Origin of the sequence: Azohydromonas lata (assembly GCF_034427735.1) — a bacterium.
Lineage (GTDB): Bacteria > Pseudomonadota > Gammaproteobacteria > Burkholderiales > Burkholderiaceae_C > Azohydromonas > Azohydromonas lata.
Window position 1 is genome coordinate 57,257 of the sequence record NZ_JAXOJX010000015.1, and the last position, 51,942, is coordinate 109,198.

Below are 51,942 nucleotides of genomic sequence, written 5' to 3' on the forward strand. Positions count from 1 at the left end.
TTCCATCACTCGTTTCCCTTCACGCCTGCTGGCCCTGCTGGCCGGCGTGCTGGTGGCCGGTGCCGCCATGGCCCATGGCGACGTTACGCCGCAGGCGGTGGACACCCATGAGCTGCCGCAACTGGGCGAGGGTTGGCGTGACGAGAACCCGTTCCGCGGCAACGACAAGGCCATCAAGATCGGCACCTCCGCCTACAACCAGAACTGCGCGCGCTGCCACGGCCTGGAGGCCATCTCCGGCGGCATCGCCCCGGACCTGCGCAAGCTCGACAACGAGTGCGCCACGCAGAAGGTCGACGCCAAGAAGGCTTCCTGCACCAAGGAAGTCGATGACTACTTCATCAACACCGTGCGCCACGGCCGCACCCGCAACGGCGCCGTGTACATGCCTCCCTTCGAAGGCACGCTGAACCAGGAAGCCATTTGGTCCATCAAGGCCTACCTGGAAACCCGCCGCGAGCGGCCGCTGTGAGCATGAAGGCCATGCAGTCCCCGCGGCGCCGCGCGGTGCTGCGCGCGCTGGCCGGCGCCGGCGCCCTGGGCCTGGGCCTGCCGCTGTCGGCCACGCCGCTGGACAAGATCAAGTCCCGCGGCTCGCTGGTGGTGGGCATCTACGAGGACATGCCGCCGTTCCACGACGCGGGCAAGGGCATCGACGTGGAGCTGGCCCAAGCGCTGGCGCAGGCCCTGGGCGTCACGCTCTCGCTGCTGCCGTTCCCGGCCGGCGAGGCCATGAACGACGACCTGCGCAACATGGTCTGGAAGGGCCACTACCTGGGCTACGGCCCCGCCGACGTGCTGCTGCACGTGCCGGTGGACCGGCCGCTGATGCAGGAGAACCCGCAGGTCAGCATCTTCGGCCCCTACTGGCGCGAGCGCGTGGCCGTGGCACGCCGCCTGGACGCGCTGCCCAAGCTGGAGAGCCTGTCCGACCTGGGCAAGGCCCAGGTGGCGGTGCCGGGCCTGTCGCTGGCGGGCTGGCTGCTCATAGGCGCCGACGGCGGCGCCTACAAGGAGCAGCTGCACACCAAGCTCAAGGACGGCGTGGAAGCGGCCAAGTCGCTGCAGCGCGGCGAGGTGCAGGCCGCCGCCGGGCTGCTGTCGGAGCTGCAGGCCGTGCTGCGTGGCGACGAGCGCTTTGCCATCGAGCCGCTGCCCAGCCCCCGCGCGCCGCGCGAAGGCTGGGCCGTGGGCATGGCCGTCAAGAAGGACGCCACCGAGCTCGCGCAGGCGCTGCAGGGCGCCCTCAACGACCTCTCCAAGGGCGGACAGCTTGGCGCCATGTTCGAGCACTACAACGTCAGCTGGCGCCCCGTGTAGCAATCTGGAGCAATAGGCCTCGCCTCTCTGGGGTTTAACCCATGTAGGCGGGGTCCTTTTGCGCAAGCAACATAGGTATGCAAGTGCATAGGGGCTGCCAAGCCCGGCCGTCCGGCAAAAACACGCTTTCCTTGGTGTGTATCGGCCGGACGATTTTTTGGCGCTCAACATAGGCAGTGCAGTGCATAGGGTTCCGGTCCCGGGGCCGACGGCCGCGGGACGGAGATCCAAACGGAAGGGAAAAGCTCATGCAGAAGTCGCTTCACATCAACCCGGACAAGTGCACCGGCTGTCTCCAGTGCGAGATGGCGTGCAGCTTCGAGAACTACGCCACCTTCGCGCCGGCCAAGTCGCGCATTAAGGTTTTCGACTTCCACCACACGGGGCGCAAGGTGCCCTACACCTGCACGCAGTGCGACGAGGCCTGGTGCCTGCATGCCTGCCCGGTGGAGGCCATCACCATCAATGCGCTCACGGGCGCCAAGGTCGTGAGCGAGACGACCTGCGTGGGCTGCAAGGTCTGCACCATCAGCTGCCCCTTCGGCACCATCAACTACGTGCAGGAAACCGGCAAGGTCCAGAAGTGCGACCTCTGCGGCGGCGACCCCGCCTGCGCCACCGCCTGCCCCACCGGTGCCATCACCTACGTGGACGCCAACTGGACCGGCCTCGGGAAGATGGCCGCTTGGGCCGAGAAGCTCGGCAACCCGTCCACCGCGGCCTGAAACGAATCTGAGGAGCAGCACATGTCCTGGGCAGGAAAAATCCTTCGCGTCAACCTCACTGAAGGCACCGTCAAGTCCGAGCCGCTGAAGATGGAGTGGACGCGCGACTATCTGGGCTCGCGCGGCCTGGCCACCAAGTACTTCGTCGAGGAAGTCGACGCCAAGGTGGACCCGCTGTCGGCCGACAACAAGATCATCTGGGCCACCGGCCCGCTCACCGGCACCATGGCCTCCACGGGTGGGCGCTACACCGTCGTCACCAAGGGGCCGCTCACCGGCGCCATCGCCTGCTCCAACTCCGGCGGCTACTGGGGCTCCGAGCTCAAGTTCGCGGGCTGGGACATGGTGATCTTCGAGGGTGCGTCGGCCAAGCCCGTGTACCTCTACATCGAGAACGACAAGGCCGAGCTGCGCGACGCCTCGCACCTGTGGGGCCACAGCGTCTGGGAGACGGAAGAGACGCTCAAGAAGCTGCACCAGGACCCGCTGCTGCGCATCAGCACCATCGGCCTGGCCGGTGAGAACCAGGTGCTGTTCTCGTGCATCGTCAACGACCTGCACCGCGCCGCCGGCCGCTCCGGCGTGGGCGCCGTGATGGGCAGCAAGAACCTCAAGGCCGTGGCCGTGCGCGGCACCAAGGGTGTGGGCAACGTGGCCAACCCCAAGGAGTTCATGAAGGTCACCTTCGAGAAGAAGAAGATCCTGGCCGAGAACGCCGTCACGGGCCAGGGCCTGCCGACCTACGGCACCCAGGTGCTGATGAACGTCATCAACGAGATCGGCGCGCTGCCCACCAACAACCACCGCGACATCCAGTTCGACGGCGCCAAGGACATCTCGGCCGAAGCCATGGCCACGCCGCGGGCCACCGACGGCAAGAAGCACCTGGTGACCAACCAGGCCTGCTTCGGCTGCACCATCGCGTGCGGGCGCATCTCCAAGATGGACGAGACCCACTTCTCGGTGAAGAACAAGCCCGAGTACTGGGGCGCATCCGGTGGCCTGGAATACGAGGCGGCCTGGGCCCTGGGCGCCAACAACGGCGTCAACGACCTGGAGGCGCTGCAGTACGCCAACTTGCTGTGCAACGAGCAGGGCATGGACCCCATCAGCTTCGGCGCCACCGTCAGCGCCGTGATGGAGCTCTACGAGATGGGCATCCTCACCGCCGAGCACATCGGCACCGAGGCCCCGTTCGGCTCGGCCAAGGCGCTGTGCGAGCTGGCCGAGATGACGGCCAAGGGCGTGGGCTTCGGCAAGGAGCTCGGCCTGGGCTCCGCGCGGCTGACCGCCAAGTACGGCCACCCCGAGCTGAGCATGAGCGTCAAGGGCCAGGAGTTCCCGGCCTACGACAGCCGCGGCATCCAGGGCATGGGCCTGACCTACGCCACCAGCAACCGCGGCGCGTGCCACCTGCGCTCGTACACGGTCGCCTCCGAGGTGCTGGGCATCCCCGTCAAGACCGATCCGCTGACCGCCGAGGGCAAGCCGGAGCTGGTCAAGGCCTTCCAGGACGCCACCGCCGCCTTCGACGCCGCGGGCATCTGCATCTTCACCAGCTTCGCCTGGACGCTGGCCGACGTGCAGCCGCAAGTCGCGGCCGCCTGCGGCGAGGAGTTCACGCTGGAGAAGATGAACGAGATCGGCGAGCGCATCTGGAACATGGAGCGCGACTTCAACAACCGCGCCGGCTTCACCGCCAAGGACGACACGCTGCCTCCGCGCCTGCTGACCGAGCCGGCCAAGACGGGCCCGGCCAAGGGCATGGTCAACAAGCTGCCCGAGATGCTGCCCAAGTACTACGAAATCCGTGGCTGGGACACCGAAGGTCGCTTGAAGTCGGACACCCGGGAGCGCCTGGGCCTGTAAGGCCCGCCTTCGGGTATCGCTGACACAAGAACGGCAATGAAGGCGGTCCTGGGCCGCCTTCACTTTTTTTGGAGCTGTCCATGCTGACTCATCTGATCCTCGGCGCCGGCCCGGCCGGCGTCATTGCCGCGGAAACCATTCGCAAGCATGCGCCGCACGACCGCATCCTCATGGTGGGCGACGAGGTGGAGCCGCCGTATTCGCGCATGGCGATTCCCTACCTGCTGGTGGGCCGCATCGAGGAGCCCGGCACCCACCTGCGCCACGGCGCCGACCACTACGAGCGCCTGCGCATCGACCTCAAGCGCGGCGTGCGCGCCAAGGCCGTGGACACCAAGGCGCGCAAGGTCCACTTCGACGACGGCACCGACATCCAGTACGACCGGCTGCTGATCGCCACCGGCTCCAGCCCCGTGCAGCCGCCCGTGCCCGGCATCAACAGCCCCGGTGTGCACACCTGCTGGACGCTGGCGGACGCCCGCGCCATCGCCGCGCGCGCCCAGCCCGGCGCGCGCGTGGTGCAGGTGGGCGCCGGCTTCATCGGCTGCATCATCATGGAGGCGCTGGCCCTGCGCGGCGTGAGGCTCAGCGTGGTGGAAACCGGCGACCGCATGGTGCCGCGCATGATGGGCCCAACCGCCGGCGGCATGATCCGCCAGTGGGTGCAGTCCAAGGGCGTGGACGTGCACACTGGCGCGCGCGTGCAGGCCATAGAACCCATGGGCTCCGCACTGCGCGTGAAGCTCTCCAACGGCGAGATGCTGGAGGCGGACCTCGTCATCAGCGCCACCGGCGTGCGGCCCAACATCGGCTTCCTGTGGGGCAGTGGCGTGAAGTGCCTGCAGGGCGTGCTCACCGACGAGCACCTGCAGACCAGCGTGCCCGGCGTCTATGCCGCGGGCGACTGCGCCGAGGCGTTCGACCGCGTCAGCGGCCGCACCATCGTCAGCGCCATACAGCCCAACGCCGCCGAGCAGGCCCGCGTGGCCGCGCTCAACATGGTGGGCCAGAAGGCCTACCTCAACGGTGTCACGCAGATCAACGTGCTCGACACGCTGGGCCTGATCTCCACGAGCTTCGGCAACTGGCAGGGCGTGCCCGGCGGCCAGAGCGCCGAGCTGGTGGACCAGGAAAGCGGCAAGGCGCTGAGCCTGCAGTTCGACGGCGAGCTGCTGGTGGGTTGCAACAGCGTGGGCTGGACGCAGCACGTGGGCGCCATGCGCGGCCTGGTCGAAGGCCAGGTGAAGCTCACGCCGCAGTGGAAGGAGCGCCTGATGCAGGACCCCACGCAGCTCGTCCCCGCCTACCTGGCCTGCGCGCAGGCGCAGGAGGCGCGCGGCCTGGGCAAGCAGCAGGCGCATTGACGGCCGGGTCGGCCGCCGCGGTCCCGGGCAACATCTCGACCCATGCACATCACCTTCAAGCTGTACGCCAGCCTCACCGAGTACCTGCCTCCCGAGGCGCGCCGCGGCAACGCCGTGCAACTGGAGCTGCCTGAGGGCAGCACCGTGGCGCAGGCCGTGGAGCCCTACGGCCTGCCCATGAACCTGGTGCACCTGGTGCTGGTCAATGGCACCTTCGTCCCGGCCGAGCAGCGCGCCACGCGCGAGCTGGTCGAGGGCGACGTGCTGGCCATCTGGCCGCCCATCGCGGGCGGCTGAAGCCGGTGCGCATGTCGAGCTGCCCCGCCGAGTTCGAGCGGGAGATGGGCTGCACCCCGGCGGAGCTGTCCCAGTGGCTGCCCGGCGCGGCGGCGCCTTGCCCGGTGTCGCCGCGCGCCGATGGCGCCGACGTCGCCGTGGAGGGCGGCCAATTGCGGCTGCACTGGCAGGCGCTGCCGCCGCGGCGCATCGCGCTGCTGAGCGTGCCGCGGCTGCGGCTGCGCTTTGCCTTCGAGGGCGTGGACGAGCCGGCGCGGCTGCGCTTCATGCAGCGCTTTGATCTCTACACGCAGCGCGGCGGCGGCTGAAAGGCCGGTGCAGGCTCGAACGCCGCAGTGGCCGGCCGGCCCCGTGGTGCCGGCGTGCCCGCGTGCGCTTGCGTGCGTCAGGCCGCGATGCGCTGCTGGGCCTGGCCGCGGCCCTGCAGCCGCGTGGGCGCCGCGGGGGGCTCCTGCGCGGGCGGCTGGCCGAACGTGGCCGCGTTGGTGAGCCCGGTGCGGAAGATGCGCACCGAGTCCGCCACCATCTCTGCCTGGCGGTGCAGCGACGTCGCGGCCGAGGACAGCTCCTCCACCATCTCCGCGTTGCGCTGCGTCACGTCGTCGAGCTCGTTGACGGCGGCGTTGACCAGCTCCACGCCCTGGGCCTGTTCCTGCGCGGAGCGGCTCATGTCGGTGATGAGGCTGAACACCCGCTCCACGGCCTGCGCGCTTTGGTAGACGGTGCGGCCCGTGGCCTCGGCCAGCGCGTTGCCGGCCTCCACGCGCTCCGTGGCGTTGGCGATCAGGTCCTTGATCTCGCGTGCCGCTTCCGAAGTCTTTTGCGCCAGGGCGCGCACCTCGCTGGCCACCACGGCGAAGCCGCGGCCCGCCTCGCCGGCGCGCGCGGCTTCCACCGCGGCGTTGAGCGCCAGGATGTTGGTCTGGAAGGAGATGCCGTCTATCACCTGGATGATTTCGCCTATGCGGTGTGACGCGTCGCGGATCTCGCCCATGCGCTGCACCATGTGCTGCATGGAGTCGCCACCCTGGCGCGCCGCGTCGCTGGCCTGCTGCGCCAGGCCGCGCGCGGTGGCGGCGTGGTCGGCGCTGCAGCGCAGGGTCACGGCGATCTGCTCTATGGAGGCGGCCGTCTGCTGCAGGTGCGTGGCCTGCGACTCGGTGCGCGAGCCCAGGTGGTTGTTGCCAGCGGAAATCTCGCGCGAGGCGGTGCGTATGCCGTCCACCTCGCGGCGCACGTCGCCCACGATGGCCTGCAGGTTGATGTCCAGTTGCGTGAGGCCGCGCATGAGCTGGCCGACCTCGTCGTCGCCGGCCGCGGCCAGCGTGCCGCCGAGCTGGCCCGCGGCCAGACGGTTGGTGGCCGTGACGGCATGGCGCAGCGGCTTGACCGCCATGCGCCGCAGCAGCCACGCCGCCGCGCCCGCAATGCCCAGCGCTCCGGCCAGGCCGACGGCCCAATGGCTGGCCGCGCCCAGCGCGCCGCTGGTGAGCGTGCAGCCCGCGCTCACCAGTGCGATGCGCGAGCCCAGGTCCAGCCGCAGCAGCTGCCGCACCCAGCCGGCCGGCGTGCGTTCGATCAAGGTGCCGTGGCGCAGCGCGTAGCGCCGGGGGTGGGCGCGCATGCTGGCGTACAGCGCCTCGGCCTGCGCCACCGCCTCGCGCGACGGTTTTCCGCGCACCGACAGGTAGCCCACGGTCACGCCGTTTTCCAGCACCGGGGTGACGTTGGCCTGCACCCAGTAGTGGTCGCCGTTCTTGCGCCGGTTCTTCACCAGCGCCGACCAGGGCCGGCCTTTCTGGAGGGTGGCCCACAGGTCGCGGAAAGCCTCCTGCGGCACGTCCGGGTGCCGGATCATGTTGTGCGGCTGGCCGAGCAGCTCATCGCGCGAGTAGCCGCTGGCCTGGATGAAGGCCGGGTTGCAGTAGGTGATGCGGCTCTTGAGGTCGGTGGTGGAGACCAGCGTCACGCCGTCCTCCAACACGTACTCGCGGCCGGTCACGGGTCCGGTGTTTCGCATGCGTGTTTGTTCGGCCGTTGTTACGGCGTGTGTAGAGCACTGCGCCGGAATTTGTTGCTTTTTGTCGCTTTCTCGGACGGCGCATCGCTTCCGGAAGCGGGCTCTCCTGGTAGTGCCTGTGACACTGCTTCCTGGAATCGTTGAATCTTATCCGGTTGTAACCGCAGTACATGTGCAGCTCGGATGTTGCCGTGCACAAATGGACAGGGCAGCGCCATCCGTGCTTGCCTCCAACGTGGCCGGCCCACGCAAGCGTGACTTCAATCCAAAAGTGCTGAAATTGCGCTGCCAAATGACGAAATGGCATGGATTGCCGGCCGGCAGGCCGGCGCACGCCGTGGCGCTTCAGCGGGGCAGGGGTAGCAGCGAGGAGGCGCGGCTCAGGCGTTCCGTCAGCAGCGGCGGCAACTCGTCCACGAGGCTGGCCTTGTGGACCACGGGCACCCCGGCCAGGGCGAAGGCGTAGGGCGCGCGCTGTATCTCGTCCAGCGCGGTCAGGACGATGAGCTGGCTGCGCGCGAACTGTGGATGCGTGCGCAGGCTGGTCAGCAGCGTCACGCTGTCTATGCCGGGCAGCAGGATGTCCACCAGCAGCACCGCCGGCTGCAGCTCGCCGGCCATGGCCAGCCCGGCGATGCCGTCGTCGGCCACGTGCAGCTCCACCTCGGGGAACTGCTCGCGCACCAGCAGCGACACCAGGTGCTGCGTGTGCGCCGAATCCTCTATCAGCAGCACGGTGCGCAGCGTGGGATGCGCGGGCGGCGCGGGCTGCGCCGAGCCGCTGTGGTGGGTGGCCAGCCAGCGCTCGACGGAGCTGCGCGAGATGCGGCGGTGGCCGCCCGGCGTCTTCCAGGCCTGCAGCTCGCCGCGGTCCACCATGAGCTGCACGGAGCGCACCGCCATGCCCAGCCAGCGGGCCACTTCCAGCGTGGTGCAGTGGTCGGCCGCGCCTTCGGCAGCGGGGTTTTCGGTAGCGGAGCGGACGGCGGTCATGTGCGCATTTTTGCCGACTTGCCGATTTTTTGATGGCCCGTGTTTACAGGAATAGCAAATTCACCGATTGCAGGTGGGTGTGCTTTCCCTGGGGGTGCCTCCTTCCCGGACGGGAAGGGCACGCGCGGGCCGGGTGAGGGCCGGGCCCGCGCGGGGTTCGTCAATCGCGTGGCCGGAAGCCGATGACGATGGCCGAGGGCACGCGCCCGTCGGTGTCGCGCGGCAGCACGCCGGTGCGGTCCACGGCGCGCAGCACGGCCTGGTCCCAGTCGGCGTTGCCGCTGCTGCGCACCAGGCGGCGGCCGACGATGGAGCCGTCCGGCGCAGTGCGCACCTCGACTTCGGCCATCGGGTTGCCGTTGATGTCGTCGCCAAAGACGATGTTGGGCTTGACCCGGGCGACGATGCGTCCCGCGTAGCCGGCCGAGGGGCCGCTGTCGCGCGCGGCCTTGCCGCTGGAGCCCGGTGCGCCGTTGCCGCTGGGACCGTCGGCCGAGCCGCCGACCTGGCCCATCATGCGGGCCATCTGCTGCTGGCGCAGCTTGGCCGCCAGCTCCTGCTGGCGCTTGTCGTCGGCGTCTGCCTTGGCCTTGGCGTCCGCCTTGGCCTTGGCTTCGGCTTTGGCGCGCTTGTCGTCCGCCTCGGCCTTGGCCCGCTTTTCGGCTTCGGCCGCTTTGGCGCGTTTCTCGGCTTCTTCGGCCTTGGCGCGCTTGTCCGCCTCAGCGGCAGCCTTGGCGCGCTTGTCGTCCGCCTCGGCCTTGGCCCGCTTCTCGGCTTCGGCCGCCTTGGCACGTTTTTCAGCCTCTTCGGCCTTGGCGCGCTTCTCGGCCTCGGCGGCCTTGGCGGCGCGTTTCTCGGCTTCCTCGGCCTTGGCGCGCTTGTCCTTCTCGGCCTGCTCGCGCTGCTCCTTGAGCTTGGCCTGGCGCTCCTGCTCGGCCTTCTCGGCCTTGTCCTTGGCGAGCTTTTCCGCGCGGGCCTTGTCGGCGGCGAGCTGTTCCTGGCGTTCCTTTTCCTTCTCGCGGCGCTCGCGCTCCAGTGCGATCTGCGCGTCGCGCGGCGAAGGCGCCGCGGCGGCCTTGGGCGGCGGCGGAGGCGGTGCCACCTTGGCCGGTGGCGGGGGAGGTGGGGGCGGCGTGACCCTGGCCGGCGGCGGTGGAGGAGGAGGGGCTGGCGCGGGCGCCGGTGCCGGTGCAGGCGGCGTGGCCTCGGCCTCGCCCGCGGCCGGTGGCGCGGCCACTTGCGGCACGGCCGTCCACAGCTCCGCGCTCACTGGCGTGGGCGCCTCGGCATGCCAGCTCACGCCCAGGGCCAGCGCACCGATGAGGCCCAGGTGCACGGCCGCGGAGATGGCCGCGCCGCGGCCCAAGCGGTCCGACGTGGGCGGACGCAAGGGGTCGTGCGTGGCCTGGCGCGGTGCCGGTGCCGCGGAAGGGGGAGAACCAGCCGGAAGCGCCATCAGCCGCCCTGCTTGACCGACAGGCCCACGCGCTGCACGCCCGCGCGCTGCAGCCTGTCCATGACCTGCACCACGCTCTCGTACTTCACCTGCCGGTCGGCGGAGATCACCACCGGCACGTTGGCGTCGCCGCCCTGGGCCGAGAGCACGCGCTCGCGCAGGTCGCCCAGCGCCAGCGGCTGCTCCTCGGCCTCGCCGTTGATCTTGAGCTTGAGCTTCTCGTCCTTGCCGACGATGACCTCGATCACCTTGTCCGGCCGCTGGCTGGACTTGCCCACGCTGGGCAGGTCCACGGTGCCGGTGGTGATCAAGGGCGCGCTGACCATGAAGATGATCAGCAAGACCAGCATCACGTCGATGAACGGGACCATGTTGATCTCGCTCACCGTGCGGCGGCGCCGTCCGCCGCCCCGGGCTGCAACGCCTGGCATGTCAGCGCCCCTGGGCCGCCGTCACCGGCGTCACGGTCGCGGGCGCACCGACGTTGCGCTGCAGGATGTTGGAGAACTCCTCGATGAAGGTTTCCAGCTGGATGGCCAGGCGGTCGATGTCGCGGGCGAAGCGGTTGTAGGCCATCACGGCGGGGATGGCGGCAAAGAGGCCGATGGCCGTGGCCACCAGCGCCTCGGCGATGCCGGGTGCCACGGTCGCCAGCGTCACCTGCGTCAGGTTGGACAGGCCCACGAAGGCATGCATGATCCCCCACACCGTGCCGAACAGGCCCACGTAGGGGCTGATGGAGCCCACCGTGGCCAGGAAGCTCAGGTGGCTTTCGATCACGTCCAGCTCGCGCTGAAAACTCGCGCGCATGGCGCGGCGTGCGCCGTCGAGCTGCGCGCCGGCGTCCAGCCGGCGCTCGCGCAGCTTCAGGAATTCGCGCATGCCGCTGGCGAAGATGCGCTCCATGGGCGCGCCGTCGGTCTTGGTGCCGGCGGCCTCGTGCAGCTCCTGCAGGCTGCGGCCGGACCAGAACTCGCGCTCGAAGCCGTCGTTGCGCCCGCGCACGCGCTTCAAGCCGAACAGCTTGGCGAAGATCACCGTCCAGCTCGCGATGGACATGCCCATCAGCCCCGCGATGACGAGCTGGACGATGGGGCTGGCGTGCAGCACCAGGGTGACGATGGAGAGATCCTGCTGGTTCATCCGGCTTGGCTCGTTAAGGTGTTGATCAGTTCGTCAGGCATGCGCCGCGGGCGGAAGGTGTCGGCGTCCACGCAGCCGATGCGTATGCGCCCCTCGGCCAGCAGCGTGTCGCCGCGCCAGGCCTGCTGGTTCACCACCAGGCTGGCGCGCCCGGCGGGCTGCGGCAGCGCGGTGATGTGCAGCAGCTCGTCCAGGCGGGCCGGCGCGCGGTACTGCAGCGAGGTCTCCGCCACCACGAACATCAGCCGCTGCTGCGTGCGCAGCGCCTCCTGGCTGAAGCCCAGGTGGCGCAGCCACTCGGTGCGCGCACGCTCGAAGAATTTCAAATAGTTGGCGTAGAACACGACGCCGCCCGCGTCCGTGTCCTCCCAATACACGCGCACCGGAAAACGGAACGCGCGCACGTCCAGGTTCGTTGACCCGCTCATGCGCTTTTCCCTTGGTCAGCGCACCAGCAACTGGCGCAGGCGGCTCACCGCCTCGTGCAGTTGCGGCATCGCGTTGGCAAAGCTGAAGCGGACGAAGCGCTGCGTACCCGCGTGTCCGAAATCCTTGCCCGGCGTCACGCAGACATGCGCCTTCTCCATCAGCTCGAAGGCGAAGTCCCAGGTGTTGTCGCAAAAGGCGCTGGCGTCGGCCCACACGTAGAAGGCCCCGTCCGGCACCACCGGCACCTTGAAGCCGAGGTCCTCCAGCGCGGGCACCAGCCAGTCGCGCCGGCGCTTGAACTCGGCGCGGCGCGCCTCGTACTCGGCCAGCGACGCGTCCTCAAAGCAGGCCAGCGCCGCGCGCTGCGCCACCGTGGAGGCGCAGATGAAGAGGTGCTGCGCCAGCATCTCCACCGGCGCCACCAGCTCGTCCGGCAGCACCAGCCAGCCCAGGCGCCAGCCCGTCATGCTGAAGTACTTGGAGAAGCTGTTGACGCTGATGACGTCCTCGCCCAGCCGCAGCGCGCTGTCGCCGTAGCGCTCGTCGAAGCTCAGGCCCAGGTAGATCTCGTCCACCACCGTGACGCCGCCGCGCGCGCGCACCGCGTCCACGATGCGGCGCATCTCCGCCGGGTCGATGGACGTGCCCGTCGGGTTGGAGGGCGAGGCCAGCAGCACGCCGCGCGTGGCCGGCGTCCAGGCGGCTTCCACCGCCGCGGCGTCCAGTTGGAAGCGGTGCGCCGGTGCCGTCTCCAGCAGCCGCGCCGTGGCGCCCGCGGCGGTGACGAAGTGGCGGTTGCAGGGATAGCCGGGGTCGGAGAGCAGCACCTCGTCGCCGGGCTCGAACAGCACCTGCGTGAGCAATTGCAGCGCGGCCGAGGCGCCGGCCGTCACCAGGATGCGCCGCGCCGGCACGTCCAGGCCGAAGCGCCGCGCGTACCAGGCCGAGATGGCCTCGCGCAGCGCGGGCAGCCCGGCCGCGGGCGTGTACTGCGTGCGGCCCGCGTCCAGGCAGGCTTGGGCGGCGGCGAGCACGCTCGGCGGCGCCGTGAAGTCCGGCTCGCCGATGTTGAGGTAGAGCATGGGGCGCCCGCCCTGCGCGGGGTCGCACAGGGGGCCGCGCGCGATCTCGGCAGCGGCCTTGGCGCACTCCATGACGTAAAAGGGCTCGATGCGGTCGAGCCTTTGCGCCAGTTTCATCGTCGAAGAGGAAAAGGGGAGGCGGGCGCGGCGCGCCCAACCGTTCAGCGGCCTGCGCGGGCGCGCGCGGCGGCGACTTCCTGCGGGCGCAACTCCAAGGCGGCCTTGTCCAGCACGCCGTTGACGTAGCGGTGGCCGTCCGTGCCGCCAAAGCTCTTGGCCAGCTCCACCGCCTCGTTGATGGCGACCTTGTAGGGCACGTCCAGGCAGTGCTTGAGCTCGTAGGCGCCGATCATGAGCACGGCGTGCTCCACGGGCGAGAGCTCGGTGGTCTTGCGGTCCACGTGCTTGGCCAGCACCGCGTCCAGCTCGGCCGCATCGTTGATGCCGCCGTGCAGCAGCGCGTCGAAGTGGGCGCGGTCGCACTTGTCGAACTCGCCCTCGTTCTGCTCGCGCAGGTGGGCTTCGATGGCACCGGCGTCCGCGCCGCCGATGAGCCATTCATACAGGCCCTGCAGCGCGTACTCGCGGGCGCGGCGGCGGGCCGACTTGGCCGCCGGGGCTTTCTTTTGGGGGGGATTCACAACAACTCGTCCAGCAGATTGGCCATCTCCACCGCCACGCGGGCGGCGTCGCGGCCCTTGGGTTCGGCGCGAACCCAGGCCTGATCCTCGTTCTCGACCGTGAGGATGGCATTGGCAATGGGAATCTGGTGGTCCAGGCCGATGCGGGTGACGCCCGCACCGCTTTCGTTGGCCACCAGCTCGAAGTGGTAGGTTTCGCCGCGGATGATGCAGCCCAGGGCGACCAGGGCGTCGAAGTGCTCGTCGCCGGCGGCCAGCGCCTTCAAGGCCAGCGGCACTTCCAGCGCGCCGGGGACGGTGACGAGGCGGATGCTGTCCTCCTCCACGCCCAGCGCGCGCAGCTCGGCGATGCAGGCCTGCTCCAGCGTTTTCGTGATGGCGTCGTTGAAGCGCGCCCGCACGATGCCAATGGTTAAGCCCTTGCCGTCCAGGCCCAGGGGTTGGCCTTGATCCGCGTCCAGCATGTTGATTAAGCGTCCTTGTCGTTGGGAGCGGCGACGAAGCCCGTCACCTCCAGCCCGTAGCCGGTCATGCTGGGCATGCGGCGCGGGTTGCCCAGCAGCTTCATGCGCGTCACGCCCAGGCTGCGCAGGATTTGCGCGCCCACGCCGTAGGTGCGCAGGTCGATCTGGCCGGTGCGCGGGGCGATGGTGGTGCCCGCGGGCGGCAGCACGCCGGGCAGCAGGGCGGCGGCGTCCTCGCCGCAGTTGAGCAGCACGGCCACGCCGGCGGGGGCGGCCTGCAGCCGCGCCAGCGCCGCGGGCAGCGGCCAGGAGTGGCGGCTGGCGCCCGTGTCCAGCAGGTCCAGCACCGACAGCGGCTCGTGCACGCGCGCCAGCACCTCGTCGCCGGGCTTCCACTGGCCCTTGGTCAAGGCCAGGTGCAGGGCGCCGGAGCGGTCGCGGTAGGCGTGGCAGTCGAACGCGCCTTGGGGCGTCTGCAGCTCGCGCTTGCCCAGGCGCTCGATGAGCGTCTCGTTGTGGCTGCGGAACTGGATCAGGTCGGCGATGGTGCCGATCTTCAGGCCGTGTTCCCTGGCGAAAATTTCGAGGTCGGGCAACCGGGCCATGGTGCCGTCGTCGTTCATGACCTCGCAAATCACGGCCGCGGGCGTGAGCCCGGCCATGGCGGCGAGGTCGCAGCCGGCCTCGGTGTGGCCCGCGCGCATGAGCACGCCGCCTTCCTGGGCCTGCAGCGGGAAGATGTGGCCGGGCTGCACAAGGTCGGCAGGCACGGCGTCGCGCGCCACGGCCGCCTGCACGGTGCGCGAGCGGTCGGCAGCGGAGATGCCGGTGGTCACGCCCGTGGCCGCTTCGATCGAAACGGTGAAGGCGGTGCCGTGCGGCGTGCCGTTGCGCGTGGCCATGGGCGGCAGTTGCAGCGCCTCGCAGCGCTCGCGCGTGAGCGTCAGGCAGATCAGGCCGCGCGCGTGCTTGGCCATGAAGTTGATGGCTTCCGGCGTGACGTGATCGGCGGCCAGGACGAGGTCGCCTTCGTTTTCGCGGTCTTCCTCGTCCACGAGGATGACCATGCGGCCGGCCGCCAGCTCGGCGACCAGCTCGGGAACGGGTGAAATGGGCATCCCGCGATTGTAGGCGGGGCCCCGGGGTCGGGCCTTGTCAAACCCTTGCAAGCAGCCAACGCCCGCGGCGCTTATTGCCGGATCAGGCCGCCTTGAGCAGAGCCTCCCAGCCCTTTACTTCCCCGCGCTCAACATCCTCTCCACATACCGCGCAATCAGATCGATCTCCAGGTTCACGCCGCTGCCGGGCTTCAAGTCGCCCAGCGTCGTTTCCTGGATGGTGTGCGGGATGAGGTTGATGCTGAACTCGCAGCCCGCGTCGCTGTCCGTGACGCGGTTGACCGTCAGGCTCACGCCGTTGACGGTGATGGAGCCCTTGTAGGCCAGGAAGCGGCCCATCTCCTTGGGCGAGCGGATGCGCAGCTCCCACGACTCGCCCACGGGCGCGAAGTGCGTGACCTCGCCCAGGCCGTCCACGTGGCCGCTGACCAGGTGGCCGCCCAACCGGTCGTTGGCGCGCAGCGCCTTTTCCAGGTTGACGCGGCCGGTCTGGCCCAGGCCGGCCGTCAGGCGCAGGCTCTCGGCGGAGATGTCGATGGTGAACCAGGGCGCGGCCTTGTCGAAGGCGGTGACGGTCATGCAGGCGCCGTTGAGGGCGATGGAGTCGCCCGGCTCCACGTCGTCCAGGTAGCCCGCGGGCGGCTCGATGCGCAGCCGCTTGCCGTGCGTGCCGTCCGGGCCCAGGGGCTGCACGTCGCTGATGCGGCCCACGCCGCTGATGATGCCGGTGAACATGGTGTGTCTCTCTTGGGGGAAAGGGTCGGGGAACGGGTAGAAAAAAGGTTCAGAAGGAAAGCAGGTCAGAACGCGCCGCGGCCGGGCGGGCGCGCCAGGATGCGCAGGTCGCGGCCCACGGCCTCGAACTCGCGGAACTCGTACTCCAGTGCGTCGGCCAGCGTCGTCAGCGGCCCAAAGGCCGCCATCTCGCGGCCCAGGCCGATCAGCTTGGGCGCCAGGTAGACCAGCAGCTCATCGACCAGCCCGGTCTTGAGCAGCGAGGCATTGAGCTTGTGGCCGGCCTCGACGTGCAGCTCGTTCACGCCGCGCGCGGCCAGGTCCGCGAGCATGGCTGGTAAATCCACCTTGCCGCGCCCGCTCTCGGGGCAGAAGGCGACGTCCGCCCCCGCGCCGCGCAGCGCGGCCTCGCGCTCGGCGTTGGGCACGGCGCCGTAGACCAGCACCTCGCCCGGCGGCTGCAGCAGCTTGGCGCCCAGCGGCGTCTCCAGCCGGGAATCGACCACCACGCGCAGCGGCTGCTTGGCCGTGGGCACCAGGCGCACGTCCAGGCGCGGATCGTCTTCCAGCAGCGTGCCCATGCCGGTGAGCACGGCCCCGGCGCGCTTGCGCCAGGCGTGGCCGTCGGCGCGGGCGGCTTCGGCGGTGATCCACTGGCTCACGCCGTTCTCCAGCGCCGTGCGCCCGTCCAGCGAGGCGGCGATCTTCATGCGCACCCAGGGGCGCTTTCGGATCTGGCGCGAGAAGAAGCCGATGTTGAGCTCGCGCGCCGCCGCGGCCATCAGGCCCTCGTCCACGCGTATGCCTGCGGCGCGCAGCCGCGCGATGCCTTGCCCGGCCACCAGCGGGTTCGGGTCGCCCACGGCCACCACCACGCGCGAGAGGCCCGCGGCCACCAGCGCGTCGCAGCACGGCGGCGTGCGGCCGTGGTGGGCGCAGGGCTCCAGCGTCACGTAGGCCGTGGCGCCACGCACGTCGTGGCCGGCATCCTGCGCGGCGCGCAGCGCCATCACTTCGGCATGGGCCTGGCCCGCAGCCTGCGTGAAGCCTTGCACTTGCCAGCCGTCGCCGGCAATGACGCAGCCCACGCGGGGATTGGGTTCGGACAGGCCTATGGCCTCGTGCGCCAGGCGCAGCGCCTGCGCCATGGCCAACTCATCAAAGGCGGAAAAGTCCGTGGGGGAATTCATGCCCGGGATTGTGCCCAGCGCCGCGGCCCAACCGGACGATCGCGGGGTTAGCCGAAGTCAAGGCGCGCTGGAAGGCGCGGCCGCGGACGGCGAAGGCAGCAACAGCGTGACGGCGGGCACGGCCAGCGCCAACGTGCCGCTGAAGCCGGGGTCTGGCGGCGCGAGCAGGGCGTTCAGGGCCACGGCGTCCTCCACGCCGTCACGGCCCGTCCAGGCCACGCGCACCGTGACCGCTTGCAGGCCCGTGCCGGCGTCGCGCACGCGGCGCTGCAACGTGAACGGGTCGGCGTCGAGGCTGGCGTCCTGCGTGGGCGCCATGGGCGCGGCGCGCAGCGTCTCCAGCTCGCGCTGCGCCAGCGCCAGGGCCTGGCGGCGCAGCCGGCCGGACTCCGCCTGCCCGTGCAGCGCCAGGTGCGCCTGCAGCAGCGCCAGCAGGCCTATGCCCATCACCACGGCCGCCACCAGCGCCTCCATGAGCGTCATGCCGCGCTGGCGCTTGAACCGTCCGCACCGTTGGCGTCGCTTCATTCGAAATCCTTCCAACTGCCGGGCACCGCGACGAAGCGCCCGGCCTGGCGCGCCAGGCGGCGCAGCAGCGCGGCGTCGCGCTCCAGGGCGGGCGCGCCGCTGCCCTCGCAGCAGTCGCCATCCACCAGCACCGCGCCGCGGATGAAGTCGCCGCCTGGCCGCGCATGCCACTGCAGCGACGCGGCCGCGAGCAGCCCGTGCAGCCGCACGCCCGGGCCCAGCCGCGCCGCGCCCTGCACGGCCAGCAGCACGGGCGCGTCCACGCTGCCCAGCGTCAGGCCGGCGGGCAGCGACAAGTCGCCGTCGACCCACAGCGCCTGTGCGCCGCGGTCGACGGCGGTGCGCAGGGCGTCGGCGCAATCGCCGTCGCAGCGCACTATTTGCATGCCGGGCGCGCGCGCCAGGTCCAGCGGGTCCAGGCCCAGGTGGCGGTGCAGCAGCCGGCCCGCGGACAGCCGTGCCAGCTCGGGGTCGCGCTCGGCCACCAGGCGCAGGGTCTGGGCACGGTCCTCGCCCGGCTGCAGGGAAGAAGCGTCCACCACGCCTCCCGCATGCAGCAGCAGGCCCTGGGCATCGCGCTCACGGGTGGACAGGCGCAAGTTGAAACCCGGCAGCCGCACCGTGCCGCGCACGGTCAGCGGCGCTGCCGGCAAGCCGGTGATCGCCGGCACCAGGGCCAGCAGCCACTCGGCGGGCGCCTGCGCGTCCAGCTCGCCCTCGCCGCAGCCCAGGCAGCCGCGCGAGCGCAGCGCCATCAGGTCCGCGCGCGGGCCCGCGGCCACCTGCACGCTGAAGGAGGGCGTTTCAAGCGCCGATGCCGGCGCGCCGCTGCCGCCGCAGGCGCAGGCCCAGGCGCCGTCGGCATCCAGCGTGCAGCCGGCCCGGCTGGGTTGGCCGTCGGCCTCCGAAGCGGGCGACAGCCGCAGGCCGGCCAGGGAAAAGATGAGCCGCTCGCGCAGCCGCTGCGCGCCGGCGTCGCTGCTGGGCGCGCAGGCGCCGTCCAGCCGCCCGGCGTTGAGTTGCGCCAGCGCCCATTGCAGGCCGGATTCCGCCGCCTCGTGCGCCTGCGCGCTGCGCTGCTGCACGCGCGCGCCGCGCAGCTCGGCCAGCAGCGCGCGGTGGGCGTGCAGGCTGGCCAGCAGCGCCAGCGCGCACAGCAGCAGCACGGTGACCAGGGCAACGGCGCCGCGCGGGCGTGCGGACCGCCCCGCCGCCGGCGGCCGCCGGTGGCGTTTCAGCGCGGGCATTCGCCCTCCACCACGTCGTTGCGCAACTGCACCTGGGTGTTGAGCGCGTGGGTGAGGGTGGGCTCGCGCGTGGCGAAGCCTTCCAGCCGCACGTCCAGGTCGCGTTTCAGCAGCCGCGGCGGGCAGATGCGGCCGGCGCCCGTGGCGCAGCTGCCTTGGGGGCGGGGGCGCTCGCAGTGGCGCTCCAGGTCCAGCGCGCGCTGGTGAAGCGTCACCTCGAAGGCGGTGACGGTCATGAAGGCCGCATCGGTCAACGGCTGCCAGTTGCCGCCCTTGAGTTGCTTCACCTGGCCCTCCACCAGGCGCAGCCCCGTGGCCTCGGCCTGGCTCACGCCGTTGGGGTCGGCCTCCGCCCCGCCGCCGGACCAGGAAAAGCGGATGCCGTCGCTTGGGCGCTCCGCTTCGGCGTCGTCCAGCGCGGCATAGGGGTTGGCGCGGGCGAAGTCGAAGTTGTCGGCGACGCCCAACTGCGCCTTCTCCCAATGCCCGGCGCGGCGCAGCTCGTGCACGGCCGCGTCGGCCACCGCCTGCATCTGCTGCTCCAGCCGCATGCGCAGCAGCAACTGGCGGTTGTCGAAGAGGAACTGCTGCAGCAGCGCCGTGGCCGCCGCCGCGACGAAGAGGCCGATGGCCAGGCCCACCAGCACCTCCAGCAGCGTCATGCCGGCGGTGTGGGGCTGGCGGTGCATGGCGGCGATCAGCAGGCCGTGAAACCCGGCACGGCGCCGTCGGGGGAGCAGCCGCGCACGCGGCCGACCACGCTCACGATTTCCTTCACGCCGCGCCCGCTGCGTGCCGTGAGCGTCAGCGAGGCCGAGGGCGTGACGGTGTGGCGCGGCGCGCTAAATCGCAGCGACGGCGCGTTGCTCGACAGGCGCAGCGGCGTGTCGGCGCCGAGCACGTAGGCGCGCAGCAGTTGCGTGGGCGCGTCGCAGGCGGCCGCGCCGGTGGCGGCGTCGCAGCGGCAGCCCTGCGGCTCGCCGACGTGCACCAGCCAGCAGCGGGCGTCGACGGCGTCGGCCAGAAAGCTCAGGCGCACGGTCTGCGAACGCAGCTCGGCCGCGTTGCGCGCATAGGCCACGTCGGCCTCGAACTGCGCCGCCGTGCCCTGCAGGTGGCGGTTCTCGGCCATGGCGGAAAAGGAGGGCAGCGCCGCGCCCACGGCAATGGCCAGCACCGCCAGCGTGACGAGTATCTCGACCAGGCTCAGGCCGCGCGGCTTGGAAACTGCGGGTTTATTCGAGGCTGGTATTCCCATGGCCGCAATTTATTCGGCGGCATGGTGAATTCACATGGGAGGAATGAACCGGTGGCGGCAGGAAAATCAAGCGGGAAAGGGTTTGTTCGAATGGATTGCGGAATGAATATAGATCGGCGAATGCGGCAAATCCGCCGCAGGGGGCTGCCTTAAATATCTTTAATAATCTGTCGAAACTCGTCCACGTCCTTGAAGCTTCTGTATACCGAAGCAAACCGGACGTAGGCCACCTTGTCGAGTTTCTGCAATTCGCGCATCACCAGCTCGCCCAGGCGGGAGGTGGACACCTCGCGCTGCCCGTCCTGCAGGAGGTGCTCCTGGATGCGCTCCAGCGCGCCTTCGACCTGCTCGATGCCCACCGGGCGCTTGCGCAGGGCGAGCTGCATGGAGGCGCGCAGCTTGGCGCGGTCGAATTCCACGCGCGAGCCGTCCTTTTTCACCACGGCGGGCAGCGTGATCTCGGCGCGCTCGTAGGTGGTGAAGCGGCGCTCGCAGCCCAGGCAGCGCCGGCGCCGGCGCACGGCGTCGTCGGTTTCGCGGGTCTCGACGACCTGCGTCTCGCCGTGGCTGCAAAAGACGCATCGCATGGGGGATGGGAGCCTGTGGGCCTTGAAAGTGTGTGTGCAACGAAGCAAACGGCCGGCCGGTGCACTGCACCGCCGGCCGCCGCCTCAACTCAATGACAAACGATCAGCCGCCGTAGACGGGGAAGCGCGCGGTCAGCGCCTTCACCTGCTCGCGCACGCGCTCGATGGTGGCGGCGTCGTGCGGGTTGTCCAGCACGTCGGCGATGAGGTTGGCCGTCAGGCGGGCTTCCTCTTCCTTGAAGCCGCGCGTGGTCATGGCCGGCGAGCCCAGGCGGATGCCGCTGGTGACCATGGGCTTTTGCGGATCGTTGGGGATGCCGTTCTTGTTGCACGTGATGTGCGCGGCGCCCAGGATGGCCTCGGCTTCCTTGCCCGTGAGGTTCTTGGGGCGCAGGTCCACCAGCATCACGTGGCTCTCGGTGCGGCCGCTGACGATGCGCAGGCCGCGCGCGGCCAGCGTTTCGGCCAGCGCCGCGGCGTTCTTGACCACCTGCTGCTGGTAGGCCTTGAACTCCGGCGACAGCGCCTCCTTGAAGGCCACGGCCTTGCCGGCGATCACGTGCATCAGCGGGCCGCCCTGGATGCCGGGGAAGATCGCGCTGTTGATCTTCTTGGCGATGGCCTCGTCGTTGCAGAGGATGATGCCGCCGCGCGGGCCGCGCAGGCTCTTGTGCGTGGTGGAGGTCACCACGTCGGCATGCGGCACGGGGTTGGGGTAGACGCCCGCGGCGATCAGGCCGGCGTAGTGGGCCATGTCCACCATGAAGTAGGCGCCCACGGCCTTGGCGACCTTGGCAAAGCGCTCGAAGTCGATGCGCAGCGCAAACGCCGAGGCGCCGGCGATGATCAGCTTGGGCTTGTGCTCGTGGGCCAGGCGCTCCATCGCGTCGTAGTCGATGTCTTCCTGGGCGTTGAGGCCGTAGCTCACCACCTTGAACCACTTGCCGCTCATGTTGAGCTGCATGCCGTGCGTGAGGTGGCCACCCTCGGCCAGGCTCATGCCCATGATGGTGTCGCCGGGGTTGAGCAGGCCGAAGAACACGCCCTGGTTGGCCTGCGAGCCGGAGTTGGGCTGCACGTTGGCGTACTCGGCGCCGAAGAGCTGCTTCAAGCGGTCGATGGCCAGCTGCTCCACCACGTCCACATGCTCGCAGCCGCCGTAGTAGCGCTTGCCGGGATAGCCCTCGGCGTACTTGTTGGTGAGCTGCGAGCCCTGGGCCTGCATCACGGCCGGCGAGGTGTAGTTCTCGCTGGCGATGAGCTCGATGTGCTCTTCCTGGCGGCGGTTCTCGTCCTGGACGGCGGCGAACAGCTCGGGGTCGACGTTGGCAAGAGTGGATTGGGTGCGGTCGAACATGGCAGTCCTCAGCAATGCGTGTGGAGGTCCCGGTGTCCGGCACGCGGCGGCACGGACAAAAGGGCTGCCCAGGCGAACGGCTTGAAACGGCTGCGGACACCGGATCAAGTGCCCTTCAACCGCCCGCGCTCCACGGTGGTCCTCCACCTCGGGGCTTGCGGTGCAGCCCCTTATCGCCAGTCGCGCGGACCGTCAGTGTAGCGGAGGCGCCGCGGCTGCCCGTCCGACGCCCGGCGCGGGAATTTGGTCACGCTCCGGTCTTGACCCGCATCAACCGCCGATCAACTGCCCATCCACCGGGGCGCTGGACGAAATGGCCAGCCCGGATACTGGGCCAAACCCGTACCGAACTCGAAAAACCTCCCGCGGAGAGCGCTTATGCGTCAGTTCCTCGCCAACCTGAAGTTGGCCCACAAGTTCATGCTCATCGGCGCCGTGGCGGCGCTGATGGCGCTGCTGCCGTGCGTGCTGGCGGTCAACACCTTCCTGGAACAGCTGGGCCTGGCGAAGTCGGAGCTCGCGGGCATGGCGCCCGCGCGCGACCTGCTGGGCCTGATCCAGCTCACGCAGCAGCACCGCGGCCAGTCGGCGGCCGTGCTCGGTGGCGACGCCTCGGTGGCCGCGGCGCGGCAGGAGAAGCAGGCGCTGGTGGAGCGCGCGCTGGGCCAGGCCAGGGCCTCGGTGGCGACGCTGGGCAACGACGGGCTCGCCGGCGCGGTGGGCGAGATCGAGCGCGACTGGCAGGCGCTGGCGGCCGACGTGAGCGGCCAGCGCGTGGAGGGCCCGCAGAGCTTCGCCCGCCACACCGCGCTGATTGGGCGGGAGCTGGCGCTGCTGGAAGACGTGGCCAATGCCAGCGGCATCGTGCTGCACCCGGATGCGCCGGGCTACTTCCTGCAGCTCGGCGTGCTCACGCACCTGCCGCGCCTGACGGAGGCGCTGGGCCAGGCGCGTGCCCAGGGCGTGCGGCTGCTGGTCAAGGGCGAGGCCACGCCGGAGCAGAAGGCGCGCGTGGACATGCTGATGGTCTTGGCGCGCCACCACGCCGAGGACGCCGCCAAGGCGCTGGCGCTGGCCGGGCAGCGCGACGCCGCGCTGGGCCAGGCCATCGCCGCACCGCTGGCGGCGGCGCGCGCCGCCGCCGAGGAGGGCGTCAAGCTGGTGGACGAGCGCATCGTGCGCGCCGAGGCGCTGACCCAGCCCGCGGCGGAGTTCAGCGCCGGCATCACGCGCGTGATCGACCAGCAGTTCACGCTCATCGACGCCTCGCTCAAGCAGCTCGAAGCGCAGCTGCAGCACAGCGTCGGCAGCGCGCGCCAGGCGCTGGCGGTGCTGCTGGGCGCCACCGCCGGGCTGCTGCTGTTTGGGCTGTGGATCATGTGGGCCGTCACGCACGGCATCAGCGGGTCGATCGCCCACGCGCTGGCCCTGGCCGAGGCCGTGGCCGCGGGCAAGCTCGACAACCGCATCGAGGGCGGCGGGCGCGACGAGGTCGGCCGGCTGCTGCGGGCGCTGGGCACCATGAACGGCAGCCTGGCGCGCGTGGTGTCCTCGGTGCGCAGCTGCACGGACCTCATCGCCACCGGCTCGCGCCAGATCGCCGGCGGCAACGCCGACCTGTCGCAGCGCACCGAGGCACAGGCCAGCAGCCTGCAGCAGACGGCCGCCTCCATGGAGCAGATGTCGGCCACGGTGCACACCAGCGCCGACACGGCGCAGCAGGCCACGCAGCTCGCCGGCGATGCCAGCCGCGCCGCCTCCAAGGGCGGCGAGGTGGTGGGCCAGGTGGTGGGCACGATGCGCGAGATCAACGACGCCTCGCACAAGATCGCCCAGATCACCGGGCTGATCGACGGCATCGCCTTCCAGACCAACATCCTGGCGCTCAATGCCGCGGTGGAGGCCGCGCGCGCGGGCGACGCCGGGCGCGGCTTCGCGGTGGTGGCCGGCGAGGTGCGCACGCTGGCGCAGCGCTCGGCCAGCGCGGCCCGGGAGATCAAGGGCCTGATCGAGGAGAGCCTGACCAAGGCCCAGGCCGGCAGCGCGCTGGCCGACCAGGCCGGCCAGGCCATGGGCGAGATCGTGGGCCAGGTGGAGCGCGTGCGCCAGCTCATCGCCGACATCAACAGCGCCACCAACCAGCAGGCCGACGGCATCGGCCAGATCAACGAGGCCGTGACGCAGCTGGACCGCACCACGCAGCAGAACGCCGCGCTGGTGGAGGAATCCGCCGCGGCGGCCGGCAGCCTGCAGCGCCAGGCCGAGCAGCTCGTCGAGGCCGTGGCCGCGTTCCAGTTGCCCGGCGGCCTGTTCGGCGCCCAGGCGGCCCATGGCGGGCGCATGGAGCGGGCCGCGGTGAGGGCGGGCTGAGCGGCCCGCGACGCCCGCCGCCCGCAGGGCCGCGGCGCGGCGTTGCGTCGTCATCCGGCGCCACCGTTCGGCGTCGATCTCATGGCGACTCCGAATTGCGCTTTTGCGTCCGATGACCTTGGCGCGGCCGGCCCCGGTCCGGCGCTTGCCTAGAATCCTGCGCTTTTGGCTGCCTGCCTTCTTCATGTCCACACCTGTTGCTTTGCGCGCCCCGAGCTGGCGCCGGCGTGCCGTGTTGTCCGCGTTGGGCGCGACGGCCTGCGCACCGGCGCTGGCGCAGTTCCGTGTCGAGATCAGCGGCGTCGGCGCCACGCAGATTCCCCTCGCCATCGGCCGCTTCCGCGACGAGAAGCTGGGCGGCCAGCCCATCAGCGAGATCGTGCGCGCCGACCTGGAGCGCAGCGGGCTGTTCCGCGCTTCCGAAGCGCCCGGCGCGCTGGACGAGGGCTCGACGCCCGTCATGAACGAGTGGAAGGGCCGCAACGTCGACGCGCTGGTGGCGGGCTCCGTCAGCCGCCTGGCCGACGGCCGCTTCGACGTGCGCCACAAGCTGTGGGACGTGGTCAAGGGCGAGGACCTGGGCGGCCAGGCCTTCGCCGTGCAGGCCCTGGACCTGCGCCTGGCCGCGCACCGCGTGGCCGACGCCGTCTACGAGCGGCTCACGGGCGAGAAGGGCGTGTTCTCTACCCGCATCGCCTACGTCACCCGCGCCGCGGGCCGCTACACGCTGCGCGTGACCGACGCCGACGGCGAGGGCGGACAGGTGGCGCTGGCCAGCCCGGAGCCCATCATCTCGCCGGCCTGGTCGCCCAACGGGCGCGAGCTGGCCTACGTGAGCTTCGAGACGCGCAAGGCCGTGGTCTGGGTGCAGGACATCTCCAGCGGCGCGCGGCGCAAGGTGGCCGACTTCCGCGGCACCAACAGCGCCCCGGCCTGGTCGCCCGACGGCAGCCAGCTCGCGGTGACGCTCTCGCGCGAGGGCGGCTCGCAACTGCACCTCATCAGCCGCAACGGCGGCGAGCCGCGGCGCCTCACCACCAGCTCGGCCATCGACACCGAGCCCGTCTTCACCCCCGACGGCAGCAGGATCTATTTCGTGAGCGACCGCGGCGGCGGCCCGCAGATCTACCGCATGGGTGCCGGCGGCGGCTCGCCGGAGCGCGTGACCTTCAACGGCAGCTACAACATCAGCCCCGCCATCAGCCCCGACGGCCGCTCCATGGCCTACGTCACGCGCCAGGGCGGGGGCTTCAAGCTCATGCTCATGGACCTGGGCAGCGGCGACAGTCGCGCGCTCACCGACTCCACGGACGACGAGAGCCCCAGCTTCGCCCCCAACGGCCGGCTGATCATCTACGCCACCCGCGGCGGCGGGCGCGACCTGCTCATGACCACCACGCTGGACGGCCGCATCAAGACGCGGCTGCTGTCCTCGGGTCTGGACGTGCGCGAGCCGGCCTGGGGGCCCTTCGGCCGCTGAGCGGCCCTGAACAACCGGCCCCCGGGCCGGAGCGCGTGCCGGAACTTCCCGGCCGGCCGCGTGACCTCAGCCGCTCTCCTTCACGAAGCGGCAAGGTGGATGGGACAAAATTTTTGGATCTTCAAGGAGAGGTAGAGATGAAAGCATTTCGTGGCGGCCTGAGCGCCCTGGCCGTGGCGGCCCTGCTGGCCGGTTGCGCTTCCGGCGTCAAGCTCAACGACACGCCCGTGGAAACGCGCACGCCCACGGCGGCCGACGCCAATGCCGGCGCCGCCGGTGCGGGCAACGGCGCAGCGCAGTCGCAGGTCACGACCGTGAACGTGGACCCCAACGCCGCGCTGGCCAACGCGCCGCGCGTCGTGTACTTCGACTTCGACAGCTTCGTGGTCAAGGACGAGTACCGCTCCGTGGTCGAGACGCAAGCCAAGCGCCTGAACGCCGACAAGTCCAAGCGCGTGAGCGTCGAAGGCCACACCGACGAGCGCGGCGGCCGCGAATACAACCTGGCCCTGGGCCAGAAGCGCGCCGAGGCCGTGACCCGCGCCATGACGCTGCTGGGCGTGAGCGCCAACCAGGTCGAGCCCGTGAGCTTCGGCGAGGAGCGCCCGGCCGTGCAGGGCAGCGACGAGGCGGCCTTCGCCAAGAACCGCCGCGCCGAGATCAAGGACCGCTGACCATGAGCAAGGCACCGCGTTTCCTGGCCCTGGCGGCCGCGCTTGCGCTGGCGCTGCCCGCGGCACGCGCCGAGATGTTCCCGGACAACGAAGCGCGGCGCGCCATCCTGGAGCTGCGCAAGCAGGTCGAGGACGCGTCCAAGGCCCAGAAGGCCCTGGACGCGCAAATGCAGGAGGAGCTCACCAACCTGCGCCGCAGCCTGGTGGACCTCAACAACCAGATGGAGACGCAGCGCGCCGAGATGGCGACGCTGCGCGGCACCAACGAGCAGCTCGCCCGCGACGTGGCCGAGCTGCAGCGCCGGCAAAAGGACATCGCCCAAGGCGTGGACGAGCGCATGCGCAAGCTCGAGCCGCAGAAGGTCACCGTGGACGGCAAGGAGTTCACGGCCGAGGTGGACGAGAAGCGCCAGTACGACGAGGCCGTGGCGCTGCTGCGCAACGCCGACTTCAACGGCGCCGCCGCCGGCTTTGCCGCCTTCATGAAACGCTGGCCGCAAAGCGGCTACACCGACGCCGCGCGCTTCTGGCTGGGCAACGCCCTGTATGGCAAGCGCGACTACAAGGAGGCGATCGCCACCTTCCGCGCCTTCGTCGCCGCCGCGCCGCAGCACCCGCGCGCGCCGGAGGCGCTGCTGGCCGCGGCCAACGCGCAAATCGAAGCCAAGGACACCAAGGCGGCCCGCGCCACGCTCGGCGACCTGGTGAAGAACTACCCGCAGTCCGAAGCCGCCGTGGCCGGCAAGGAGCGCCTGGCGGTGCTCAAGTGAGCATCGCCACCGCTGCCCAGGGCGGCGAGCCGCTGCTGGCGCTGCCGGAAGCGGCCGGCCTGGACGAGGCGGACGACGAGCGCCGCTTCGGCGGCTTGCGCCGGCTGCACGGCGAGGCGGCCTACGCGCGGCTGCGCGGCGCGCGGCTGGCGGTGGTGGGCGTGGGCGGCGTGGGCTCCTGGGCCGCCGAGGCGCTGGCGCGCTGCGGCGTGGCCTCGCTCACGCTCATAGACCTGGACCACGTCGCCGAATCCAACATCAACCGCCAGATCCAGGCCCTGGGCTCCACCCTGGGCATGGCCAAGGTGCAGGCGCTTCGGCAGCGCATCGCCGACATCCACCCGCGCTGCGAAGTCCACGGCGTGGAGGAGTTCGTGGAGCCCGGCAACTGGCCCGCGCTGCTGCCCGCGCCGGTGGACGGGCTCATAGACGCCTGCGACCAGTCCAAGGCCAAGCTGGCCCTGGCCGATTGGGCGCTGCGCGAACGCGTGCCACTGGTGGCCGTGGGCGCGGCCGGCGGCAAGCTGCAGCCGCAGCGCGTGGAGGTCGATGACCTCGCCCACACCACGCACGACCCGCTGCTGGCCGGGCTGCGCCAGCGCCTGCGCAAGCTGGGTGCGCCGCGCAGCGGGGCCATCGGCGTGCGCTGCGTGTTCTCGCGCGAGAGCGTGCTGCCGCCGCAGGACGCGGCCTGCTCGGTGGACGGCAGCCTCAACTGCCACGGCTACGGCTCCAGCGTCACCGTCACCGCCACCTTCGGCATGGTGGCCGCGGCGGAGCTCATCCGTCTGGTGCTGGCGCGGCGCTGAAGGCGGCGAGGGCGCCCGCTCTGGGCGCCGAACGCGAAACTTCAAAAAAACATTCGCAAGGGGTTTGCAAAGCCAAAAATCCTCTGCTAGAATGCAAGGCTTCGCGGATGACAACGCAGGGGTTGTTAGCTCAGCCGGTAGAGCAGCGGACTTTTAATCCGTTGGTCGCAGGTTCGAATCCTGCACAACCCACCAGTGTCATTTGCGCAAGGTTTATTCGGGGGCTCTTAGCTCAGTTGGTAGAGCAGCGGACTCTTAATCCGTTGGTCGAGTGTTCGAGTCACTCAGGGCCCACCAAATATTCCTTGACGCAAAAATGATGCTATAATTTGTCTTCTTCGATATCGGGCTCTTAGCTCAGTTGGTAGAGCAGCGGACTCTTAATCCGTTGGTCGAGTGTTCGAGTCACTCAGGGCCCACCAAAATTCCAAGCGATATTCAGCCTGCAGTGGCAACACTGCAGGCTGTTTTCGTTTGCCCGTCTATTTTTCAATTCAGGCATGGAAACTGGCCGATGGTGCAAGTCCTTGTCGCACAACAGGAAAACGCGCCGGCCAGCGAGCCTCTTGACACGGCGGGCAGTGGCGCAAGGTATTCACCAGGGGTTATTTCCCCAGGGTATCCGTCCGCGAGCCGGCAGTAATTCGCGGCAAATCCACATGACGGGCTGATGAAATGGCCTGGGGTTTCCCCCAAGTACTGTGGATAACTCTGTGAATGGCCTGGAAACAGCGTCGCTAACTGATTGATTCTCCGTGGCCACCCTTTCCGTGCTCAAAAATGTGGCAAAAACGGCAAAGCAGCGGACATACCACCGGCGGCGCCATTTCCAATCCACGTCAAGCCCTTCAAGCCTCAAGCCGCCTCAACCCATCCCGGCCGCCAATGCCTCAATGCGCCAGCAACACCGGCACCGTCATCGCCTGCAGCACGGTGCGGCTGGCCCCGCCCAGCATCAGCTCGCGGGCACGGCTGTGGCCGTAGCAGCCCATGGCCAGCAAGTCCACGGACAGGTCGGCCGCCAGCGACAGCAGGGCGTCGCCCAACTCGCCCGGTGCGCGGCCCTCGTCGTGGAACTGGGCCTCCACGCCGTGGCGGCGCAGCAGCGGCTCGATCTCGCGTGGATCGCTTCCCCAGCTCGCCACGTGCACCCGCGCCCCGTCACGCAGCAGCGGCAGCAGCGCGGCCAGCGCGCGGGCCGATTCGCGCGTGGGCTTCCACGCCAGCAGCACGTTGCGGCCCACGTCGGTGAAATTGCCCGCGTAGGGCACGGCCAGCACCGGGCGGCCGCTGTCCACGGCCACCGACTCCACGAAGTCCAGCGGCACGCCCGCGGCGGCGTCGTCGCGGTCGCTCTGGCCCAGCACCATCAGGTCGTGCAGCAGCGCCTGGCGCACGAAGCCGGCCACCAGCGGCTGCGCGGTGTCGGCCTCCGTCCAGCGCAGGTGCGACGCGTCCGCGGCGCAGGCGTCGAACAGGGCGCGGGCCTGCACGCGCCGCTCGGCGTCCAGCGCGGGCGCCAGCGCCAGGCCCTGGTTCTCCGACAGCAGCCCCAGCCCCCGCGGCAGCACGGGCGCGGCCGTGTACAGCGCCGTCACCTGGGCCTCCAGCCGCTGCGCCAGCCGCGAGGCCAGCGCCAGGCGCATCGCGCAACGCGGCTGGGAATCGACGTGCAGCAAAACGGACGCAACAGGGCTCATCACAAGGCGCTCCTTGGACAAAAAGCAAAAGGGGAAGGGTGGGCCGGCGCGCCTTGCGGCGCGGGGTCATCGGCGGTGCTTCCGGCATCCACGACGTCCGCACCGGCCCGTGGGTGAGGCGTGAGGCACTGTAGGAAGCCCCCGACCCCGCGCGCTTGCGATGGATCAATCGGCCCTGCGCACTGCGCCTAAACCCCCAGCAGCCGCCCAAGCGCTCCCGCGTAGGCCCGGAACACCGGCGCGATGCTTTCCAGCGCCACCCACTCGTTGGCCGCATGCACGCCGCCGCCGGCCACGCCAAAGCCGCACAACGCCGGCACGCCCAACCCGGCGAGGTAGTTGCCGATGTTGGACGGCCCCGCCACCGCGCCCGGCAGCGTCCGGCCCAACGCGTCCGCCGCACCCGCGCGCAGCGCGGCCACCAGCGGGTGCGCGTCCGCCAGCCGGTACGCCGGCCAGCCCGATTGCCAGTGCACCGCCGTGGCCGGCAGGCCGGGCCAGGTGGCGTCCTGGGCACGGAGCACGGCCTCCACCGCCTCCCGCATCGCCGCCGCGTCCACGGCCGGCGTCAGCCGCAGGTCCAGCAGCAGCTCGCAGCGGTCAGGCACTTGCGTGAAACCCGCGCCGCCGTGCAGCGCGGTCACGGTCAGGCAGGGCGGCAAAGGGAAGGCGTCCGGCGCGTCCGGCGCGTCGGCCCGTGAGGCCAGATCGCGGTCCAGCGCCGCCAGCGCCTGTGCCAGCGCGGCGGCGCGCAGCACGGCGTTGGCGCCGCGGCGCGATCCGCTGCCCGCATGCGCCGCCTCGCCCGCCACCGCCAGGCGAGCGCGAACGAAACCGCGCGCCCCCAGCATCAGCCGCTCGCAGCCCGGGTAGCCGATGAGCACGCCGTCCGGCCGCCGCGCCGGCGGGCCGCCGAAGAAGCGCCGCGCGCCGCCGAAGCCGCCCGTGTGCTCGTCCACGTCCAGCAGCAGGCCCAGGCGCCCGGCCCAGCGGTCGCGCCGCGCGTGGCAATGCGCCAGCAGGTGCGCGAACAGCGCGGCGCCGGCCTTGGAGTCCGCGCCGCCGCGGCCGTGCAGGCGGCCGCCCTCGATGTCACCGCTCACCGGATCGCGCTCCCAGGTGCCGGGGTCGCCGAAGCCCGCCGTGTCCAGCGTGGCGTTGAGGACCATCCAGGAGCCCGCTGAGCGGCCCTGCACCTCCGCGTACAGGCCCAGCGGCTGGCCGTCGTCGCCCATGAGGCGCTCGCAGGGCAGGGCGTGGGCTTGGAACCAGCGCGCGGCCACGTCCAGCACCGGCGCCATGGCGTCCTCGCCGGCGCGGCTGGGCGTGCGCACCAGCGACTGCAGCAGCGCCGTGATGGCGTCTGCGGGCACGTCGAAGTCGGTTTCCGGAGAGGGCATGGGGCGGCATTGTCCGGCGCCTGCTCTGCGCGTCCCACGGCTTGCGGCGGGAACGGCCGGCCCGGCGCCGGGTCGATACCCGTACCCCTCCACCTCTGCCGGGAGTGCCGCCCGTGACCCGTTCCACCCTTGCCTCTGCCCCATGGACCCGCCGCGCCGCCCTGGGCGGTGCGCTGTTGGGGGGCCTGGCCGCCGCCTGCGCCGTGCGGGCCCAAAGCGCCTTAAGTGCCCAAAGCGCGGCCCAAGCCGGCGAGGCCGTCGAGCCCCGCGTCGCCACCGTGGCCGGCGGGCTGGATCAGCCCTGGAGCCTGGCTTTCCTGCCGGACGGCCGGCTGCTGGTCACGGAGAAGGCGGGCCGCATGCGCCTGGTGGCCGACGGCAAGCTGCTGCCGCCGCTCTCCGGCGTGCCGGACGTGGACGACGGCGGGCAGGGCGGCCTGCTGGACGTGGTGCTCTCGCCCAACTTCGCCAGCGACCGCAGCGTCTTCTTCAGCTTCAGCGAGCCCGGCAGCCGCGGCAACGGCACGGCCGTCGCCCGCGCCGTGCTCGACGGCACGCGGCTGGCCGAGCTGAAGGTGATCTTTCGCCAGGAGCCCAAGGTCGCCAGCCGCGCCCACTTCGGCTCGCGGCTGGTGTTCGGCCGCGACGGCAACCTGTTCGTCACCCTGGGCGACCGCTTCTCGCGCCGCGACGAGGCGCAGCACCTGGGCAACCACCTCGGCAAGGTCGTGCGCATCACGCCGGACGGCGGCGTGCCGCGCGACAACCCGCTGGTGCAGCGGTCCGGCGCGCGGCCGGAGATCTGGAGCTGGGGGCATCGCAACGTGCAGGGCGCGGCGCTGCATCCGCGCAGCGGCGCGCTGTGGGTGCACGAGCACGGGCCTCAGGGCGGGGACGAGCTCAACATCGCCGCGGCGGGCGGCAACCACGGCTGGCCCGCCATCACCGCCGGGCGCGAGTACGGCAGCGGCGCCGCCATAGGCGAGGGCGAAGCCCGTGCCGGCATCGCTCCCGCGCTGCGCACCTGGGTGCCCTCGGTGGCGCCCAGCGGCATGGCCTTCGTCACCAGCGACCGCTACCCCGGCTGGCAGGGCAGCCTGGTGATGGGCACGCTCAAGGCGCAGCGGCTGCTGCGCCTCACGCTGGACGGCGACCGCGTCACCGGCGAGCAGCGGCTGCTGGCCGGCTTGGGCGAGCGCCTGCGCGACGTGCGCCAGGGGCCGGACGGGCGCCTCTACCTGCTCACCGACAGCGGGGACGGGCGGGTGCTGCGGCTGGAGTGAGGGGCGGCTGCGGTCCCCGCCGCCGTCGCGCCCACCCTGCGGCGCGACCGGGGCCTTGACGTCGATCAGGCGGCAAAGCCGCTCGCCGCTTCTGAAAGCCACCTGCAAGCTTTCTCCAAAGCGCGCGGCGGAAAATCGCACGCATGAGCAGCGCCGCCACCACTCCCAACGCCGCCGAGCGCCTGCTGCCCATAGAGGGCATGAGCTGCGCCTCCTGCGTGGCGCGGGTGGAAAAGGCGCTCTCGGCCGTGCCCGGCGTGCGCCGCGCCAGCGTCAACCTCGCCACCGAGGCCGCCAGCGTGCAGGCCGATGCCACCGTGCCGCTGGAAGCCCTGCGCGCCGCCGTCGAGCGCGCCGGCTACCGCGTGAGCGAGCAGCCCGTGCGGCTGCGCATCGAAGGCATGACCTGCGCCTCCTGCAGCGCCCGCGTCGAGCGCGTCTTGAAACGCCAGCCCGGCGTCATCAGCGCCGGCGTCAACCTCGCCACCGAGGTGGCCGACGTGGTGATGGCCGGGCGCGAGGCCGACGTCGCCGCGCTGCAGGCCGCCGTGGAGCGCGCCGGCTTCAAGGCCCTGCCGCTGCAGGAGGAAGGCGACGCTGCCGCCGCGCGCCGCGTGCCCTGGAGCGCCACCGGCGGGCCCGTGGCCGCCGCGCTGGCCTTGTCGCTGCCGCTGGCGCTGCCCATGCTCGGCCTGCTCGCCGGCCGGCACTGGATGCTGCCGGCCTGGCTGCAACTGCTGCTGGCCACGCCCGTGCAGTTCGTGCTGGGCGCACGCTTCTACAAGGCCGGCTGGAAGGCGCTGCGCGCGGGCACCGGCAACATGGACCTGCTCGTCGCCCTGGGCACCTCGGCCGCCTACGGCCTGAGCCTGTACCTCATGCTCACGGGCGGCGGCCACCTGTACTTCGAGGCCTCGGCCGTCGTCATCGCCCTGGTGCTGCTGGGCAAATGGCTGGAGGCGCGCTCCAAGCGCCAGACCACCGCCGCCATACGCGCGCTGCAGGCGCTGCGCCCCGAGTCCGCCCGCGTGCGCCGTGACGACGGCAGCGAGGCCCTCGTGCCCCTGGCCCAGGTGCGCAGCGGCGACCGCGTGGTCGTCCGCCCGGGCGAGCGCATCGCCGTGGACGGCGAGGTGCTCGAAGGCCGCAGCCACGTCGACGAATCCCTAATCACCGGCGAGAGCCTGCCCGTGGCCCGCGCCCCGGGCGAGCGCGTCACCGGCGGCGCGGTCAACGGCGAAGGGCTGCTGCTGGTGCGCGCCACCACGGTGGGCGCGGAGTCCACGCTCTCGCGCATCGTCCGCCTCGTGGAGTCGGCCCAAGCCGCCAAGGCGCCCATACAGCGCCTGGTGGACCGGGTGAGCGCCGTCTTCGTCCCCGTCGTGCTGGTGCTGGCGCTGCTCACGCTGCTGGCCTGGGGCTTCACGACGCAGGACTGGGAGCGCGCCATCCTCAACGCCGTGGCGGTGCTGGTGATTGCCTGCCCCTGCGCGCTGGGCCTGGCCACGCCCGCGGCGCTCATGGCCGGCACGGGTGTGGCCGCGCGCCACGGCATCCTCATCAAGGACGCGCAGGCGCTGGAAGTCGCCCACGGCCTGAGCGTCGTCGCCTTCGACAAGACCGGCACCCTCACCGAGGGCCGACCCGAGCTGCTGGCCTGCGAGGGCACGCCCGGCACCGCCGCCGCCCAGGTGCTGGCCCTGGCCACCGCGCTGCAGGCCCACAGCGAGCACCCGCTGGCCCACGCCGTGCTGCAGGCCGCGCAAGGCCAGGGCCTGCAGCCGGCCGAGGCGCAGGCGCTGCGCGCCGTGCCCGGCCACGGCGTGGAGGCCCGCGTGGACGGCCGCACCCTGCGCCTGGGCAGCACGCGCTGGATGAAGGAGCTGGGCGTGGACCTTGGCCCCCTGGAGCCGCAGCTGCGCGTGCTGCAGGGCGCCGGGCGCACCGTCTCCTGGCTGGCCGCCGAGGCCGGGCCTGGCGGCGGCCTGAAGCTGCTGGGCCTGCTGGCCTTCGGGGACCGGCTGAAACCCACCGCCGTGGCCGCCGTGCAGCGGCTGCGGGCCATGGGCCTGTGGGCCGTGCTGGTGAGCGGCGACAACGCCGGCAGCGCCGGCGCCGTGGGCCGCGCGCTGCACCTGGACGACGTGCGCGCCGAGGTGCTGCCGCAGGACAAGGCCGCCATCGTCGCCGGGCTGCGCTCGCGCGGGCGCGTGGGCATGGTGGGCGACGGCATCAACGACGCCCCGGCCCTGGCCGCCGCCGACGTGGGCTTCGCCATGGGCACGGGCACCGACGTGGCCATGCACGCGGCGGGCATCACGCTCATGCGCGGCGACCCGTCGCTCGTGGCCGATGCCGTGGACATCTCGCGCCGCACCTATTCGAAGATCCGCCAGAACCTGTTCTGGGCCTTCATCTACAACCTGGTGGGCCTGCCGCTGGCGGCCTTTGGATTGCTGGATCCGGTCATCGCCGGCGCCGCCATGGCCTTCAGCAGCGTCAGCGTCGTCACCAACGCCCTGCTGCTGCGGCGCTGGCGCCCGGGACGCTGAAAACCTCCTGGCCCACCCCCGCCACGGCATCCGGCCCACCGGAGACACCGCCATGCCCCGCCTCTCGCTGAAGCTGAATGTGAAACCCGTCCTGTCCGCGGCGGCCGTGGCCGCCGCCATGCTGCTGCCGGCCTGCGCCACGTACTCGCCCGCCAAGGTCCAGCCCGGCATGGGCGAGTCCGAGGTGCAAACGCTCATGGGCGGCGCCCCCACCGGGCGCTATGCGAACCCCGACGGCGGCACGCGGCTGGAATACGCCCGCGGCCCCATGGGGCTGCACACCTTCATGATCGACCTCGACCCCTCCGGCCGCGTCACCGGCTGGAAGCAGGTGATGGACGAGCGCGAGTTCAACGCCATCACGCCGGGCATGCCGGTGCAGGAGATGCTGCGCCGCATTGGCCACCCGGCCCGCGTGCGCGGCGGCGGCTGGCAGCCCGGCGACGTGTGGAGCTACCGCTACGAGGGGCCGTTTTGCCTGTGGTGGCAGGTGTCGGTGGTGGGCGACACCGTGAAGGACGCCGCCTACGGCCCCGATCCCCGCTGTGAACGTTCCGAAAGGTTTGGATTCCGATGATTCGCCTGCATGGCATTGCCAACTGCGACACCGTCAAGCGCGCCCGCGCCTGGCTCACGGCCCAGGACAGGCCGCATGAATTCGTGGACTTCAAGAAGAAGCCGCCCGCCGAAGGCGATCTGCGCCGCTGGAGCCAGGCGCTGGGCGGCGTGGACGTGCTCGTCAACCGCCGCGGCACCACCTGGCGCCAGCTCGACGAGGCCCAGCGCGAGAGCGCCGGCAGCGCCGACGGCGCCCTGGCGCTGCTGCAGTCGAAGACCAGCCTGATCAAGCGCCCGGTGGTGGAGTGGGAGGATGGCGCTGTCACCGCCGGCTTCGACGAGGCCGGCTGGCAACAGCGCCTGGGCGGCTGAGCGAATCACGGCCCGGGCCGCGGCCCCGGCGCCAGCCCGAAGGCCTCTTTCCGCACGGCTTCGATTCACCGAATCCGTGCGCGCCAACGGTGTGCGCATTTGTGGTGCATAAATGCACCACGGCGTGCACCAAGACCGAATTCTTCGTTTTTCCATGCCGCCCTGCGGTGCATGGCTGCGTGCATTGTTTGCACCAAGGCGGGCACCGAACTTGCGTAATTGGTGCATCGCGCCAGCAGGTGGGGCGGACAAGCGCCGGGATGGCGCATAGACGGCACTTCAAGCCGCTTTGGAGAACGATTCAATGGATCAGGTCAAGCAGGGCACCGATGCCTTGTTCATCTTGTTGGGCGCCATCATGGTGCTGGCGATGCACGCCGGCTTCGCCTTCCTGGAGTTGGGCACGGTTCGCAAGAAAAACCAGGTGAACGCGCTGGTGAAAATCCTGGTGGATTTCGCCATTTCCACGATTGCCTATTTCTTCGTGGGCTACACCGTGGCCTACGGTGTGAATTTCTTCCATGGCGCGGACGCGATGGCGGCGAAGAACGGATTTGAGCTGGTCAAGTTCTTTTTCCTGCTGACCTTTGCGGCGGCCATTCCGGCCATCGTTTCCGGCGGCATTGCCGAGCGGGCGAAATTCCACCCGCAACTGTTTGCCACGGCCGTGCTGGTGGGTTTTTTCTATCCGTTCTTCGAGGGCTTGGTGTGGGCCAACAAGTACGGTTTCCAGGACTGGATCAAGTCCGTGGGCGGCGCCGAGTTCCATGACTTCGCCGGCAGCGTGGTCGTGCACGCCGTGGGCGGCTGGATCGGCCTGGCCGCCGTGCTGTGGCTGGGCCCGCGCAGCAACCGCTACAAGATGGACGGCCGCATGAGCGCGCACCCGCCCTCCAGCATTCCCTTCCTGGCCCTGGGCGCCTGGGTGCTGGCCGTGGGCTGGTTCGGCTTCAACGTGATGAGCGCGCAGACCATAGACAAGATCTCCGGCCTGGTGGCGGTGAACTCGCTCATGGCCATGGTGGGCGGCACGCTGGTGGCCGTGCTCATGGGCAAGAACGACCCGGGCTTCGCCTACAACGGCCCGCTGGCCGGCCTGGTGGCCGTGTGTGCCGGCTCGGACCTGATGCACCCCATGGGCGCCCTGGTGGTGGGCGCGATGGCCGGCGCCATCTTCGTGCTGATGTTCACCCTGACGCAAAACCGCTGGAAGGTGGACGACGTGCTGGGCGTGTGGCCGCTGCACGGCCTGTGCGGCGCCTGGGGCGGCATTGCCGCGGGCATCTTCGGCCTGCCGGCGCTGGGTGGCATGGGCGGCGTGAGCTTCCTGTCGCAACTGCTGGGCACCGTGACCGGCGTGGCCTGGGCCTTTGCCGGCGGCGCGCTGGTGTACGGCGTGCTGCGCTACGCGGTGGGCCTGCGCCTGTCGCAGGAAGAGGAATACGAGGGCGCCGATCTCTCCATCCACCGCATCGGCGCCACGCCGGAGCGCGAGGTGAGCTGGTAAGCCCTCTGCCGGGCAGCCGCCGCGTCCCGCGCGGGGCTGCGGCCTGAAATGGAGAACGCCGAGCCGCCAGGCCCGGCGTTTCCGTTTCAGCGCCTCTCCCGCGCGCGGCACGGGCCCGCGCGCATTTCCTCCATGCGCAGGCTCAGCCTGCGCTCCCCAGCGGGCGCGGCGACGCACGCCGCCGCGCCACGAAGCCCACCACCCCCACGCCCGCGAGCATCAGCCCCACTGTGCCGGGCTCGGGCACGGGATTGGCCGACGAGTAGCCGTAGGTGCCCAGGTTCATCTCGAAGGAGGCCGGCGTCTCGTAGGGGCTGTAGTTCCTGAACACGAAGCTCAGCGACTCCTCGTGCGACAGCCGCCCCGGCGCGCGTCCGAAGGTGTCCAACAGCTTGTGATAGGAGGCCTCGAAGATCGGGTCCTCGCTTTCCATGTCCATGCTCAGGTAGGCACGGCCGCGCTCGTGGCGCATGCCCGCACCGGCTCCGGTCTTTTCTATCGACAGGCTCAACCGCCCCGTCCAGACCAGCTCCGTGTTGGGCGCCAGCAGGACCATGCTGCTCAGGCTGCTGGCGGTCTCGAACCTGCTGTAGTCCCGCGCCTGTACGGCCTCGCGGCTGCCCAGGCCGTCCAGCCGGAAGCCGTAGCGGTGGCCGTCCACCGGCCCGCCCATGGCCGCCGCGGCCTGCGTGCCCGCCAGCGACAGCGACCGGCCGGCATTGGTGAAGAGCGCATTGCCCGCCCAGGTCCGCGACTGGTTGACGCTGTAGGGCAGCGGATGACCCAGGGCGTCCTGCCCGCGCAGCGTGACGCCGGCACGCACGCTGGACTCGAAGCTCCCCGGGTAGAACGTGGCGCTGGCGGCCACGCCGTCGTTGGGGTCCAGGTCCACCACCGACCAGCCGAAGTTCTGCAGGTGCACGCTGCCGCGCACCTCTGCCTGTGCCGTCAACGGCGCCGCCAGGGCCAGCGCGGCGAGCGTGGCCCAAGCGCCGCAGGCACGGCGGGGGAGTAAAGAAAGGGTGTGCGTCATGGCCGTGCCCTCCCTTCAAGCCTCGGCCGCGTGGACGCGCCGCCCACGCCGCGCCGCCACGCCCACCACCCCGACGCCCGTCAGCATCAGCCCGAGCGCCCCGGGTTCCGGCACGGCCGCCACTGCGGGAGCGAACACGGGGTTTTGCGACGTGTAGCCGCTCACGCGCATGCTGGCCTCCAGCGTGCTGGCCAGCGCCGTGCCGCTTGCGTTGGTCAGCGCAAAGCGCAGCGACTGTTCGCGTACCAGCGTGCCCGGGGCCTGGCCCTCGGTGTCCAGGTGCGTGCTCCAACCGCCCAAGCGCTGGCCGTCGGCGCCCAGCATGCGCATGCGAAACACGGCCAGGGCGCCCTCGTGGGCGCGCTCGCCGCCGGAGGTCTCCAACTCCATGCGCAAGTCCCCGGTCCACACCAGGCGGGTGTAGGGCGCCAGGACGATGGCGCCCACGAAGGAACTGGACACCGGCACCGTGTGCGCATCGAAGCGGTTGACGAGCACGCCGTCCCCGGCCGTGTTTCTCGCCAGGCCGAACAGGTTGACCCCGAAGTCGCGGTCGTTGTTGCCCTGGGAGGCGACGGCGGAGCCGTTGCCGGGGAAGGCATAGACGGACCCGCGCGGGAAGAACTGCTGCTGGCCGACGCGGCGGAACATCACGTCGGTTCCGTCGGGTAAGGGTTGCCCGTCGGCGCCCGCATAGGTCTCGCGCACCCGCGCCACCATGAGGTTGTCCATTCGGCTGGTGTCGAACGTGACGCCGGGCGCGATGCCGTCGCCCGGCCGCAGATCCACCAGCGACCAGCCGAAGTCTTCCAGCTCCAGGCGCGCGCGCGAGTCCGCCCACGCTGGGCCGGCCAGCGTGCCGGCCCACAGTGCCGCGCACAGCCAGGGCGCCGCTTTGAATGCATTCGTTGCCGCCATGCGTCTCCTCTTTTTCTTGCAGCCGAAAAAGTTTTTCGTGCACTGATTCTGTGCATGGCCGACTAAACCCGGGATGCCTCTTTTGCACGGGTATTCAAAACGGGAAATTTAATATTCCGTCACGCAAGAAAATGCTTGCTGACGGACTTAAGCCGCCCATTCATGGCTGCCGTGCTATTTATTGTGCAAGCGGATGCAGGAGTTTTGAGTGAGTGAATACTGACTGCCCGGGAATTTATCTGGGAGATAGGGGTATTTCCTGGGTATGTCTTGAAAATCATTCGCCGGCAGCCCGGACTGGAAAATGGAGGAAATCCAGTTCAATTCAATAAATACATACCGGCTTCAATAAAGCAAGAGTTTTTCATCCAAGCTTTGCAGGCGGCCCACTCGGCTGGGTTGACGACCCCCGTGCCTCGTACGTGCCGGCGTCGCGCCCGCGACGCTGCAGCGCCGCCGCTGGCTGGGACGAGCGGCGAGGGCACCGCTGCTGCCGTGGGCTGCGCTGGTTGTGGGTCGCACCGGGCTGGATCAAGAGGCGCGTCCGTGCCGCGGCCAAAATACGCGGATGACGTACGGCATCACCGATCTCACCACCTTCGTCCTCGGCACCATCTTCATCGTGCTGCTGCCGGGGCCCAATTCCATCTATGTGATGACCGTGGCCTCGCGCCAGGGCGTGGCGCGGGGCTACCGCGGCGCGGCGGGCATATTCCTGGGCGACACCGTGCTCATGATTCTCTCGGCCACTGGCGTGGCCGGCCTGCTGCACAGCAACCCGCTGCTGTTCTACGTTCTGAAATACGCCGGCGCCGGTTACTTGGCTTGGCTGGGATTCAAGCTGCTCAAGGGCGCATGGTCGGCCTGGCAGGGCAAGGCGCAGGACGGCGGCGAAAGCGTTTCCGACGACAAGGGCAGCCGGCCTTTTCGCACGGCCTTGCTGATCAGCCTGCTCAATCCCAAGGCCATCCTGTTTTTCATCTCGTTCTTCATCCAGTTCGTGGACCCGGGCTATGGGCATCCCGCGCTGTCATTTTTCATCCTGGGCCTGATCGTGCAGTTCTTCAGCGTGATTTATCTCACGGTCTTGATATTTGCAGGGTCCAGGTTGGCTCAACAGTTCCGCCGTCATCGCCGAATGTCGGCGGCCGGGACCGGATTGGTTGGCGCCGCCTTCATGGCCTTCAGCCTGAAACTCGCGACGGCGTCCGTGCGCTGACGCCACGGCGGGGCCAACTATTCGTTGGAATGAAAAACCAGTTGGGGTGAACGGGTGGAGTATTTCGGCGTGTTGTTGACGATAACCGGCGCGCTGGCGCTGGCCATCATGAGCCCGGGGGCGAATTTCGCGCTGGTGACGTCGGTGGCGCTGGGCGCATCGCGCCGGGCGGGCGTGATGACGGGCCTGGGTTTGGCCCTGGCCTCGATGACCTGGGCTTTACTCGCCGTGGCGGGGCTGGGCGTCGTGCTGCGGAATCTGCCCTGGCTGCATCAGGCGTTGCAGTGGGCAGGGGCGCTGTATCTGGTTTACCTGGGCATGCGCATGCTCGAAGGTGCGCGGCGGCCGGTGAAGACGGCGGTGCTGGCTAAACCTGTTTCTCCCTTGGTGGCGATACGGCGGGGGTATTTGGTCAGCATGACGAATCCCAAGGCGGTGGCGTTTTACGGGAGTATTTTGGCGCTGCTGATTCCTGGGAATGCGCCGCATTGGGTTTATGAAGTCACGGTGGTGCTGGCGGCCTTGATTTCCGCAGCCTGGTATTGCGGCGTTGCGCTGCTGCTTTCTCATGCGGCTGTGCGGCAGCGGTTTCTGCGCGGCAAGACGGTGATTGAGGCGGTGGTGGGGGTGAGCTTGCTGGTGTTGGGGAGTCGGATGTTGGTGGGGTATTAGATCTCCATGGCGTACTACAAGATTCTTGCCATAAAATGGTTTATGGACTTTGCTGAAGGGTGTTGCGGTATTGGTTTGGGTGGCCTAAATCTTTACTGCGACAATTTTGGTTCGGTAGATGAGTTTTTGCGAATCTGCTTTTAGTTTAATTCGCCAAGGGGAGATGGAATGTCTGGCTGTAATCTATTTGCTGAACTGTTTGATTCTATTGATGGCGTCGATAATGTTTTAAAAGAGGTGAATGCGTCGCCAGTGCTAAAAAATCCGCGTTTATTGTTTGTTAGATTCTGTGAGCATAAGCCACAGCTTAACGAGTTTGTGGAGGTAATTTCTGATCAGTTGGTTAATTATGTCATTCCATTGCGTAAACGTAGAGAGGCTATAGCTCAAAGCGTAAATTCTAGGACTGGCGCAAGCATGTCCGCTTTGACACGCCTTAATCGTGAAGCAGTTAAATTATTGGTTAAGTTCAGTGAGAAGAACAAAGCCCGATACGGTGAGGTTGGAGAACTTATTTCTTATGTGGTGGCATTGCGCTTCTTAAACGCGGTGCAGTTAGGTTCCAAAATAGCTTTAAAAACATCTTCAGAAATGCTTGTACATGGGGTTGATGGTTTGCATGCACGCTTTGAAACTGATGGAACAATGACATTTTTTTTGTTGGAGTCCAAAATTAAACCAACTGCGACGGATGCGACTCGGGAATTCTACTCATCGGTTTCAAAATATGAAGGCGATCGCGCTGCTCAACTAAATGAGCTTAGGCTTATAAATGATTTGTCAAATCTTGATGAGCTCGAAGGAGAGCAGCGAAATGCAGCGAAAGCATATTTTAATCTCTATTCTGGAAGTGATTCTAGTTTAAAGAGGAGGGAGCTTCATGTGGGTAGCTTGGTGGTTTCTGAAGAAAGTTATTTAAATGTTTTGCCTAGAGATTCAGAGGCTCCCATAACAATCCATGAAGAACACTTTGAGTCGTTGTATAAAGCTAAGCACGAGAAATTTCTAACCAATGCAATGACTCAAGCGCGTGCTGCAAAAGTTGATCCTGGGGGGTGTGTTTTCTTTTTGATCGCTGTTCCTGATATTGATGAGCTTAAGAGGGCTTTTGCGGAGACAAATAATGGCCACGTTCGCTAATGAAGTGTCAATTGAAATTAAGGAAAGTGAAGGGTTTTGGTGCGATCTTGCCAAACTTCGTGCATGTGGAGTTAGAGCGGGACTGTCGATGCGCTCGGGGGCTTATATCAGTTCTCCGGAAGACATTTCTATTGAAGTAATATCTAGACTTCTTTCATCTGCAAGCGTTTTTGTTCAGTCTTCGGATGAAGAAAGTAAAGATTTGGCGTTGCAAATTGCTGTGTTTACTGCTTTAACATCAAGTTATAGTGAATTTCATGAGGCGGTGCAGCATATTCTCGCGGGGCTCGGTAATTTCCCTGGTTTGGCAAAAATCAAAGCTTATGGCAGTGAGCTTTTGTCATTTCAAACTTATATTCGTAATGCGCTGCTTGCAAAGATAAACACCGTTGAGGTTGCAGGCAAAGAGGTTGCGCTTACTCAATTTCAATTCGATGTTTGGAATGTTATTGATGATGAAAAGTCGCTGGCTATTTCTGCACCAACTTCCGCTGGAAAGTCTTTCGTTGTGTTGGAATATATTTGTAGATGTGTTTTGTCGGCATCAAGCATTGTTGTGGTTTATGTGGCTCCAACACGTGCTCTTTTGTCTGAGATACAAATGAAGCTTTCTCGGCAGCTCGCTGCTCAGAAAAATGAGATTCGCATAACCACTATTCCTGTGGTTGATGCGGAGGATAAGCCGAAACAAATATTTGTCTTAACTCAAGAGCGCGCTCAAATTTTTATTTCGTCGGTCGCCTCGGCTGCCAATGTTAATCTTGTTGTCGTTGATGAAGCGCAATCTATTGGTGATGATGGTAGGGGGTTAATACTCCAAGATGTTCTTGAAAAGCTACGTGAACTGAATCCGGGGACCAAATTTGTATTTTTGGCTCCTGGCGCTGAAAATATGGGTCTTGTGGGGCGCAGCTTTGGGGTTGAAGATTCAATAGTTAAAAGCACGGCTCTTTCCCCGGTTGTGCAGAATCGAATAAACGTTAAATTTAACGAAGGAGATGAGCATCGACTGGACTTGTTTCTCGTTTCTCATGGGTCTGATGAGGCAATAGGGTCATTTGTTTTTGATAGAGGGTTTGCTCTTTCAGGCGAAGCAAGACTTGCCGCAGTTGCGAAGGAGTTGGGTCAAGGAGGCCGGTCTCTTGTATATGCAACCGGACCTTCGAACGCTGAAAGTTTGGCAAATTTACTGGCTGTAAATGGGGATATTAAGCTCGCCCCATCTATTTCTGATTTGGTAAAATTTATCGAGCAGAATATTCATAAGTCTTATTCTCTTGCAAATTATGTCAGACATGGTGTTGCTTTTCATTATGGAAATATGCCGAGTTTATTAAAGGAAGGCATTGAAAACGCATTTCGTGAAGGGGGTCTGGATTATCTCTGTTGTACCACGACTCTCTTTCAGGGTGTCAATTTGCCAGCTAAAAGCGTTTTTATAGATACTCCAAGCAGAGGAAATGGTGGTGAACCTTTAGATGAGGCTTCATTGTGGAATTTCGCTGGGCGTGCTGGCAGATTAGGAGAGGAAATAATTGGAAATGTTTTTCTGGTTGATTATGATAATTGGCAGTCTCAACCTTTAACTTTTAAAAAACCGTTTGAGCTAAAAATTGCATTCAGGGATGTGATTAAAGAAGAGGGCGATGTTGTGCTTGAGTTGTTGCGCAGGTTATCTAAAGGCAATATCGAGATTCAAGATGCAAAGGAGTTCTCTGAGAAAGCAGCGGCTGTTGCTGGGTTATTGTTGTTGCGGGCTTCACAAAATAATCTTGATGTATTATTGAGGCGGGATGTCTACGGCATTCCTCAGAACGATCAGAATGAAATTCTGGAAGCTTCGGGGCAAGCGCTTGCCAAATTGAAGCTTCCAGAATCAGTGCTTTTTTCCAGTTGGATGGTGAGTCCAATTGCACTGACTGGTATGCATAAGCGAATTCAAGAAAAAATTAAAAAGAAGCTATTCAAAGAGCTTATCCCTGTTAATCCATCGTATGAGTCTTATTCTGTCTATAACTCAATTGTTATGAGAATGTATAAGTACTTTGGTGGCGCACAGTTGGCTGGGGAAGAAGGCAGAAAAATGCGGGGATTTGTCAACCACGTCACAGTAGTTTCATTGCAGTGGATGCGTGGTGAACCGCTTAGTAAGTTGATTGGTGAAGCTGTGAAATATCGCAAAAAAATGCCAAAGTGACGTCGCGAAGGTCGGATCAAAATATCGTTGATAAGGCTGTTCGTGATATGTTTGGATTGGTTGAGCAAACAATTAGATTTAGACTTGTGCAATGGGGTAAAGCTTATGTTGATTTATTGCGCTTTGCCCTGGTTGAAGCAGGATACGAGGATAAACTTTCTCAAATTTATGATTTTTCGCTTGCGCTGGAACTCGGTGTTTCTACGTCAACTGGGAGAACTTTGGTAGAGATGGGACTCTCCCGTATTACGGCGTCAAATATTGCAGTGCTTATGCTTGATTCTTCAAAAGGAGTTAAAGAGATAAAAGAATGGTTTGCTGGCAAGCCGGAATCTCTTTTGCAGTTGTCAAATATAGTTATTGATGAATTGAAGGAAAAGGGTCTACTTGAAAGTAGTTTTGATCAAATTGTATGATGTCTGCGAAACTTCACTTTCCAAACACAAGCAAACTGATAATTAAATTGTGATTTTGGGTGCGCTATGAAAATGCTATCTATTGCTGTTCATGGCTTTCAAGCGGCGCTGGTTGATTTTATCGCAGTGGGTAAGCCGATAGCGATTACGCGCTACGGTCAGACGGTTGGTTTCTTATTCCTGCACGCGGGCGTGCGGAGGCTGGTATTGCTGCACTAAAGAAAGCGTGGAGTCAACTTGATCAAATGCTGGCATCCTAAGCTATTGATCCAGATGAGGTGATCGCGGATTTCAAAGCGGTCAGGACGGCGGCCCATAAATCTGGTTGAAATCTACTGTTTTTGATCAGTAAAAAATTAATTTTTGCTTTTGCAGGAATGACGACGAATGTGCTGGTGGTCTGTCGATTCTTGAGGTCACCACAGTTTCGGTCCCGCATGCTAACCATCGTGGATACCTGCTTTCGCAAGTATGACGGGTGAGGGGCACTATCAACCTATGAGCCGCGCTCAAGAAAACAAAAAGCCGCCTTTCGGCGGCTTTTTTCATTGGTCAATTGCGGTCTTGTCAGGCTGCGGTCAAAAGCTGCCTCAACACAAACGGCAATATCCCCCCGTGCTTGTAGTAATCCACCTCAATCGCCGTATCAATCCGCAGCATCAAAGTCACCCGCTGCGAAGAATCCCCCCGCCGAATCACCAGTGTGGCCTCGGATAGTGGCCGCACATCTCCGGCCGGCAGCTCGATATCAATCACCTCGTCCCCCCGCAGCCCCAGTGACTGCCAGGAATCCTCGCCGCGGAATTGCAGGGGCAGCACGCCCATGCCGATCAAATTCGAGCGGTGAATCCGCTCGAAGCTGCGCGCCACCACGGCCTTGATACCGAGTAATTGGGTGCCCTTGGCCGCCCAATCCCGGCTGGAGCCGGTGCCGTATTCCTCGCCGGCAAATATCACGGTCGGCACGCCCGCGGCCTGGTATTTCATGGCCGCGTCGTAGATGAACATTTTTTCGCCCTTTTCGGCGCCGTCCAATTGGTACAGCGTCAGGCCGCCTTCTTCCACCGAGCCATCGGACTTGGGCGGGAGCATCAGGTTCTTGATGCGTACGTTGGCGAAGGTGCCGCGCATCATCACTTCGTGGTTGCCGCGGCGGGAGCCGTAACTGTTGAAGTCGGGCTTCAATACGTGGTGCTCAATCAGATACTGGCCGGCAGGGGACGTTTCCTTGATGGAGCCGGCCGGGGATATGTGGTCCGTGGTGATGGAGTCGCCAAACAGCGCCATCACCCGCGCGCCTTTCACGCCAGTCACCAGCGCCGCGGGCTCCATGGTGAAACCCTCGAAGAAGGGCGGGCGGGCGATGTAGGTGCTCTGCGGCCAGTTGTAGACCTGGCCCGTCACGCCGGAGATGGCCTGCCACAAGGGGCCCGGGGCGCTTTCCACCCGCGCGTAGTTGGCCTTGTAGGCCTCGGGGTCCATGGCGGCCTTCATCAGGGCGTGAATCTCGTCGCTGCTGGGCCAGATGTCGCCCAGGTACACCGGCTTGCCGCCGTGGCCGGTGCCCACGGGCTCGGTCATCAAGTCCTTGAGCACGCTGCCGGCAATGGCGAAGGCCACCACCAGCGGCGGCGAGGCCAGGAAGTTCGCCTTGAGGTTGGGGTGGATGCGCGCCTCGAAATTGCGGTTGCCCGACAGCACGGCGGCGCAGACGAGGTCATTGCGCCAGATGACTTCGTTCAGCTCGGCCGTGAGGTCGCCTGCGTTGCCAATGCAGGTCGTGCAGCCGTAGGCCGCCACCGCGAAGCCCAGCTTCTCCAGGTAGGGCAGCAGGCCGGTGCGCGTCAGGTACTCCGTCACCACGCGCGAGCCGGGCGCCAGCGACGTCTTCACGTGCGGCTTCACCGTCAGCCCCGCCTCCACCGCCTTCTTGGCCAGCAGCCCCGCGGCCAGCAGCACGCCGGGGTTGGAGGTGTTGGTGCAGGAGGTGATGGCGGCGATCAGCACGTCGCCATTGCGAATCTCCAGTCCGCTGGACGTGGTGAACACCTGCTGCAGCTTGTCTGCCGGCTGGCTGAAGCCGTTTTGCGGCACCGGCTTGCTGAACAGGTCCGTGAAGGTGCTGGAAAGCTTGCCCAGCTCGATGCGGTCCTGCGGCCGCTTGGGGCCCGCCACGCTGGGCTTCACCGTGGAGAGGTCCAGCGACACCACCTGCGAATACTCCAGCTCCCCGGCGCGCGACACGCCAAACAGCCCCTGCGCCTTGAAGTAGGCCTCGAACAGCTCGATGTCCGCCTCGCTGCGCCCCGTGCCGCGCAGGTATTCCACCGTGCGCTCGTCCACCGGGAAGAAGCCCATGGTCGCGCCGTACTCCGGGGCCATGTTGCCGATGGTGGCCCGGTCGGGCAGGGCCAGCGAGCGGGTGCCCTCGCCGAAGAACTCCACGAACTTGCCCACCACGCGGTGCTTGCGCAGGATCTCCGTGACGGTGAGCACCAGGTCCGTGGCCGTCACGCCCTCGCTCAAGGCACCCGTCAGCTCGAAGCCCACCACGTCCGGCGTCAGCAGGTACACCGGCTGGCCCAGCATGGCCGCCTCGGCCTCGATGCCGCCCACGCCCCAGGCCACCACGCCTATGCCGTTGATCATGGTGGTGTGGCTGTCCGTACCCACCAAGGTGTCGGGGTAGCTCACGCCGTCGGCGTTGCGGTGCAGGCCGCGCGCCAGGTACTCCAGGTTCACCTGGTGGACGATGCCAAAGCCCGGCGGCACCACGCGGAAGGTCTCGAACGCCTGCATGCCCCACTTCATGAACTCGTAGCGCTCGCGGTTGCGCTCGAACTCCAGCTTCATGTTCAGGTCCAGGGCCTGGGGGGTGCCGTAGTGGTCGATCATCACCGAGTGGTCCACGACCAGGTCCACGGGCACCAGCGGCTCTATCGTCTTGGGGTTGCGGCCCTGCTCGGCGGCCACGTTGCGCATGGCGGCCAGGTCGGCCAGCAGCGGCACGCCGGTGAAGTCCTGCAGCACCACGCGCGCCACGACGAAGGGGATCTCCTCCTCCCGCGCGCCCTGCGCCTGCCACTGCGCGAGCTGCTCGACGTGGCCGGCAGTGACTTTCTTGCCGTCGCAGTTGCGCAGCACGCTCTCCAGCACGATGCGCAGCGACACCGGCAGCCGGTGGATGTGCGGCCAGCGCTCGGCCAGCTTGGGCAGCGAGTAGAACTTGCCGGTTCGCCCCGAGGGCGTGGAGAACTCCGTGAGCGTGTTGGCGAAGGCGTGCGCCATGGCGAGGACTCCCGTCGTCATTGAAGAACCGGGAATCCTGGCAAGGCTCGCGCCCGCGCAGGGCAAGCAGGCGTTTCAAAAAGCCCTGGGTTTGCAACCGGGGCGGGATACGGCGGCACCGCCGGCAGGGTGCCGGCCCCGCGCCTTGGCCCCGATTACTGCGCCAGCACCCAGGCCGCGAGCTTGCGCACGTCCTCGCGCGGAATCTTGGGATTGGCCGCCATGGGCACCGGGCCCCAGACGCCGGCACCGCCCTTGATGATCTTGTCCGTCAGCATCGCCTCGGCCTTGGGGTTGCCGGCGTACTTCTTGGCGATGTCCTTGAAAGCCGGCCCAAGCACCTTGGAGGTGGTCTTGTGGCAGCCCATGCAGTCGTACTGGGCGGCCAACTCGGCGCTGGCGTGGGCGGCGGGGGACAAGGCAACAGCCGCGGCGGCCAGTGCCAGTGCCCATGAAAACTGCTTCATACGTGTCTCTCGGAGAGCGTGTTGGTGCAAAGAGGCAGGCTAGCCATGCCGGGGCCGGCTCAACGGACGCCCAGGCCCGCCGGCGCGCGGCGCGTGCCAACAAATCCACGAAATCCACGCAGCGGCGCGGCGGCGCGGAGCGTGAAGGCCGCCCCGGCCCCCATCGGCCGGCGCGCGGCCGGCGGGCGCTCAGCCCAGCCGCTCGCGCAGCCGCGGCACGGCCCAGTCCATGAAGGCGCGTATGCGCGGCGACAGCAGCCGCGACTGCGCGTGCACGAGGTTCACGTCCACCGGCGGCGGCTGCCAGTCCGCCAGCACGCGCACCAGGCGGCCCTCGGCCTCCAGCGCCCGCACCTGGTAGGCGAGGAAGCGGCCTATGCCCAGCCCCGCCACGCAGGCCTCCAGCGCGGCATCGACCTGGTTGCTGGAGAAGCACTCCGGCACGGCCACCTGCGCCCGCTCGGCGCCGCGCACCAGGGGCCATTCGTTGCCCGACCCCCGGCCGGTGCTGCGCACGGCGCGGTGGCGGGAGAGGTCGTCGGGGTGGGTGGGCGTGCCGTGGCGCGCGAGGTAGCCGGGGCTGGCGCTCAGCACCCAGGCCGTGCGGCCCAGGGGCACGGCCACCAGCGAGGAATCGGCCAGCGGCGCGATGCGTATGGCCAGGTCCACGCCTTCCTCCAGCAGGTCGATCACGCGGTCCAGCAGCAGCAGCTCCACCCGCATGCGCTCGTGCGCCGCGAGAAAGCCGTTGATCACCGGCGCCACGTGCAGCCGGCCGAACATCACCGGGGCCGTCACCGTGAGCCGGCCCGCGGGGGCCAGCGGCCGGTCGGCGAGGGCGGCTTCGGCCTCCTCCACGTCGGCCAGCACGCGGCGGCAGCGCTCGAAGTACTCGCGGCCTTCCTCGGTGAGCGCGATGCGGCGGGTCGTCCGGTTGAGCAGCCGTGCGCCCAGCGCCTGCTCCAGCGCCGAGAGGCCGCGCACCACGGCCGTGAGCGACACGTCCTGCCGCTGCGCCGCCGCCGTGAGGCTGCCGGTTTCCACGATGCGCACGAAGGAGGCCATGGCCTTGAGCTTGTCCATGGTGAACGATTAAACCGCCAGTCGCAGCAATGAAGTGCGGTGCGATCTATTTATTGCGAAGCGCGCCATGGCCACCATCACGCATCGCCTCTCAACGCCTCACGCAGCCACCGGAGCCCGCCATGTCCAGCCACTTCGCCGCCATCGCCTACACCCCCGGCGTGCGCGCCGCGCAGCGCCGCTTCGGCGGGGCCGAGGCACCCAAGCCGCCGGGCGACGTGCAGGCGCACCTGAGCGCGCGGGAGCGCGCCTTCATTGCCGCGCGCGACAGCTTTTTCCTGGCCACCGTGGGCGAGGGCGGCTGGCCGCACGTGCAGCACCGCGGCGGCGCGCCGGGCTTTTTGCGCGTGCTGGACGACAGCACGCTGGCTTTTGCCGACCTGGGCGGCAACCGCCAGTTCGTGAGCACCGGCAACCTGGCGGGCAACCCGCGGGCGGCGCTCATCCTGCTGGACTACCCGCAGCGCCGCCGCCTGAAGCTGATGGCCGAGATCGAGGTGCTGGCCGCCGATGAGGCGCCGCCCGCGCTGCTGGCCGCCGTGGAGATGCCCAAGACGCCACCCACCGAGCGCGTGATGCTGCTGCACGTGGCGGCCTTCGACTGGAACTGCTCGCGCTTCATCACCCCGCGCTACACCGAGGCCGAGCTGGCCGCCCTGGGCGTGGCGCTGCCCGCGTCGCTGTGAACCCTTTGAACACTTCCATTCCCAACCGCTGAAGGAGACCCGCCGTGAAACTGCATGACCTGACCCTCTCCGGCAACTGCTACAAGGTGCGCCTGCTGGCCGCGCTGGCCGGCATCGAGCTGGAGCTGGTGCCCGTGGACTTCATGGGCGGCGCGCACAAGCGAGCGCCCCACACGGACCTGAACCCCTGGGGCGAGCTGCCGGTGCTGGAGGACGGCGACGTGGTGCTGCGCGACTCGCAGGCCATCCTGGTCTACCTGGGGGCGCGCTACGCGGGTGAGCAGTGGCTGCCGCGCGACCCGCTGGGCCTGGCCACGGTGATGCAGTGGCTCTCCACGGCCGCCAACGAGATCCAGCACGGCCCCGGCGCCGCACGCCTGGTGGACAAGTTCGGCTACGTGCTGGACAAGGCCGACGCGCTGCGCCGCGCCGAGCGCATCCTGGGCCTGCTGGAGCAGCACCTGGCGCACAACGACTGGCTGGCGCTGCAGCACCCCACCATCGCCGACTGCGCCGTCTTCCCCTACGTGGCGCTGTCGCACGAGGGTGGCATGTCGCTGGCGGACTACCCGCAGGTGCGCGCGTGGATCGATCGGGTCAAGGCGCTGCCGGGGTTCGTGGGGATGCCGGGGGTGTGAGGGGGTAGGCGCTGCGGGCCGGCCTTTGGCTGGCGCTGGTCAAACCGCCTTCTGAACGATGCGGCCGCAAATTCCGGGACCAGCGGCGCCGTCACCGCCCACGCAAGAACAACCCGTCCAGCTCCTTCATGCTGAGCTGCCGCCAGGTGGGCCGGCCGTGGTTGCACTGGTCGGCGCGCTCGGTGGCTTCCATTTCGCGCAGCAGGGCGTTCATCTCTTCCAGCGTCAGCCGCCGGTTGGCGCGCACGGCGCCGTGGCAGGCCATGGTGGCCAGCATCTCGTCGCGGGCGCGCTGCACCACGCGGCTCGATCCCACCTGCGCCAGGTCCGCCAGCACCGAGCGCACGAGGTCGGGCAAGTCCGCGTCCGGCAGCGCGGCCGGGCGGCTGCGCAGCGCCAGCGCCGTGGCCGACAGCGGCGCCACGTCCAGCCCAAGCTCCAGCAGCGTTTCGCGCTCGGCCTCGGCCGTGGCCAGCTCGGTGGGCGTGGCGCTCATGGCCTCGGGAATGAGCAGCGGCTGCGACGGAATGCGCCCCTGCGCCGCCGACGACTTCTTCAGCCGCTCGTAGACGATGCGCTCGTGCGCCGCATGCATGTCCACGATCACCAGCCCGTGCGCGTTCTCCGCCAGCACGTAGACGCCGCCCACCTGCGCCAGCGCACGGCCCAGCGGCCAGCCCGTGCCTTCTTCCGCGGGCGCGGCGCTGGGCACGGTGGCGGGCGAGGGCGCGACGGTGGCGGCGGCAAATCGCGCGTCCGCCCGCATCGCGCTCACGGCCGCCGCCGTGGCCGCGGAGGCCGAAGGCATGGCTGCCGCCGCGCCCGGCATGGCAGGTGCGGACGGCATGGAAGGCATGGCCGGCACGGACGGCATCACGGGCGCCGCG

General features: G+C 68.0%; 49 protein-coding genes, 3 tRNA genes, 1 pseudogene and 1 riboswitch (1 of these 54 running past the window's edge). Of the genes and pseudogenes, 27 read left to right on the forward strand and 26 right to left on the reverse strand.

From position 1 onward, the window contains the following. The 7 genes from pedF to SM757_RS11455 form a co-directional block, all read left to right on the forward strand. Window positions 1–472 carry the 3' portion of a cytochrome c-550 PedF gene (gene pedF / locus SM757_RS11425; RefSeq protein ID WP_066342278.1) on the forward strand. Its footprint begins 5 nt before the window's first position, so only the last 472 of its 477 coding nucleotides appear in the window; its start codon lies off the left edge, out of view; its stop codon occupies window positions 470–472. 11 nt (window positions 473–483) lie between these two features. Next, the gene (locus SM757_RS11430; protein ID WP_322465563.1) at window positions 484–1,320 is read left to right on the forward strand and encodes a substrate-binding periplasmic protein; all 837 of its coding nucleotides are present in this window, start codon (window positions 484–486) and stop codon (window positions 1,318–1,320) included. A gap of 248 nt (window positions 1,321–1,568) precedes the next feature. After that, a complete protein-coding gene (locus SM757_RS11435) occupies window positions 1,569–2,045 on the forward strand; it encodes a 4Fe-4S dicluster domain-containing protein (protein ID WP_066342276.1) in 477 nt (158 codons plus the stop codon). Window positions 2,046–2,066: 21 nt separating this feature from the next. Then, window positions 2,067–3,914 carry an aldehyde ferredoxin oxidoreductase family protein gene (locus SM757_RS11440; protein ID WP_066342275.1) on the forward strand — a complete coding sequence of 616 codons (1,848 nt, stop codon included), beginning with the start codon at window positions 2,067–2,069 and terminating at the stop codon, window positions 3,912–3,914. A gap of 80 nt (window positions 3,915–3,994) precedes the next feature. Then, window positions 3,995–5,278: an NAD(P)/FAD-dependent oxidoreductase gene (locus tag SM757_RS11445; protein ID WP_322465564.1), complete on the forward strand. Its 1,284-nt coding sequence runs from the start codon at window positions 3,995–3,997 to the stop codon at window positions 5,276–5,278. A gap of 42 nt (window positions 5,279–5,320) precedes the next feature. Further along, window positions 5,321–5,575 (forward strand): sulfur carrier protein ThiS, encoded by a 255-nt coding sequence (gene thiS / locus SM757_RS11450; RefSeq protein ID WP_322465565.1) that lies wholly within the window; start codon window positions 5,321–5,323, stop codon window positions 5,573–5,575. An 11-nt stretch (window positions 5,576–5,586) separates the two neighbouring features. After that, the gene (locus SM757_RS11455) at window positions 5,587–5,883 is read left to right on the forward strand and encodes a hypothetical protein (RefSeq protein WP_322465566.1); all 297 of its coding nucleotides are present in this window, start codon (window positions 5,587–5,589) and stop codon (window positions 5,881–5,883) included. A 77-nt stretch (window positions 5,884–5,960) separates the two neighbouring features. On the opposite strand, the gene SM757_RS11460 is transcribed toward SM757_RS11455, so the two are convergent. The 18 genes from SM757_RS11460 to glyA all read right to left on the reverse strand — a co-directional run bounded on the left by SM757_RS11460 (window position 5,961) and on the right by glyA (window position 21,823). Further along, complete coding sequence (locus tag SM757_RS11460) at window positions 5,961–7,595, reverse strand: methyl-accepting chemotaxis protein (protein ID WP_322465567.1); 1,635 nt, start codon at window positions 7,593–7,595, stop codon at window positions 5,961–5,963. 345 nt (window positions 7,596–7,940) lie between these two features. Then, on the reverse strand, window positions 7,941–8,588 hold the full coding sequence (locus SM757_RS11465; RefSeq protein ID WP_322465568.1) for a helix-turn-helix domain-containing protein: 648 nt from the start codon (window positions 8,586–8,588) through the stop codon (window positions 7,941–7,943). Window positions 8,589–8,748: 160 nt separating this feature from the next. Continuing rightward, a complete protein-coding gene (gene tolA / locus SM757_RS11470; RefSeq protein WP_322465569.1) occupies window positions 8,749–10,044 on the reverse strand; it encodes a cell envelope integrity protein TolA in 1,296 nt (431 codons plus the stop codon). Next, a complete protein-coding gene (gene tolR, locus SM757_RS11475) occupies window positions 10,044–10,475 on the reverse strand; it encodes a protein TolR (RefSeq protein WP_322465570.1) in 432 nt (143 codons plus the stop codon). The genes tolA and tolR overlap by 1 nt, the downstream gene beginning before the upstream one ends. Before the next feature lies 1 nt (window position 10,476). Next, window positions 10,477–11,187, reverse strand: a complete 711-nt coding sequence (gene tolQ / locus SM757_RS11480) for a protein TolQ (RefSeq protein ID WP_066342187.1) — start codon at window positions 11,185–11,187, stop codon at window positions 10,477–10,479. Then, entirely contained in the window at window positions 11,184–11,615 is a 432-nt protein-coding gene (ybgC, locus tag SM757_RS11485) for a tol-pal system-associated acyl-CoA thioesterase (protein WP_066342186.1), read from the reverse strand. The genes tolQ and ybgC overlap by 4 nt, the downstream gene beginning before the upstream one ends. 15 nt (window positions 11,616–11,630) lie before the next feature. Further along, window positions 11,631–12,815, reverse strand: coding sequence for a pyridoxal phosphate-dependent aminotransferase (locus SM757_RS11490; RefSeq protein WP_322465571.1), 1,185 nt, complete (start codon window positions 12,813–12,815; stop codon window positions 11,631–11,633). A 44-nt stretch (window positions 12,816–12,859) separates the two neighbouring features. Next, window positions 12,860–13,339, reverse strand: coding sequence for a transcription antitermination factor NusB (nusB, locus tag SM757_RS11495; RefSeq protein WP_066342184.1), 480 nt, complete (start codon window positions 13,337–13,339; stop codon window positions 12,860–12,862). Continuing rightward, window positions 13,336–13,803 carry a 6,7-dimethyl-8-ribityllumazine synthase gene (ribH, locus tag SM757_RS11500; RefSeq protein ID WP_066342183.1) on the reverse strand — a complete coding sequence of 156 codons (468 nt, stop codon included), beginning with the start codon at window positions 13,801–13,803 and terminating at the stop codon, window positions 13,336–13,338. The genes nusB and ribH overlap by 4 nt, the downstream gene beginning before the upstream one ends. A gap of 5 nt (window positions 13,804–13,808) precedes the next feature. Beyond that, a complete protein-coding gene (gene ribBA, locus SM757_RS11505; RefSeq protein WP_066342182.1) occupies window positions 13,809–14,921 on the reverse strand; it encodes a bifunctional 3,4-dihydroxy-2-butanone-4-phosphate synthase/GTP cyclohydrolase II in 1,113 nt (370 codons plus the stop codon). A gap of 114 nt (window positions 14,922–15,035) precedes the next feature. Beyond that, window positions 15,036–15,656, reverse strand: coding sequence for a riboflavin synthase (locus SM757_RS11510; protein WP_066342181.1), 621 nt, complete (start codon window positions 15,654–15,656; stop codon window positions 15,036–15,038). 65 nt (window positions 15,657–15,721) lie between these two features. Then, entirely contained in the window at window positions 15,722–16,846 is a 1,125-nt protein-coding gene (gene ribD, locus SM757_RS11515) for a bifunctional diaminohydroxyphosphoribosylaminopyrimidine deaminase/5-amino-6-(5-phosphoribosylamino)uracil reductase RibD (protein ID WP_238455951.1), read from the reverse strand. Window positions 16,847–16,903: 57 nt separating this feature from the next. Then, on the reverse strand, window positions 16,904–17,374 hold the full coding sequence (locus SM757_RS11520) for a type IV pilus modification PilV family protein (protein WP_322465572.1): 471 nt from the start codon (window positions 17,372–17,374) through the stop codon (window positions 16,904–16,906). Further along, window positions 17,371–18,621 carry a hypothetical protein gene (locus tag SM757_RS11525; RefSeq protein ID WP_322465573.1) on the reverse strand — a complete coding sequence of 417 codons (1,251 nt, stop codon included), beginning with the start codon at window positions 18,619–18,621 and terminating at the stop codon, window positions 17,371–17,373. The genes SM757_RS11520 and SM757_RS11525 overlap by 4 nt, the downstream gene beginning before the upstream one ends. Then, a complete protein-coding gene (locus tag SM757_RS11530; protein ID WP_322465574.1) occupies window positions 18,609–19,310 on the reverse strand; it encodes a prepilin-type N-terminal cleavage/methylation domain-containing protein in 702 nt (233 codons plus the stop codon). The genes SM757_RS11525 and SM757_RS11530 overlap by 13 nt, the downstream gene beginning before the upstream one ends. Window positions 19,311–19,318: 8 nt before the next feature. Further along, the gene (locus SM757_RS11535) at window positions 19,319–19,879 is read right to left on the reverse strand and encodes a GspH/FimT family pseudopilin (protein ID WP_322465575.1); all 561 of its coding nucleotides are present in this window, start codon (window positions 19,877–19,879) and stop codon (window positions 19,319–19,321) included. A 149-nt stretch (window positions 19,880–20,028) separates the two neighbouring features. Then, complete coding sequence (gene nrdR, locus SM757_RS11540) at window positions 20,029–20,466, reverse strand: transcriptional regulator NrdR (RefSeq protein ID WP_322465576.1); 438 nt, start codon at window positions 20,464–20,466, stop codon at window positions 20,029–20,031. A gap of 103 nt (window positions 20,467–20,569) precedes the next feature. Then, window positions 20,570–21,823, reverse strand: coding sequence for a serine hydroxymethyltransferase (gene glyA, locus SM757_RS11545; protein ID WP_066342174.1), 1,254 nt, complete (start codon window positions 21,821–21,823; stop codon window positions 20,570–20,572). A gap of 59 nt (window positions 21,824–21,882) precedes the next feature. After that, window positions 21,883–22,017: riboswitch (ZMP/ZTP riboswitch) on the reverse strand. A gap of 184 nt (window positions 22,018–22,201) precedes the next feature. Here glyA and SM757_RS11550 point away from each other — a divergent pair. From SM757_RS11550 to SM757_RS11585, 8 genes are all read left to right on the forward strand, one after another. After that, the gene (locus SM757_RS11550) at window positions 22,202–24,193 is read left to right on the forward strand and encodes a methyl-accepting chemotaxis protein (RefSeq protein ID WP_322465577.1); all 1,992 of its coding nucleotides are present in this window, start codon (window positions 22,202–22,204) and stop codon (window positions 24,191–24,193) included. A 184-nt stretch (window positions 24,194–24,377) separates the two neighbouring features. Continuing rightward, on the forward strand, window positions 24,378–25,673 hold the full coding sequence (gene tolB / locus SM757_RS11555) for a Tol-Pal system beta propeller repeat protein TolB (protein ID WP_322465578.1): 1,296 nt from the start codon (window positions 24,378–24,380) through the stop codon (window positions 25,671–25,673). A 137-nt stretch (window positions 25,674–25,810) separates the two neighbouring features. Next, window positions 25,811–26,347, forward strand: coding sequence for a peptidoglycan-associated lipoprotein Pal (pal, locus tag SM757_RS11560; protein WP_066342173.1), 537 nt, complete (start codon window positions 25,811–25,813; stop codon window positions 26,345–26,347). 2 nt (window positions 26,348–26,349) lie between these two features. Beyond that, complete coding sequence (ybgF, locus tag SM757_RS11565) at window positions 26,350–27,117, forward strand: tol-pal system protein YbgF (RefSeq protein WP_174548659.1); 768 nt, start codon at window positions 26,350–26,352, stop codon at window positions 27,115–27,117. A 32-nt stretch (window positions 27,118–27,149) separates the two neighbouring features. After that, window positions 27,150–27,926 (forward strand): tRNA threonylcarbamoyladenosine dehydratase, encoded by a 777-nt coding sequence (locus tag SM757_RS11570; protein ID WP_084267959.1) that lies wholly within the window; start codon window positions 27,150–27,152, stop codon window positions 27,924–27,926. Window positions 27,927–28,045: 119 nt separating this feature from the next. Next, window positions 28,046–28,121 (forward strand) — tRNA-Lys (locus tag SM757_RS11575). Between the two features lie 26 nt (window positions 28,122–28,147). Then, window positions 28,148–28,223: transfer RNA gene (locus SM757_RS11580), tRNA-Lys, on the forward strand. Window positions 28,224–28,272: 49 nt separating this feature from the next. After that, window positions 28,273–28,348 (forward strand) — tRNA-Lys (locus SM757_RS11585). Between the two features lie 468 nt (window positions 28,349–28,816). Here the strand turns inward: SM757_RS11585 and SM757_RS11590 are convergent. Continuing rightward, on the reverse strand, window positions 28,817–29,626 hold the full coding sequence (locus SM757_RS11590) for a universal stress protein (RefSeq protein ID WP_322465579.1): 810 nt from the start codon (window positions 29,624–29,626) through the stop codon (window positions 28,817–28,819). 188 nt (window positions 29,627–29,814) lie between these two features. Then, window positions 29,815–31,026 (reverse strand): M20 family metallopeptidase, encoded by a 1,212-nt coding sequence (locus SM757_RS11595; RefSeq protein ID WP_322465580.1) that lies wholly within the window; start codon window positions 31,024–31,026, stop codon window positions 29,815–29,817. Between the two features lie 113 nt (window positions 31,027–31,139). Here SM757_RS11595 and SM757_RS11600 point away from each other — a divergent pair, with 113 nt between their 5' ends. The 5 genes from SM757_RS11600 to SM757_RS11620 all read left to right on the forward strand — a co-directional run bounded on the left by SM757_RS11600 (window position 31,140) and on the right by SM757_RS11620 (window position 37,298). Next, a complete protein-coding gene (locus SM757_RS11600) occupies window positions 31,140–32,309 on the forward strand; it encodes a PQQ-dependent sugar dehydrogenase (RefSeq protein WP_322465581.1) in 1,170 nt (389 codons plus the stop codon). Window positions 32,310–32,452: 143 nt separating this feature from the next. Beyond that, entirely contained in the window at window positions 32,453–34,861 is a 2,409-nt protein-coding gene (locus SM757_RS11605) for a heavy metal translocating P-type ATPase (RefSeq protein ID WP_322465582.1), read from the forward strand. A 52-nt stretch (window positions 34,862–34,913) separates the two neighbouring features. After that, complete coding sequence (locus SM757_RS11610) at window positions 34,914–35,438, forward strand: hypothetical protein (RefSeq protein WP_066340507.1); 525 nt, start codon at window positions 34,914–34,916, stop codon at window positions 35,436–35,438. Beyond that, window positions 35,435–35,791: a Spx/MgsR family RNA polymerase-binding regulatory protein gene (locus tag SM757_RS11615; RefSeq protein ID WP_322465583.1), complete on the forward strand. Its 357-nt coding sequence runs from the start codon at window positions 35,435–35,437 to the stop codon at window positions 35,789–35,791. The genes SM757_RS11610 and SM757_RS11615 overlap by 4 nt, the downstream gene beginning before the upstream one ends. Before the next feature lie 304 nt (window positions 35,792–36,095). Beyond that, entirely contained in the window at window positions 36,096–37,298 is a 1,203-nt protein-coding gene (locus SM757_RS11620; protein WP_322465584.1) for an ammonium transporter, read from the forward strand. 142 nt (window positions 37,299–37,440) lie between these two features. On the opposite strand, the gene SM757_RS11625 is transcribed toward SM757_RS11620, so the two are convergent. Beyond that, window positions 37,441–38,331 (reverse strand): PEP-CTERM sorting domain-containing protein, encoded by an 891-nt coding sequence (locus SM757_RS11625; RefSeq protein ID WP_322465585.1) that lies wholly within the window; start codon window positions 38,329–38,331, stop codon window positions 37,441–37,443. A gap of 15 nt (window positions 38,332–38,346) precedes the next feature. Continuing rightward, a complete protein-coding gene (locus SM757_RS11630; protein ID WP_322465586.1) occupies window positions 38,347–39,249 on the reverse strand; it encodes a PEP-CTERM sorting domain-containing protein in 903 nt (300 codons plus the stop codon). A gap of 568 nt (window positions 39,250–39,817) precedes the next feature. Here SM757_RS11630 and leuE point away from each other — a divergent pair. From leuE to SM757_RS11655, 5 genes are all read left to right on the forward strand, one after another. Next, window positions 39,818–40,468 (forward strand): leucine efflux protein LeuE, encoded by a 651-nt coding sequence (gene leuE, locus SM757_RS11635; RefSeq protein WP_322465596.1) that lies wholly within the window; start codon window positions 39,818–39,820, stop codon window positions 40,466–40,468. Window positions 40,469–40,576: 108 nt separating this feature from the next. Continuing rightward, window positions 40,577–41,140: a LysE family transporter gene (locus SM757_RS11640; protein WP_322465597.1), complete on the forward strand. Its 564-nt coding sequence runs from the start codon at window positions 40,577–40,579 to the stop codon at window positions 41,138–41,140. 168 nt (window positions 41,141–41,308) lie between these two features. After that, window positions 41,309–42,280, forward strand: a complete 972-nt coding sequence (locus SM757_RS11645) for a HamA C-terminal domain-containing protein (RefSeq protein ID WP_322465587.1) — start codon at window positions 41,309–41,311, stop codon at window positions 42,278–42,280. Next, window positions 42,264–44,477 carry a DEAD/DEAH box helicase gene (locus tag SM757_RS11650; protein ID WP_322465588.1) on the forward strand — a complete coding sequence of 738 codons (2,214 nt, stop codon included), beginning with the start codon at window positions 42,264–42,266 and terminating at the stop codon, window positions 44,475–44,477. The genes SM757_RS11645 and SM757_RS11650 overlap by 17 nt, the downstream gene beginning before the upstream one ends. A 47-nt stretch (window positions 44,478–44,524) precedes the next feature. Beyond that, on the forward strand, window positions 44,525–44,893 hold the full coding sequence (locus SM757_RS11655) for a hypothetical protein (RefSeq protein WP_322465589.1): 369 nt from the start codon (window positions 44,525–44,527) through the stop codon (window positions 44,891–44,893). A gap of 567 nt (window positions 44,894–45,460) precedes the next feature. Here SM757_RS11655 and acnA read toward each other — a convergent pair. The 3 genes from acnA to SM757_RS11670 form a co-directional block, all read right to left on the reverse strand. Further along, window positions 45,461–48,202 (reverse strand): aconitate hydratase AcnA, encoded by a 2,742-nt coding sequence (acnA, locus tag SM757_RS11660; protein WP_322465590.1) that lies wholly within the window; start codon window positions 48,200–48,202, stop codon window positions 45,461–45,463. Between the two features lie 134 nt (window positions 48,203–48,336). Then, window positions 48,337–48,648, reverse strand: a complete 312-nt coding sequence (locus SM757_RS11665) for a c-type cytochrome (protein WP_066340525.1) — start codon at window positions 48,646–48,648, stop codon at window positions 48,337–48,339. Window positions 48,649–48,837: 189 nt separating this feature from the next. Next, a complete protein-coding gene (locus SM757_RS11670) occupies window positions 48,838–49,731 on the reverse strand; it encodes a LysR family transcriptional regulator (protein WP_322465591.1) in 894 nt (297 codons plus the stop codon). 122 nt (window positions 49,732–49,853) lie between these two features. On the opposite strand from SM757_RS11670, the gene SM757_RS11675 reads away from it, so the two are divergent. Continuing rightward, on the forward strand, window positions 49,854–50,417 hold the full coding sequence (locus SM757_RS11675) for a pyridoxamine 5'-phosphate oxidase family protein (protein ID WP_322465592.1): 564 nt from the start codon (window positions 49,854–49,856) through the stop codon (window positions 50,415–50,417). A 44-nt stretch (window positions 50,418–50,461) separates the two neighbouring features. Then, entirely contained in the window at window positions 50,462–51,055 is a 594-nt protein-coding gene (locus SM757_RS11680; RefSeq protein ID WP_322465593.1) for a glutathione S-transferase family protein, read from the forward strand. A 91-nt stretch (window positions 51,056–51,146) separates the two neighbouring features. Here SM757_RS11680 and mutL read toward each other — a convergent pair. Beyond that, window positions 51,147–51,942, reverse strand: a pseudogene (gene mutL, locus SM757_RS11685) (DNA mismatch repair endonuclease MutL); the annotation flags it as partial.

What these genes read in the sequence shown, in the direction of transcription:
- SM757_RS11530 (WP_322465574.1), bottom strand. Translation starts at nt 19,310, where the DNA reads ATGCACCGCCAGCCCCACACCGCCGGCATGACGCTGCTGGAGGTGCTG.
- SM757_RS11670 (WP_322465591.1), bottom strand. Translation starts at nt 49,731, where the DNA reads ATGGACAAGCTCAAGGCCATGGCCTCCTTCGTGCGCATCGTGGAAACC.
- pal (WP_066342173.1), top strand. Translation starts at nt 25,811, where the DNA reads ATGAAAGCATTTCGTGGCGGCCTGAGCGCCCTGGCCGTGGCGGCCCTG.
- SM757_RS11655 (WP_322465589.1), top strand. Translation starts at nt 44,525, where the DNA reads ATGTTTGGATTGGTTGAGCAAACAATTAGATTTAGACTTGTGCAATGG.
- SM757_RS11460 (WP_322465567.1), bottom strand. Translation starts at nt 7,595, where the DNA reads ATGCGAAACACCGGACCCGTGACCGGCCGCGAGTACGTGTTGGAGGAC.
- thiS (WP_322465565.1), top strand. Translation starts at nt 5,321, where the DNA reads ATGCACATCACCTTCAAGCTGTACGCCAGCCTCACCGAGTACCTGCCT.
- ybgC (WP_066342186.1), bottom strand. Translation starts at nt 11,615, where the DNA reads ATGAGCGGGTCAACGAACCTGGACGTGCGCGCGTTCCGTTTTCCGGTG.
- tolR (WP_322465570.1), bottom strand. Translation starts at nt 10,475, where the DNA reads ATGCCAGGCGTTGCAGCCCGGGGCGGCGGACGGCGCCGCCGCACGGTG.
- SM757_RS11525 (WP_322465573.1), bottom strand. Translation starts at nt 18,621, where the DNA reads ATGCCCGCGCTGAAACGCCACCGGCGGCCGCCGGCGGCGGGGCGGTCC.
- SM757_RS11465 (WP_322465568.1), bottom strand. Translation starts at nt 8,588, where the DNA reads ATGACCGCCGTCCGCTCCGCTACCGAAAACCCCGCTGCCGAAGGCGCG.
- SM757_RS11445 (WP_322465564.1), top strand. Translation starts at nt 3,995, where the DNA reads ATGCTGACTCATCTGATCCTCGGCGCCGGCCCGGCCGGCGTCATTGCC.
- leuE (WP_322465596.1), top strand. Translation starts at nt 39,818, where the DNA reads ATGACGTACGGCATCACCGATCTCACCACCTTCGTCCTCGGCACCATC.
- tolQ (WP_066342187.1), bottom strand. Translation starts at nt 11,187, where the DNA reads ATGAACCAGCAGGATCTCTCCATCGTCACCCTGGTGCTGCACGCCAGC.
- SM757_RS11645 (WP_322465587.1), top strand. Translation starts at nt 41,309, where the DNA reads ATGTCTGGCTGTAATCTATTTGCTGAACTGTTTGATTCTATTGATGGC.
- SM757_RS11640 (WP_322465597.1), top strand. Translation starts at nt 40,577, where the DNA reads ATGAGCCCGGGGGCGAATTTCGCGCTGGTGACGTCGGTGGCGCTGGGC.
- SM757_RS11675 (WP_322465592.1), top strand. Translation starts at nt 49,854, where the DNA reads ATGTCCAGCCACTTCGCCGCCATCGCCTACACCCCCGGCGTGCGCGCC.
- SM757_RS11430 (WP_322465563.1), top strand. Translation starts at nt 484, where the DNA reads ATGCAGTCCCCGCGGCGCCGCGCGGTGCTGCGCGCGCTGGCCGGCGCC.
- SM757_RS11550 (WP_322465577.1), top strand. Translation starts at nt 22,202, where the DNA reads ATGCGTCAGTTCCTCGCCAACCTGAAGTTGGCCCACAAGTTCATGCTC.
- SM757_RS11650 (WP_322465588.1), top strand. Translation starts at nt 42,264, where the DNA reads ATGGCCACGTTCGCTAATGAAGTGTCAATTGAAATTAAGGAAAGTGAA.
- SM757_RS11435 (WP_066342276.1), top strand. Translation starts at nt 1,569, where the DNA reads ATGCAGAAGTCGCTTCACATCAACCCGGACAAGTGCACCGGCTGTCTC.
- SM757_RS11615 (WP_322465583.1), top strand. Translation starts at nt 35,435, where the DNA reads ATGATTCGCCTGCATGGCATTGCCAACTGCGACACCGTCAAGCGCGCC.
- ribH (WP_066342183.1), bottom strand. Translation starts at nt 13,803, where the DNA reads ATGCTGGACGCGGATCAAGGCCAACCCCTGGGCCTGGACGGCAAGGGC.
- ribBA (WP_066342182.1), bottom strand. Translation starts at nt 14,921, where the DNA reads ATGCCCATTTCACCCGTTCCCGAGCTGGTCGCCGAGCTGGCGGCCGGC.
- SM757_RS11595 (WP_322465580.1), bottom strand. Translation starts at nt 31,026, where the DNA reads ATGCCCTCTCCGGAAACCGACTTCGACGTGCCCGCAGACGCCATCACG.
- SM757_RS11535 (WP_322465575.1), bottom strand. Translation starts at nt 19,879, where the DNA reads ATGGGAATACCAGCCTCGAATAAACCCGCAGTTTCCAAGCCGCGCGGC.
- acnA (WP_322465590.1), bottom strand. Translation starts at nt 48,202, where the DNA reads ATGACGACGGGAGTCCTCGCCATGGCGCACGCCTTCGCCAACACGCTC.
- SM757_RS11440 (WP_066342275.1), top strand. Translation starts at nt 2,067, where the DNA reads ATGTCCTGGGCAGGAAAAATCCTTCGCGTCAACCTCACTGAAGGCACC.
- ribD (WP_238455951.1), bottom strand. Translation starts at nt 16,846, where the DNA reads ATGAATTCCCCCACGGACTTTTCCGCCTTTGATGAGTTGGCCATGGCG.
- SM757_RS11455 (WP_322465566.1), top strand. Translation starts at nt 5,587, where the DNA reads ATGTCGAGCTGCCCCGCCGAGTTCGAGCGGGAGATGGGCTGCACCCCG.
- SM757_RS11605 (WP_322465582.1), top strand. Translation starts at nt 32,453, where the DNA reads ATGAGCAGCGCCGCCACCACTCCCAACGCCGCCGAGCGCCTGCTGCCC.
- ybgF (WP_174548659.1), top strand. Translation starts at nt 26,350, where the DNA reads ATGAGCAAGGCACCGCGTTTCCTGGCCCTGGCGGCCGCGCTTGCGCTG.
- SM757_RS11625 (WP_322465585.1), bottom strand. Translation starts at nt 38,331, where the DNA reads ATGACGCACACCCTTTCTTTACTCCCCCGCCGTGCCTGCGGCGCTTGG.
- glyA (WP_066342174.1), bottom strand. Translation starts at nt 21,823, where the DNA reads ATGTTCGACCGCACCCAATCCACTCTTGCCAACGTCGACCCCGAGCTG.
- tolA (WP_322465569.1), bottom strand. Translation starts at nt 10,044, where the DNA reads ATGGCGCTTCCGGCTGGTTCTCCCCCTTCCGCGGCACCGGCACCGCGC.
- tolB (WP_322465578.1), top strand. Translation starts at nt 24,378, where the DNA reads ATGTCCACACCTGTTGCTTTGCGCGCCCCGAGCTGGCGCCGGCGTGCC.
- SM757_RS11620 (WP_322465584.1), top strand. Translation starts at nt 36,096, where the DNA reads ATGGATCAGGTCAAGCAGGGCACCGATGCCTTGTTCATCTTGTTGGGC.
- SM757_RS11490 (WP_322465571.1), bottom strand. Translation starts at nt 12,815, where the DNA reads ATGAAACTGGCGCAAAGGCTCGACCGCATCGAGCCCTTTTACGTCATG.
- SM757_RS11665 (WP_066340525.1), bottom strand. Translation starts at nt 48,648, where the DNA reads ATGAAGCAGTTTTCATGGGCACTGGCACTGGCCGCCGCGGCTGTTGCC.
- SM757_RS11630 (WP_322465586.1), bottom strand. Translation starts at nt 39,249, where the DNA reads ATGGCGGCAACGAATGCATTCAAAGCGGCGCCCTGGCTGTGCGCGGCA.
- nrdR (WP_322465576.1), bottom strand. Translation starts at nt 20,466, where the DNA reads ATGCGATGCGTCTTTTGCAGCCACGGCGAGACGCAGGTCGTCGAGACC.
- SM757_RS11590 (WP_322465579.1), bottom strand. Translation starts at nt 29,626, where the DNA reads ATGAGCCCTGTTGCGTCCGTTTTGCTGCACGTCGATTCCCAGCCGCGT.
- SM757_RS11510 (WP_066342181.1), bottom strand. Translation starts at nt 15,656, where the DNA reads ATGTTCACCGGCATCATCAGCGGCGTGGGCCGCATCAGCGACGTGCAG.
- SM757_RS11610 (WP_066340507.1), top strand. Translation starts at nt 34,914, where the DNA reads ATGCCCCGCCTCTCGCTGAAGCTGAATGTGAAACCCGTCCTGTCCGCG.
- SM757_RS11520 (WP_322465572.1), bottom strand. Translation starts at nt 17,374, where the DNA reads ATGAAGCGACGCCAACGGTGCGGACGGTTCAAGCGCCAGCGCGGCATG.